Here is a 55,761-nt window from a genome sequence, read left to right as displayed (position 1 = left end):
CCTCGCTGCTCTCTTCCCTAGCTCGGCGCGCCCACGGTGAGCGCTGCCGCTTCCTGGGGGTCGCAGTGTCCCACCGACGGCACGCACGGACCGCACGGTCCGCACATGGGGAGGAACTGCGGAGGCGTGCAGGCGGCGACCCCGTCACCGTGGACGGCAGCGATGTCGGCGGTCACCTCGGCCGCCTGCTCGCTGTTCCAGACCTCTACCACCGACTGCTGCCGGACGTTTCCCATCGTGAGGAAGCGGCCCAGGACACAGGGCCACATGTTCCCGTCCGGGCCGATGGCCGCCTTTTCGTGAGCGCAATGCCCGCACAGGTCGTTGATGGTCGGCGCGGCTCCTCGGCTGGCACGCCCGAACGCGCGCATCCGGTCACCGCCGACGTGGGGCACGCCCAGGTCGATGAGGTCGGAGGCGGCCTCTGCCACGCGCTGCCCCGGCCGGACGGCGACGACGCCACCACGTACGGACAGGCCCATGTCGAGCGCCTTCCTGACGTTGTCACGGGTCCGCTTGTGCGCCCCCCGCATCTTCGTCACCTCGTCGTGCTCCTGGGCGTCGTCCGAGTAGTACGACGTCGCCAGCTTGACGTCATACTCCGCAAACGCGTCCCACAAGGCGGGCTTGATGTGTGCCAGGTTGGAGAACACCTCGACGCCGAGTCCCCGGGCACGGGCGTGCTTGATGAGTTCCGTGAGATCCGGGTAGAGCGTCGGCTCTCCGCCGATGAACTGGACATCGAGTGTGCCCATGTCTGCCAGCTCGTCGATGACCCGGAGCCAGTCCCGGACGCTCATCGTGCCGTGCGTGCCGGACGGGCCCGAGTCCGCATAGCAGTGGTCACAGAACTCCTGGCAGAGGCCCGTGACTTCCAGCCACGCGAACTTGAGTAAGGTGCCGCTTGCCATTGGTGATGCTCCCCTCGGATTGGGTGCTTCCTCTGCTTCCGGTAGGGAAGGGCCAACTTCCCTACCGGACCTAGCGTTTGGCTTCGCTCTCCGCCGGGGGCCTTACGTCCCCGCCGGCCGCAGGCCCTTGGTCCCCTCGCCCCTACAGGGCAAGGAAGTTGGTGCCGCCCGTGCAACGACAAGTGCAACGTGGCGGGTCACGGAAGCTGGGAAACGCTCGCCTCCGAGGAGATGCGCGCCGTCAGGAACGCAATCCAGGCGAGCACCGCCAGGACCACGCCCAGCACCTTCACGGCGAGTGGTCCGGGTGGCGGGCCAGTTCCTCTATGGCGATCAGGTGTTCAACCGGCTGGTGCCGCTCCCGCGCCAGACTCCGCCGACGTCGCTCCTGCGCTCAGCGCTCGCATTCGGCAGCGCCCGTGACGTGCGGTTGACCCCACGTCCACCACTCCCCCACGGCGGGAGCCTCGTCCTCGTCGTGATGGAGCGGCACCACCAACTCCGGCGGGCGTAGGGGGCTGCCGATCGGGCGCTGAACCCGCGTGGTCACGAGCCCGCCCGTGCGCCAGGGGCGTGCGGGTCCGGCCGCCACAGCGCGACCAAGCCGGGATCAACCTTGAACGGCTTGCTCGTCCCATGGAGGCTGAGGAGTCGGCCGTACTGGGTGCTGTAGCCCTCGCCCTGCCGAACCGTGATCATGTTGACCACCCGTCGGTAGACTCCGGGCACCGGCTGGACGTAGTCGCCGAGCCGGAGTTCGACCAGGGGCACCGTCCACTCCAAGGTTCCCGGCGGCGGGTAGCCCCGGGACCCTCGCACGCTGTCGTGGTGCGCAAGGAGCTTCTTGCCCGTCCGGGTGGCAGCCGCCAGCCAGCGGAACGAGTAGACCGGAGACGATCCCGAGGAGGGCAGCGTCTCGGGGGCCAGGCGCGAGTTCGCCTCTCGGAACAGCGCGCGCAAGTCCCCGCCTTCCCATCCTCGCTGTCTCCGCATGAGCGCCCGGATGTGCTCGGCGGTCCGGCCCGCCGCCGTCTTGATGTCCTCGGCGGTAGACGTTCCGAGTTGCATCGAGCTGAAACGGGCCAAGTCCCTGCGCGCGATGGCGATGGGGTCAACATGGACGCCCTCCACCACCGCCGTCCCGGCCCTCACCGACGCTCCCGCTGTTCCTCGAACTGGCGGGCGTACCTTTCGCTCCCTACGGCAGCGCCCACGGCGTGCCCCCTTCCGATTGAGTGTCCTAGGGCAGATTGACATGTGCCGTAGGGCAGCGGAAGCGGTTCTGAGTGCACTAGGGTACTGACTTGACAGTTCGTCACCCTTTCGGAGGGCAGTGGGATGCCGCAGGCCAAGACGTACACCGTGATCGCCGACCACTACCGACAAGAGATCCTTACCGGGGCCCTCGCGCCCGGCAGCAAACTGCCCAGCAACCGCGAACTGGCGGGCCAGTGGCAGACGACCGGTGCCACCATCACCCGGGCCTTGTCGGCCCTCCTGGTCGAGGGATACATCCGGACCACGCCGCGAGGGACGTTCGTCAGCGACGCCCCTCCGGTAACCCTCAGCCCCGCCAACCGGCTTGAGCGTGTCAGGCGGGTGAAGTCCTTCCTTGCCGAGGGCGAGACCTCAGCAGTCACCAGCGCCCAACTGGTGACGCCGCCCGGCTACGTGGCGGACCTGTTCAACCTTGACCACGGCGCACAGGTGGTCCGCCGCGAGTGGGTCAGCGGGCGTGGGCAGGCACGTACGGCCCTCGCGGTCACCTGGTACCCCGGCCACTTCGCGGGCCTCGCACCGGACTTGCTGAACACGGCCCCTGGCCGGAACGCCGGCATCACGACGAAGGTCCTCGAAGGAACCGGCAGGACCATCACGCACGCCCGCGACGACATGCACGCCCGCGTCGCGGACCATCGCGAAGCCGCGCACCTTGGCATCGCAGTGGGCGCGCCCATCCTCGCGATGGCGTGGCGCTGGTCGGACACCGAGGGAATCATCGAGTACGGAGAGGCTTGCTTGCCGCCTCGGCTCACCATCGGTTACGAGTACCGACCCTGACGAGTCGTCGGATCGGCGATCGCTTCGATCGGTCTCAGGGCCGCCGACGGGACAGTCCGCCAGAATGCGGAAAGGGTGGGCCACTTCCCAGGAGGCGGCCCGCCCGAGCGGTCTTCAACGCCGCCCAGCCTTCTACGCGGCGTTCGTGTCGAGCCCTCGACGCCGACAATGCCGAATCACGCGCGTGCGGTGCCCCCTTCGTCATGAACAGCTTGAGCGTGAATTCCTGCTCCTGCGCGGAGTCGGTCAGGTCCCGTCACCCCGCACGGTCGGCCGTCAGGAGCCCATCCTCATTTGCGCTGGACAGGTGAATCTCCCCCGAGGGGAGCTCCTACGGTTCCGGTCCCGCGGCCCGGTCGGGCCGGGGGACGTACGAGGGACATGTCGACGGCATGGGGAGACGAGACGAAGATGACCGCTTTCGTACTGGTGTCGGGCCCGTTCACCGGGGCCTGGGTGTGGCGGGAGACCGCGGAGCGGCTGCGGGCGGCCGGGGCCGAGGTGCGGCCGGTGGCGCTGACGGGCATGCCGGACGGTCCGGCCGGGGGGCCGGAGACGGGGCTGGGCACGCATGTCGCGGACGTGCTGCGGGCGGTGGACGCCTGCGCGGCGCCGGAGGTGGTGCTGGTCGGGCACGACTACGGGATCCACCCGGTGCTCGGCGCCGCCGACCGGCGGCCGGGCCGGGTGGCGCGGGTGGTGTACCTGGACGCGGGGATGCCGGGCGACGGGGACGCGGCGCTGGCGCTGACCCCGGCGGGGACCCGGGCGCGGGACGGCTTCGTGGCGCCGCCGCAGGGTGTGGAGTGGGGGCGCTGGGGCAGCCTGGAGGGGCTGTCGCCCGAGGTCCTGGACCTGCTCGACCGGCGCGCGGCGCCGCAGCCGGAACGGACGCTGACCGAGCCGCTGCGGCTGGCCGGTTCGCCCTTCGACCGGCCGACGACGGGGGTGCTGTGCACGGCGGGCGGTGCGGGGATCGCGATGGTGGAGCTGCTGGTGGCGACGGGCCCGCCGGAGTACCGGGCGCTGGCGTCGCCCCGGGTCGGCTTCCTCGAACTGCCCACCGGTCACTGGCCGATGCTGTCCGCGCCCGAGGCGCTCGCGGGGGCGCTGCTGGGGGCGGCGGCGGACGAGGGGCACCGGGTGGCGCCACCGCGTCCCGAGGCGGCGGGGCCGGGGGCGGCGGACGCGGCGCCCGGCACGTTCCTGCTCGACGTCCCGGAGCGCCCCCGGGAGCGGCGGGGCCGGGTCGACCTGCACCTGCCGGAGGCCGAAGGGCCTCGGCCGGCGGTGCTGCTGGTGCACGGCGGACCGGTGTCCCCCGAGCAGCGGCCGACGCCGCGCGACTCGGCGACGCTGCTCGGCTACGCCCGCTATCTGGCGGGGCTCGGCGTGGTCGGGGCGACCGTGGACCACCGGCTGCACGGTCTTGAGGACTACCCGCGGGCCGCGGCGGACGTGGCGGCGGCGGTCGAGCTCGTACGCGCCGATCCCCGGGTGGACGGGGACCGGGTCGCGCTCTGGTTCCTGTCGGCGGGCGGCCTGCTGTCGGCCGACTGGCTCGCCGCGCCGCCGCTGTGGCTGCGCGCCGTGGCCCTGAGCTATCCGGTGCTCGCCCCGCCGCCGTCGTGGCGGGCGGTGGACCCGGCGTTCCGCCCGGTGGCGGCGGTGGGGGCGGCGAGTCCGCCGCTGGTGCTGATCCGGGCGGGCCGGGAGCACAAGGTCTTCGCGACGGCGGTGGAGGCGTTCCTGGCCGCGGCGGGGAAGGCGGGGGCGGAGGTCGAGGTGATCGACGCCCCGCTGGCCCGGCACGCCTTCGAGACCCTCGACCACACGCCGGACACCCGCGCGGCGGTGGTCCGGGCCGCGCGGGCGGTCGTGGACGGGCTGCTGCGGGCGGAGGGCTGACGGGGGCCAGGCGCCGGAAGGCGGGGGACGGGCGTCTGGGGACGCAAGGAGCGGTAAGGGGCGGCGAGGGCGCGCGGGCCGGCCGCCCCGCTCCCCCACCCGTACGACACACAAGGCACCTTACGCCCATTCAGGCACGAAGATTCAATTTTGGACATTCACCGTGATTCAGGTCTAGCCTCCCTCAGTCCTGTTGGAGAGACCCGACCCACGAGGGAGAACCCCTGTGCCGCAGCCGCCGACCCCCGCCACCGCACGTCGCCCGAAGGCCGTCCTCGCCCTGGGACTCACCGCCGCGATACCCCTCGCCCTGGCGGGGGCGCCCGGTGTCGCGCACGCGGAGCAGCGGCCGGCCGACTGTCCCGGGGCGATCTCCCTGACCAACGGCGGGTTCGAGTCCCCCGCCCTCCCCGACACCACGTTCCGGTTCCTCGACGAGGGCGAGGTGCCCGGCTGGCGGACCACGGCCGACGACCGGCGGATCGAGCTGTGGTCCGACGGCTACAGGGGTGTCGGGGCGCCGGAGGGGCGTCAGTTCGCCGAGCTGAACGCGACCCAGGCGTCCACGCTCTACCAGGACGTCGAGACCCGTCCCGGCCAGTCCCTGCGCTGGCGCCTCGACCACCGGGGCCGCAGCGGCACCGACGTCATGGAGGTCCTCATCGGGCCGCCGGACGGCGAACTGGTCCCGCAGGGACGGCTGGCCGACGGCCTGGCGTGGGGGGAGCACAGCGGCGAGTACCGGGTGCCGGCCGGGCAGACCCGTACGAGGTTCGCGTTCCGCGCGGTCTCCACCGCCGGAGGCGACCCGAGCGTGGGCAACTTCCTCGACCACATCAGCTTCGGCACCGGGCCCTGCCTCGTCACCGCCAAGTCCGTGACGGACACCGACGCCCCGGGCGGCCCCGGGGCGTCGACCGGCGACGTCCTGGAGTACGCCGTCGTCGTACGCAACGGGGGCGGCGACCGGGCCGAGGACGTGCTGGTCGAGGACACCCTGCCCGCCGGCACCCGCTACGTCCCCGGCTCCCTGCGGATCGGCTCCCGGCCGCTCACCGACCGGGCGGGCGACGACGAGGCCGAGCAGACCGGGGACCGGGTGCGGTTCCGGATCGGCCGGGGGGCGGGCGCGACCGGGGCCGGCAGCCTCAGCCCCGGGGAGGAGGTCCGCGTCTCCTTCCGCGTGAAGGTCGCCGACGAGGCCGCCGGCACCACGGTCGAGAACACCGCGCGGACCACGTTCGTCGACCCCCTGGACGGCGCCGGGCTGACCAGCACGTCCAACACCACGAGGACGCCCGTCGAGCGGACCGTCGTCCCCACCGACCCCGCCACCCCCTCCCCCACCCCGACGCCGACGGTGCCGGTCCGGCCCACCCCGACGCCCACCGCGACGGTGCCCACCCCCGGAGCGACGGCCACGCCGACCGGCGCTCCCGCGGCGGGCGGTGACGGGAGCGGGCACGACGGCGGATCGCTGGCCCGCACCGGCGCCTCGGTCGGACTCGCCTCGCTGGTCGCCGTGGCGTCCGTCACGGCCGGCTGGCTGCTCACCCGGCGCCGCCGGAACCGCTCCTCCTGATTGGACGGGGCGGCCGGGAGCCGCCTCGGCGGGCCCGGGGCGGTCCGGGGCGTAGGTCACCCGGAGGCGGGCCGAAGGGCTCTGCCGCGACGCGCCGCCGCTCCCTAATGTGGATCCGTTGGGGCCGTCGCGGGCGGCGGGCGCGAGAGGACTGCGATGCTGGAGTTCCGGCTGTTCGGGCCGATGCGGGCGAGCGTCGGCGACCGGGTCGTCCCCCTCGGTCCGCCCCGTCAGCGGGCCGTCCTCGCCCTGCTGGCCACCCGTCCCGGCCGGACGCTCTCCCAGCAGCGCCTCATGGAGGAGGTCTGGGGGCCCGGCGTCCACCGCTCCACCGGCACCCTCCAGGTGTACGTGTCCAACCTCCGCCGCGCGCTCGCCGAGGCGTGCGGGGACGAGGGCCGGTCGCTCATCGTCACCCGGGCCCCGGGCTATCTGCTCGACGTGGACCCCGACCAGGTGGACGTGCACCGGATGCGGGCCGCCTGCTCCCGGGCCGCCGGGCTCGCCGCCGCCGAACCGGCCGCCGCCATGGACCTGGCCACCGAGGCCCTGGCCCTGTGGCGCGGCGACCCGTTCGAGGAGTTCGGCGCCTACGAGTTCGCCCGCGCCGAGGCCGCCGCGCTGGGCGCGGTCCACGACAAGGCGGTCGAACTGCGTCTGACGGCCGCCCTCGACTGCGGGCGGCAGGCCGAGGTGATGGACGACCTGGCGGCCCGGTGCGCCGCCGACCCGGCGGGCGAGCCCGCCTGCTGGATGTACATGACGGCGCTGCACCGCGCGGGGCTGCGGGCCGACGCGGTCGCCGCCTACCACCGCACCCGCGAGGCGCTCGCCGAGCGCACGGGCCTCCCCCCGGGACCGCTGCTCCAGCGCACGCTGGCCGAGGTCCTGCGGGAGTCCCCCGAACCGCCCGCCGTAGCACCGTCCCCCGTGGCCTCCTCCCCGGCCCCGGCCCCGGAGCCCGCCCCCGCCCGGTCCCGGCCGAGGCCCGACACCGAGGTCGCGCTCTCGGGCCTCAAGGACGAGCGCACGTCCCTGGTGGCCGCGCTGGACGCCCTCGCCGAGGGGACCGGCGGGCTGCTCGTCGCCCAGGGGCGCGCGGGCTGCGGCAAGTCCTCCGTGCTGCGCCTGGCCCGCGAGCTCGCCGCCGCCCGCGGCATCCGCACGGCCTCCGAGACGGCGCCCCTGATGGACGGTGCCCCTCCGCTGTGGCTGTGGGGGCGACTGCTCAGCCAACTCGGGGGCCCGGCCAACGAGTCGTACGGGGCCGCCGTACGAGCGCTCGCCGCCGTCGCGGAGGCCGAGGCCGCCGGTTCCGGCACCAGCGCCGCCGCCTTCACCGCCCGGCTCGCCCTGCTGCGGCACTTCACGGAGGACGCGCTCCCGCCCACGGTGCTGCTCGTCGACAACCTCCACCTCGCCGACGGCGACTCCCTGCGCGCCCTCGAACTCCTCGCCGCCCGCGCCGCCGCGCTGCCCCTGCTGCTGGTCGTCGCGACCGGCCCCGAGGCCCAGGCCCGCGACCGGGTCCGCTGGAACGCCGCCGTGCAGGCCGGCCGTCGGCTCACCCTGGGCCGGCTGAGCGCGGCCGAGGCGGGCGAGCTGGTGCGGTCCCGGACCGGGACGCCGGTCGACGACGAGTCCGTACGGCTCGCGTACGAGCGGACCGGCGGGCACCCCCGGCTGCTCGCCCTGCTCGCCGACGCCGCCGCCGAGCAGGCGGACCCCGCGCGCACGCTGCGCGTCGAGGTCCCCGACGGCGTGGTGCGGCAGGTGCGGCTCGCGGTGCCCGACGAACGGGCCGGGAACCTGCTGCTGGCCGCCGCCGTGTACGGGGAGCCGTTCCCCGTGCCGCTGGCCGAGCACCCGCACGGCGACGGCGGGCAGGGCCCGTTGGAGTCCCTGCTGGCGCTCGGGCTGCTCAGCGACGAGGGCGTCCCGCCCGGCTTCGTACGCCTGGCCGTGCCGCTGTACGGGGACGCGGTGCGGTGCGGCTGGGGCCAGCTGGCCGTCGCCGAGATGCACGCGCGGCTGTACCGGCGCCTCGCGGCGACCGGGCACGGCGGGCCGGCGGTCCTCGCCGAGCACGCCTGGCGGGGGCGGCTGCACCTGCCGCACGCCGAGGTCATCCGCGTCCTGTCGCGCGCCGCCGAGCTGGCCGACGACCAGCCCGGCGCCCGGGAGGGGCTGCGGTGGCTCGACCGGGCGCTGCGGGCCGCCGAGGAGGCGCACGGCGACGAGGCGGCCGACCGGGCCGCCGCCGGGCTGCGGATCCGCCGGGCGCGGGTCCGGATGCAGTGGGGCGGGGAGGGTCTCGCCGACGCCGTCGACGACTTCCGGCGCGCGGTGGACCTGGCGCTGCCGCTCGGCGACGCGGAGGCGCTCGCCGCCGCGCGCCTCGGGCTGCTCCTGTGCGGGCGCCCCGAGGAGGCGGAGGAGTGGGGCACCCTCGGCGCGTACGCCGAAGGGCCGGGCGAGGGGCCCGGCGGGCGGGACGGCGCGGAGGGGACCACGTACCGGCTGACCGTGCGCGGTGTCCGGGCGCTGTTCGACGGCGACTGGACCCGCGCCCTGGAGGAGTTCCGGGCCGCCTACCGGGCGCTGGGCGCGGCGCCCGCGCGCGAGTCGGGCGCCGCCTGGGGCTCGGGGCACCTGTCGGCGGTCGTCGGCCCCGTGCTCGCCGGGCTCGAGTGGCTGTGCGGCGACCCGGCCGCCGCGCGCGGGGCGCTGCGCTTCGCGCGGCTGGTGGGCTGCCGGGGCCGGGTGCCCGCCGCGGGGCTGCGGATCGCCGCGGTGGAGGCGCTGCTGCTGATCCTGGACGACCGGGCGGCCGAGGCGGACCGGGTGATCGAGGCCGGACTGCGCGATCCCGACGCCGAGTTCGGCCCGCTGCTGGTCGGCTGCCTGCACGCCCTCCGCGAGCTGCTCGCGCTGCGCGCCACCACGGGCACCATCGTCACCACTGGCACCCCAGGCGCCCCAGGCGCCCCAGGCACGGCCGGCACGGCCGGCACAGCCGACACCACCGCCGCGCCCCACGCCCCCGCCCCGGCCACCCCGACCGACACCGCCCGCGCCCTCGCCCTGCGCCTGGAAGACGTGGTCCGCTCCTGGCCGTTCGCCTGTCTGGGCCTCGGCCGGGTCGTGGCGGCCCTGGCGCTGTGGCGGGGCGGGGACCGGGACGCGGCGGTCGACCTGCTGCGCGAGCCCGGCGACGGGCCGTCCGCGCTGCTGCGGGTCGCCGCCTCGCACCGTCCGGCGGACTGGGACGGGGCGGAGCTCGCCGCCCGCTGCGCTCCGGTACGCGGCTGAGGGCTCCCGGAGCGTCCCGGAACGCGGACTCGGCCCTCCGCTCGCCCCGGCCGGGGAGCGGAGGGCCGAGTGGTTCACGGGACTACTCGGACCAGGCGCCCACGGGGGTCACGGCCCGCCACTCCGCGAGGTAGCCGTCGAGGACCTCGCGGACGCTGTGGCCGATCTTGAGGTAGTCGAGGTCGTCGAGGTTGGCGAGGGAGACCCGGACCGACCATTCGGGGCCGTCGAAGCCGCCGCCGTTGAGGAGGACCACGGAGGTCTGCTCGGCGAGCCGGAACAGGATGTCGGTGGGCTCGTAGGTGGCTTCGAGGTAGTCCGCGAACTCCTTGCCCTGCTCGCGCTCCGCCTCCGCCAGGATGTCCAGCTCGATGTAGTACGCGGCGCGCTTCGGGTCGTCCGCGATCTTCATGCCGCTGCCCTCCAGGAGCAGGTCGAGGCGGCGGTGGACGATGCTCTGGATGAGCTTCTTGTACTCCTGGCCCTCGGGCAGGAGGTCGAAGAGGGAGAAGAGCATCATCTGCACCTGCTGGGGCAGCGAGAGGCCGGCGGTGTGGTTGAGGGCGACCTCGCGGGAGTCGGCGACCATGCGGTCGATGAACTTCAGGTTCCACGGGTCGAGCTGGAGGGAGCCGTACCGCTCGTCGAGCGCGGCGCGCTCCTCGGCGGGCAGCGCGGCGATCATCCGGTCGATGACGTTGTCCTGGTGCAGGGCGATCACGCCGAGCCGCCAGCCGGTGCAGCCGTAGTGCTTGGAGTAGGAGTAGACGAGCAGGGTGTTCTGCGGGATGGCGGCGACCAGCGAGGTGAAGCCGTCGACGAAGGTGCCGTAGACGTCGTCGGTGACGACGATGAGCTCGCGGTTGTGGTGCTTGACGATGTCCACGATCCGGTCGCGGACGTGGTCGCTCATCTCCACCGACGGCGGGTTGGAGGGGTTGACCACGAAGACGGCCTTGACGGACGGGTCGGCGAGCTTGTCGATCTCGGCGTCGGGGTAGCGCCATTCGCGGACCCCGGCCTCGGCGAACAGGTTGGCCTCGACCTTGACGACCTCGAAGCCGTAGCGCTCCAGGTGCGGGATCTCGATGTAGGGGGTGAAGGTGGGCACCAGGAGCGCGATCTTGTCGCCCTTCCTGAGCACCTTGTTGACCATCAGCGAGTCGAAGATGTAGCACATGGCGGCGGTGCCGCCCTCGGTCGCGAAGACGTCGAAGCTGCCCTCGGGGCTCTCGGAGCCGTACATCTCGGCCGCCACGTAGCTGCGCACGACTTCCTGGCAGTGCGTCAGGATGCGGTCCGGGACGGGGTAGTTGTCGCCGATGAGGCCGTCGACCAGCTCGTGGACCCAGGCGTCGGCGTCGAAGCCGAGGGCGGAGACGGCGTACGAGACGCAGCGCTCCAGCAGACCGATGCCGGCCATGCCCGGGTTGCGCTGCACGAAGGTCCGGAAGCGCTCGGCGACGCCGGAACGGGCGGGCATGCCGCCCAGGTTGTCGGCGGTCCACACCCGGCGGGACTCCTCGATCGCGAAGGCGCCGAGGGCGAAGAACGCCTCGCGGGGGCCGGTGGCGATCCAGTTCGGGTTGCCGCGTCCGGCGTTCAGCATCGAGCGGGAGTTCTCGTCGCCGCTGCGGGCGGCGAGGGCGATCAGCTCGCCCTTGAGCTCGAAGGGGCTCAGCTTGCTCAGCCGGCGCATCTCTTCGCGGGAAACGCTGCTTTCGGTCATGGCACGACTCCGTAGTTCTACGTGGGGGGGAGGAGGGAGAGGAGGACGAAGGGGAGGGGGCGGGGGCGGGGCCCCGGAGGGGGACGGCGGGGCCGGTCAGTGCAGCAGGGCCACCATCAGCACGCCCCACAGGGTGAGCAGCACGTTGCCGACGGCGTACGGCACGGTGTAACCGAGCACCGGGACGCGGCTCTTGGCGGATTCGGTGATCGCGCCGATCGCGGCGGTGGTGGTCTGCGCCCCGGCGAGCACGCCGAGGAGGATGGGAACCTCCATCTTGAAGATGTACCGGCCGACGTAGAGGCCCACGATCAGCGGGACCATCGTGGCGATCGCGCCCCAGAGGAAGAGTCCGACACCGGCCTGCTTCAGGCCGGAGACGAAGCTCGGCCCGGCGTTGAGGCCGACGACGCCGACGAACAGGCACAGACCGCCGGTGTCCAGCAGCCACAGGGTGGGCTTGGGGCAGTGGCCGAGGCGCGGGTTGCGGCCGTGCAGCCAGCCGAAGACCAGACCCATGATCAGGGCGCCGCCGCTGGTGGACAGGGCGAGCGGAACACCCGCGAAGTGCAGGGCGGGGATGCCGATCAGGCCGCCGAGGAACACGCCGAGGGTCATGAAGGAGACGTCGGCGGTCTCCGAGGTGCGGGCGGGGGTGCCCTGCTCCTTGGCGACCCGCTCGACCAGGTCCTCGGGGCCGGTCAGGGTGATGGTGTCGCCGGGGTGGAGCTTCACGTCGTGGCCGAGCGGCAGCGACTCTCCCTGGCGGACGACCTTCTCCAGGTAGACGGCCCGGTAGGCGGCCGAGGTGCGCAGCTCGCCGATGGTGCGGCCGGCGCCGCCCTTGCGGCTGATGATGACGTCGAGGCTCTCGTTGGCGTAGTCGAGGAGCTCGCGGTCGGCGGTCTCGGGTCCGAAGACCTCGCCCTGCTCCAGTTCGAGGAGGTTCTCGCGGCGGCAGGTGAGGGCGACGACGTCGCCCTTGTGCAGGACGGTGTCGGCGACGGCGCCCGTGACGCCCTGGGGGGTGCGGACCCGGGTGATGTACTTCGGGCCGCCGTGCGCGGCGAGCAGCTTCTCGGCCTCGGCGACGGTGCGTCCGTCGAAGGTGTCGACGGCCAGCTCGTACGAGCGGAGCACGACGTCGTAGTAGGCGCTGGAGAGGTCGGCGTTGGCGGCCTCGACCTTCATCTTCTGCTCCAGGCGGCGGCTCTCCTCGGCGAGGTCGACGCCGAGCAGGCGCGGTGCCACGTTGGCGAGGAACAGGGCGCAGAGGATGGTGCCGAGGACGTACGTGACGGCGTAGGCGACCGGCACGATGTTCGCCATGTCGGTGCGGGCCGCGTCGGAGAGGCCCGGGAGCTGTCCGATGGCGTCCTGGGCGACGCCGATGACCGCGGACTGGGTGAGCGCGCCGCCGAGCATGCCCGCGCCGAGGCCGGGGTCGTAGCCGGCGATCTTCGCGAACAGGTAGCAGACGCCGAGGCCGGTGACGCAGACGATCAGGGCGAGGCCGACCTGCGGCAGGCCGTCGCGCTTGAGGCCCCGGAAGAACACCGGGCCGACCCGGTAGCCGAGGGCGAAGAGGAAGGCGAGGAAGGCGAACGCCTTCAGCGGGCCGGTGACCTCGACGCCGATCTGGCCGAGGACGAGCCCGGCGACCAGGGTTCCGGTCACGGAGCCCAGGGCGATGGTCTTCCAGTGCACCTTGCCGATGAGGAAGCCCACGGCGAGGGTGAGGAAGACGAGCAATTCCGGATATTGCTCGAACGTTGATGTGATGGCGTGCACGTTCATTCACCTTGTGACGGAACGACGGGCCCGGCGCGCAGCACTGCGGCGAAGCCCCTGAACGGCCCGGTGCCTCCGAGACCCCGGGCCGCGTTCCACTCTCCGCCGGGCGCCTTGGGCCCGGCTTCAAGGGCCGCGGGGCCGGGGCAGGCCCGTTTGAAGCCTTCTTGAAGGGGGACTGAAGGCGGCTTCCCTAGCTTTCGTTCGCGATCCCTACGCGAGAAGGCAGAAGCGCATGCAGTGGCTGCACAACGTCCTGGACCGGGCGCCGGAGACGGCGGTGTTCGTCTCCATCGCCGTGGGCATGTTGATCGGACGGCTACGGGTGGGGCCGGTGAGACTCGGCGGGGTGTGCGGCACCCTGATCGCGGCCCTGGCGATCGGGCAGCTCGGGGTGCCGGTCAGCGGGGAGCTGAAGAACCTCTGCTTCGCCCTGTTCATCTTCGCGCTCGGCTACTCGGGCGGGCCGGCCTTCTTCGGGAACCTAAACCGGCAGGGCGCCCGGTTCGCGGTGCTGTCGCTGATCGAGACCGTCACGGTGATGGGGATCGCGGTCACCGTCAGCAAGGCGGCGCACCTCGACCTCGGCACCGCGGGCGGCATGCTGGCCGGCTCGGCGACGGAGTCCGCCGTGGTCGGCACGGCGAGCCAGGCCATCGAGGGGCTGGGGCTCGGCGCGGACCGCACCTCGCTCCTGGTCGGGCATGTCGCGACCGCGTACACGGTCTGCTATCTGTTCGGGCTGATCACCATCGTGCTCTTCACCAGCCAGGTGGCGCCGCTGCTGTTGCGCTACCGGCCGGACGCCGGGGCGCGCCCCACCGGGACCGGCGGCGGCGCGGCGCTGCCCGCCGTCGTGGGGCGCTGCTATCGCGTCGGCGGCGCGGCGGCGGGGCTGACCGTGAGCCGGGCGGAGGCCCCGGGCCGCGGCCGGGCGACGGTCTCGCACGTGCTGCGGGACGGGGTCTGGCGGGAGACCGCGCCGGGGACGGAGCTGCTCCGGGACGAGCTGGCCGTGGTGGTCGGGCCGCGCAGGGCGGTGCTGCGGGTCGGCCCCGCGCTGGGGCGGGAGGAGGTGCTTCCCGAGGGCGTGCCGGAGCCGGAGTGGAGCACGGCCAGGATCGTGGTGACGGAGCGCGCGCTGGACGGGCTGGCGCTGCCGAGGCTGCGGGAGCGGCTCCCGGAGTCGGGCCACGGCGTCCGGCTCGCTTCGCTGGCGCGCGGCGGCAAGGAGCTGGCGGTGGCCGAGGGAACCACACTGCGCACCGGCGACGTGGTCGAACTGAGCGGTTCGCCCGCGCAGGTGCGCACGGTGGGCGGGCGGCTGGGCAAGGTCGTGGCCGAGACGGGCGGCACCGACTTCGTGCTGCTCGGCTTCGGTCTCGCGGCGGGCGTCCTGCTCGGGATGGTGAAGGTGCCGCTGGGCTCGGTCCCGGTGTCGCTCGGCACCGGCGGCGGCTGCCTGGTCACGGGGCTGCTGCTCGGCAAGCTCCGGGCGTCGCGGCCGACGTGGGGCGAGTTCCCGGCGCCGGCCGCGCGGCTCGCCAAGGACCTGGGGCTCGCGGTGTTCATCGCCTGCGTCGGGCTCTCGGTGGGCGGCGACGCCTTCGACCTGCTGGCCCGGCACCCGGTGCTGCTGCCCTCGATGGGCGTCCTGATGGTCCTGGTCCCGGCGCTGCTGTCGCTGTGGGTGGGCCGCAGGTTCCTGCGGATCGAGCCCCCGGTGCTGCTCGGCGCGATCGCGGGGCAGCAGTGCAGCACTCCGGCGATCAGCGCGGTGACGGCGATGACGGGCAGCGCGACCCCGCTGGTCGGGTACACGGTGACGTACGTCTTCTCCAGCTTCCTGCTCCCGCTGTGCGGGCCGGTGCTGATCGGGCTGCTGGCCTAGCGAGGCCGCAACCGAGCTGCCGGGCTGCCCGGCCACCGAGCCACCGAGCCACCGAGCCACCGAGCCACCAAGATCCTTCCGGCGCTGATTACCTGCGCTTGCAATTAACGCGCGTCTGCAATTATTGTGAATGCACGTAAAGAGCTCACTCAAGCAATACGGAAGGGTGGAGCCATGCCGCTCGCACTCCTCGCGCTGGCCATCGGGGCCTTCGGGATCGGGACCACCGAGTTCGTGATCATGGGCGTGCTGCCCCAGGTCGCCGGAGACTTCGGCGTGTCCATCCCCACCGCCGGACTGCTGGTCACCGGCTACGCGCTCGGCGTCGTCGTCGGCGCGCCGGTGCTGACGGTGCTGGGGAACAAGGTCAGCCGGAAGCGGATGCTCATGCTGCTCATGGGCCTGTTCGTGGTCGGCAACCTGGTCTCCGCGCTCGCCCCGAGCTTCGGGCTGATGCTGACCGGCCGGGTCGTCGCCTCGCTCGCCCACGGCTCGTTCTTCGGGATCGGCTCCGTCGTCGCCGCCGGGCTGGTCGCGCCGGAGAAGAAGGCCGGCGCCATCGCCACCATGTTCACCGGACTGACCGTCGCCAACATCGTCGGCGTCCCCCTCGGCACCTACATCGGCCAGGCCGCCGGCTGGCGCGTCACCTTCGCGATCGTCGCCGCGCTCGGCGTCGTCGGGCTGCTCGGCATCGCCCGGCTCGTCCCCGCCATGCCCCGCCCGGAGGGCGCCTGGCTGCGCCGGGAGGTCACCGCCTTCCGCAACCCGCAGGTGCTGCTCGCCATGGCCATGACGGTGCTCGGCTTCGGCGGCGTGTTCGCCGCGATCACCTACATCGCGCCCATGATGACCGAGGTCGCCGGCTACTCCGAGGGCGCCGTCACCTGGCTGCTCGTCCTCTTCGGCGTCGGCATGTTCGCGGGCAACCTGATCGGCGGCCGGTTCGCCGACCGCGCCCTCATGCCGCTGCTGTACGTGACCCTCGGCGGGCTCGCGACCGTCCTCGGCGTCTTCACCCTGGTCGCCGGCAACAAGGTCCTCGCCGCCGTCGCGATCCTCCTGATCGGGGCCCTCGGCTTCGCCACCGTGCCGCCGCTCCAGAAGCGCGTCCTCGACCAGGCCCACGGCGCCCCGACCCTGGCGTCCGCCGTCAACATCGGCGCCTTCAACCTCGGCAACGCGCTCGCCGCCTGGCTCGGCGGGCTCGTCATCGCCCGCGGCCTCGGCCTCACCGCCCCGAACTGGGTCGGCGCCGCCCTCGCCGCCGCCGCCCTCGGCCTCGCCTTCTGGTCCGCCGCCCTGGAGCGCCGCGCCCCGGCGACGGCGACGACAACGGCGACCGCGAGCGCGACCACGACCACGACCGGGGATGCCGAGAACGCCGTCCCCGTCCCCGTACACCACTGACCCTCCCTCCCCTCCCTCCCCTCTGTCCCCCTCTCCCCCCACGCATCTCCACGAAAGCGATCCCCATGAGCCTCACCCGTCACGACGCCGACACCCTCATCGCCGCCGCCGGCCGCGCCGCCGACGACGCCGGGGTCACCGTCAGCGTCACCGTCCTCGATGCCGGCGGGCACCTCCTCGCCTTCCGCCGCGACGACCGGGCCGTCCTGATCTCCGGCGAGACCAGCACCCGCAAGGCGTACACCGCGCTCCAGCTGAACGCCCCGACCGCCGAGCTCGTCGACCTGGTCAAGCCGGACGGACCGTTCCACTCGCTGCCCACCGCGCTCGACCGGCCGCTGCTCTTCATCGGCGGCGGCGCGCCCGTCCACCGCGACGGGCGGCTCGTCGGCGCCGTCGGCATCGGCGGCGGGGCCCCCGAGCAGGACCACTCCTTCGCCGTCGCCGCGATAGCCGCGCTCGGCTGACGCACGGCCGACGCGCGCGCCGCCCTCACCGGCCCCGTACAGGGATCCACTCCCCGTACGGGGCCGGTCCGCGTCCTCGACACCCACTTTTTTGTGGGTACTTGTCGCCGTCGCCGTCCCCGGGAGAGGCTGACGGAGGTCGCGAGGGCGGCCGGAGGGCATCAACAGGGAGGAGGAAGAAGGCGGTTCAGGACGCGGAGCGCTCCTCGGCCAGCCGGTCCAGCCGGCGGTGGCCCCAGTCGGAGAGCGGAGCCAGCGCCGCCGCCAGATCACGGCCGAAGCCGGTCAGCGAGTAGACGGTCTTCGGCGGCACCACGTCGTGCGCCTCACGGTGGACCAGACCGTCCGCCGCCATCTCCCGCAGGGTCTGCGTCAGCACCTTCTCGCTGATCGCCGGGATCTCGCGGAGCAGTTCGCCCGGCCGGCGCGGGCCGGATTCCAGCAGCCACAGCAGCAGGGTCTTCCACTTGCCGTCGATCACGGCGACCGCGGCGGTCACCCCGCACACCTCCGTGTCCTGTGCGCGGCTGCGCGTCATCGGCGTCGCCCTCCGGCCTCTCACTCGTACCCGAACAACTGTCCTTCCCTTCTTACCTCACATACGTGACTCGGCTCATCTCCCAAGGAGTTCCCCCATGTCTTCGGCCACCCCTCCCGCCGTCACCGTGCTCGGACTCGGCCCCATGGGCCGCGCGCTGGCCGGCGCCTTCGTGGCCGCCGGGGTGCGCACCACCGTGTGGAACCGCACCCCCGGCCGGGACCGCGAGCTCGTCGCCCGCGGCGCGAACGGCGCGGCGAGCGCGGCGGAGGCGGTCGCGGCGAGCCCGCTGACCGTGGTCTGCGTGGTCGACTACGACGCCGCCGACGCGGTGCTGCGGCAGGAGCCGGTCACCGCCGCGCTCAAGGGCCGCACCCTGGTGAACCTGTCGGCCGACACGCCCGCGCGGGCCCGGGACACCGGCCGCTGGGCCGACGAGCACGGGATCGGCTACCTGGACGGCGCGATCATGACGCCGAGCACGACGATCGGCACGCCGCACGCCGTGTTCCTGTTCAGCGGGTCGCCCGAGGCGCACGCCGAGCACGGCGCGGTGCTGCGCCTCCTCGGCGGCGGCCACACCCACCTCGGCGCGGACGTCGGGCGGGCCGCCGCGTACGACATCGCGCTGCTGGACATCTTCTGGACCTCGATGACCGGGTACGCCCACGCGCTGGCGCTGGCCTCGGCGGAGGGCGTCGCGCCGAGCGAACTGGCCCCGTTCGCCGAGGGGATCGGCGCGATCCTGCCGCCGCTGTTCCGGGAGTGGGCCGAGGACGTGGAGAGCGGCTCGTACTCGGGCGAGGGCAATCCGCTGACCTCGGCGGTCTCCTCGATGGCGCACATCGTGCACGCCTCGGAGGGACACGGCATCGAGGCGGGTGTGATGCGGGCCGCCGAGGGGCTGGCGCGCCGGGCGGTGGCGCTCGGGCACGGGGCCGACGGGTTCTCCCGGCTCGCGGAGCTCCTCGGGCGGCGCTGAGCCGCCCGGGGCGGGGCCGGGGTCCGGCCCCGCCGCGGCCCGCCCCGGGAGCCCTCCGCCCCGTCAGACCCGGCGCAGGGCGCCCTCCGCGCGGAGGTCGGCGAGGGTCGGGTAGCCGTCGACGGCCATGATCAGGTCGGCCTCGGCGAGCAGGGCGCGGAGCACGTGGACGATGCCGTCGGTGCCGCCGAGGGCCGCCCCGTAGGCGTACGGGCGGCCGACGGCGACGGCGGTGGCGCCGAGCGCGAGGGCCTTGACGACGTCGGCGCCGGTGCGGACGCCGGAGTCGAAGAGCACGGGCAGCCCCTCGGCGGCGGCGACCACGCCGGGCAGCGCGTCGAGGGCGGGCAGGCCCCCGTCGGCCTGCCGGCCGCCGTGGTTGGAGCAGTAGATGCCGTCCACGCCGCCGTCCCTGGCCCGGCGGACGTCCTCCGGATGGCACAGCCCCTTCAGGATGATGGGCAGCTCGGTCAGGGAGCGCAGCCAGGGCAGGTCGTCCCAGGTCAGCGGGTTGCCGAAGAGCCCGGTCCACTCCAGGACGGCGGCCTGCGGGTCCTCCTCCGGCGGCTTGGCGAGGCGGGCGCGGAAGACCGGGTCGGAGGTGTAGTTGGCGAGGCAGTGGCCGCGCAGCTGGGGGAAGTTGCCGGTGGCGAGGTCGCGGGGGCGCCAGCCGGTGACCCAGGTGTCCAGGGTGATGACGATGCCCCGGAAGCCTGCTGCCTCGGCGCGGCGCACCAGGCTCTCGGCGAGGGCGCGGTCGGTGGGGGTGTACAGCTGGAAGAGGCCCGGGGTGTCGCCGAACTCGGCCGCGACGGTCTCCAGCGGGTCGACGCTCAGCGTGGAGGCGATCATCGGGACGCCGGTACGGGCGGCGGCGCGGGCGGTGGCGAGGTCGCCGTGGCCGTCCTGGGCGCAGAGGCCGATGACGCCGACGGGGGCCATGAGCAGCGGCGAGGGCAGCCGCATCCCGAACAGGTCGACGGTGAGGTCGCGTTCGGCGGCGCCGACCATCATCCGGGGCACCAGGCCCCAGTGCCGGAACGCCTCCGTGTTGGCGCGCTGGGTGTGCTCCTCGCCCGCGCCCCCGGCCACGTACGACCAGACGGACGGCGGGAGGGCGGCCCGGGCCCGCTCGGCGAGCTCGGCGAAGGTCATGGGCAGGGTGGGCAGGGTGCCGAAGAGCCCCGCGAAGTAGATCTCGTTCTGGTAGTCGCCGAACCTCTGGGTCATCGGGTGTCCCGTCCTCGTGCCGGTCTGTGCGGTGCGGTGCGGTGCGGTGCGGTGCGGTGCGGTGCGGCGACGTTACCGCTCGGTACCGGCGGTGGGCCATGGCCCGGGACGGCGGGCCGTGACGGGGTGCCGGGGGCTCAGCCCGCGAGGGCCGGGGCGAGCTCCTGGCGCAGCACGATGGCGTTGAGCCGGATCGCGAACGGAACGGCGTCGGTCATCGTCAGGGCGCCGACGGCGGCCTTGTCGAGGCCGATGGTGACGTCGATGCAGAAGGCGATGGCGTACATGTGCGCGCCGGTCTCCTCGTCCTGGAGGGCGAAGAAGAGGTCCCGGTAGTAGCGGGTGCGGTCGGCGCCCTCCTCGTAGTACGAGAGTCCCGGCAGGCCCTCCTGGGCGGCGAGCCCGGTGAAGGCGTCGACGAGCTCGCGCTCGACGGTGTCCCAGAAGGACGCCTGCGCCGACTCGGGCGGCAGGGCCTGGCGGACGGCCTCCTTGAGGGAGAGCACCATGACCAGGACGGGGGCGTGTTCCTGGAGCCCCCAGCCGCGGACCATGCGGACGACGTCGCTGCCGGGGATGGCCTCGGCGGCGGCGCGGATGTGCTCGAAGTCGTAGTTGACGGTGGCGGGGGCGATGGCGTCCTGGAACGCCTGGGCGAGGGCCGTCGCCTGGCCGAGGTGGGCGGGGCCCACCTCGACGACCGTCTTGAAACTGGCGCCCAAGAGTCCTCCTGAAACAATCTGTTGAACGAAGCGGGGTCAGTATGACCCAGCCGCGGGCGGCCGGAACGGGAGGGTCAGCCGATCGGTTGACCCGGTCCGCCCCGGGGCGGCCGGAGCATGGAGGGAGCACCCGATCCCCCTCCCGAGGAGTGCCGCCGATGCACCGCCCCCGCACCCCCGCCGGACTCGCCGCCGTCACCGCCGTCACCGCGGTCACAGCGGTCCTGCTGGCGGGCTGCGCCCAGGGCGGCCCGGGGAGCGCCGCGGCGGGCGGTACGGACACCCCGCGCACCGCCGCCGCCACGCCCTCCCCGACCCGCGCACCGGCCGCCCCGCCGGCCTCTCCCGCCACGCCCACCCCCGCGGGCACCCTGCTCCTCGCCGACTTCGGCGCCGACACGGTCACCTTCGTGGACCCCGCGCGCGGCCCGCTCGGCTCGGTCCGGGTCGGCACCGCGCCGTACGGGCTCGCGGTCGGCGCCGACGGGCGGGCCTGGGTCGCGACCGCCGAGGGCGTGGCCGTCGTGGACACGGCCACCCGCGCGCGCCTGGCGCTGATCCCGTACCGGACACGGACCGGCCCGGTCACCACCGGCGAGTACCGGGGCGGCGGCATGGGCATCGCGCTCTCCCCCGACGGGCGGCGGGCGTACGTGGGTGTCAACGTGCCGGGCGGGAACGGCACCCTGGAGGTGATCGACACGGCGGCGCTGGAGGTCACCGCCGCCGTGCCGGTCGGCCGCCGCCCCTTCGACGTGGACGTGGCCCGCGACGGCTCCGAGGTGTACGCGACGGACCACGACTCCTTCGACGTGACGGCGATCCGCGCCGACACCCTGCGCCCGCGCCGGATGGAGGTGGCCCCGTACGGCACCGAGGGCGGGCTCGGCTCCTGGCTGAAGCCGCACTACGCGGCCGTGCGCCCCTCGGACGGGCGGCTGCTGCTGCCGTTCGAGGGCGAGCGGCTGGTGGTGCTGGACCCGCGCACCGGGCGCTCCACGATCGAGCGGATGACGGCGAACACCCACCAGCACGGCGTGACCGTCACCCCCGACGGCACCCTGCTCGCGGTCGGCACCGGGCCGATCGACCCGTCCGCCGACCGGGGCCCCTCGCTCACCGTGCGGGCGCCGGACGGGACCGAGCGGGTCTACCCGCTGGACGGCCCGCACGAGGACGTGGCCGTCTCGGCCGACGGGCGCACCGCGTACGTCACCGGCGGCTTCACCCGTGACGGGTACTGGGACGGGCTGACCGTCGTGGACCTCGCCGACGGCTCCACCCGGCGGCTGGCGGCGGGCTCGCGCCCGCTGGGCGTCGCCGTGCTGTGAGGGGCGCCCTCCCCCTCCCCCGCCGCCGCCCCGCCGCCGGCTGTCAGTGCCGTGGTGTTGGCTGGGAGGAGCCAGCAGTCCCGGCCCGAGGAGCCTCCCGATGCCCGTCGCCCACCGCAACACCCAGCCCCCGCCCGCCCAGGCGTCCCTCGGGACCGGCGTGGTGGTCACCGACCCGGCCGGCCGGGTGCTGCTCGGCCTGCACCGCTCGGGCGTGTGGGAGCTGCCCGGCGGCAAGGTGGATCCCGGCGAGTCGATCGAGCGGGCGGCGGTGCGGGAGCTGGCCGAGGAGACGACGCTGACGGCCGCCGAGGCCGACGCGCGGGTGATCGGGCTGATCCTGGACACCGCGACCTCGGCGGAGCTCACGCGGCTGACCGCCGCGACGGTCGTCGGCGCCCACGGCGGCATCCCGGCCGTCGCCGAGCCCGACAAGATCGAGCGCTGGGAGTGGACGGCGCTCGACCGGCTGCCCGCCGCGCTGTTCCTGCCCTCGGCGCAGGTGCTGAAGCTGTGGCGGCCCGAACTCCCCATCGACGAGGGCCCGTTCCCGCGCTATGCCGTCGAGCGTCTGGCCCCGCCGGGGCGCCCCTGACATCATCGTCAGGAGGGGGAGGGGGGTGCTCCGTGGGGACGGGAGACGTGGGGACGGGCGGCCGGGCGACGGGCGACCGGGTGACGGTGCCGCCGCCGGGCGAGGAGGCCACGCGGACGGCGCGCGCGGCCGGGCTCGGGATGTATCTGCGGGGGTTCCGGGCGCACCACCGGGAGGGCGAGCGGCGCCGGGGCGTGCCGCCCGCCGCGCTGCTGCTCCTGGTGGTCGCGGCCCTGGGGCTGCCGGTGCTGGCCACGCGGCTGGTGGGCGCGTGGGCGGGGGTGCCGCTGCTGGTGCTGCCGTTCGGCGCGCTGGGGCGGCTGGTGTGGGCGTACGGGCGGCTGCCGAACGCCTCGCTGCGGCCCGACGAGTACGTGTACCTGTACGAGCGGGGGCTGCTCTTCCCGGGCCGGGACGGCGGCGCGCGGGCGGTGGCGTGGGAGGGGGTGACGGCGATGCACCAGGACGTCACGCGGACGTATGTGCACGGGGGGTACGCGGGGACGCGCTACGCGTACCGGCTGTCCACCGGCGGTCGGCGGGCGGTGACGGTGGACGGTTTCGTGAACGAGGAGACGGTGCCGAAGCCGAGCGACTCGCAGATCCGCGAGCTGGCCCAGATCGTCCTGGACGAGACCGTGCGGCGCGCCCTGCCCCGGGCGGTGACGGCGCTGGAGAAGGGCGGCAGCGTCGCCTTCGGGGAGGTGGCGCTGGACGGGCTGGGCATCACGCTGCCGTCGGGGCGCTCCGCGTGGGAGCGGGTGCGCCGCTGCGAGCTGCGCGGGGACGGGCTGCTCGTGGTGCGGACGTCCGGGGGCGGCCGGTGGGCGCGGGAGTCGAAGGAGATCCCGGACTTCCCGGTCTTCTGGGCGCTGGTCAAGGAGCTGGCCCCGGCCGCCCGAGAACACCGACGGTGACGGGACCCACCCCGTGCCGTTCCCACGGCCACCCCGCACCCCCCTTCGGTCACCGTGCGTCACCAGGCGGGGTGGGGCGGACGTGGATAGCGTGGCGGTAGGCACGCATTCGTTCACCGATCGGAAGAGAGAGTCCCGTCATGGCTTCACGCACGGAAGGCACGCCGGTCTGGACCGACGCCATGTTCACGGACGTCGAGGGGGCGAAGGCGTTCTACGCGGACGTGCTCGGCTGGACCTTCGGCGAGTCCGCCTCGGAGTTCGGCAACTACACCCAGGCGTACAAGAACGGCAAGGCGGTCGCGGCGGTCGTCCCGCCGATGCCCGGCCAGGACGGCGAGCCGCAGTCGGCCTGGTGTCTGTACTTCGCCTCGCCCGATGTCGAGACGACGGCGGAGAAGGTCAAGGCGGCGGGCGGCACGCTGCTGATGGAACCGATGCAGGTGGGCGACTTCGGTTCGATGGCCCTGGCCCGGGACCCCGCGGGCGTGGTGTTCGGGCTGTGGCAGGGCGGCGCCCACGAGGGCTTCGAGCTGGAGGGCGAGCCGGGCTCGTACGCCTGGGCGGAGGTGTTCACCCGTGACACGGGGGCGTCCGACGCCTTCTTCGGCACGGTCTTCGACTACGGCACGAAGAAGATCAAGGACGAGCACATGGACTACCGGCTCTTCGACGTGGGGGCCGAGCCGGTGCTGGGGCGGATGGAGATGAGCGGGGAGGACTTCCCGCCGGAGATCCCCTCGTACATCCAGATCTACTTCGCCGTCGACAACTGCGACAAGGCCGTCGAGGCGGCCGAGCGGGCCGGCGGGCGGAAGGTGTTCGGGCCGATGGACAGTCCCTTCGGGCGGTTCGCGGCGATCGTGGACCCGCAGGGGGCCGCGTTCGCGGTGATCGACTCGAAGACGACGGTCGGCGACATGCCCGAGATGGAGTGAGCGGGCCCCGCCGGACCCCACCAGGTCCGGCGGGGACGCGGCTGCCCGGGACCCCCGTGGGTCCCGGGCAGCCGCGCGCGTAGGGCGGGTCAGGCGCCGTCGCGGACGGCGACGATGCCGTTGAAGACGCCGACGTAGGCCGTCCCGTCGGGCCCGATGGTGATGGGCGCCCAGTTGTTGTCGTAGGCGGGGCCGGTGCCGGTCAGGCGGGACCAGGCGCGCTTGCCGGTGCGGAAGTCGACGGCGGTGAGGTACCAGGCGTCGATGCCGAGGACGTTGGGGCGCTTCTCGTAGAAGTAGAGCAGGCCGTTGGCGGTGGAGAGCTTGGGCACGGTGGAGGGCGAGCGGACGTCGCTCTCCCAGACGGTGTCGCAGCCGCTGCCGTCGGGGCGGACGTCGACCCGGGTGGCGCCGCCGACGACGCTGCGGCCGAAGGTGAGCGAGGTGATGTTCTCGTAGCCGTAGTTGTTCTCGACGACGAGGCTGTTGCCCCAGCTGATCAGCGAGTTGTCGGTGGTGGAGGCGCCGGAGCCGAAGACCGGGACCGTGCAGACGAGCCGGTCGGCGGCGGGCACGTCGGCGCCGCGCCGGTAGACCAGGATGTTCATCCGGTCGTCGGCGTTGTCGGTGATGGCGACGTACTTCGCGCCGTTCTGGCCGAAGAGGTCGGGGGTGGTGCCGGAGCCCTGGTTGACCGAGCCGGGCTTGGTGCCGGTGCCCCGGTCGTAGGTCTGGCGCCACTGGATCCGCGGGGTGCCGTCGGGGTCGGCGCGGAAGCTGTAGAGGGCGTGGTCGGAGACGATGGAGACGCCGTCCTCGGCGACGGAGAAGGAGTTCTGGATCTCCTCGCCGTCCAGCCGGATCGCGCGCAGGGCGCCGGTGGCGGGGTCGACGGTGCCGACGCGGCCGAGCCGGGTGACCCACCAGATCCGGCCGTCCCAGTCGGGCATCACGGAGGTGACCGGGTCGCAGACGCCGCTGGGGAAGAGATTGGTCCAGCTGACGCAGTCGTGCGGGACGAGCGAGGTCAGGTCCCAGTCGTTCTCGACCACGAACTCCCAGGCTCCGTCAGCCTTCTGACGGTGAGCCAGGCGCAGGATGTGCTGGCGGGAGTCGGCCAGGACGACCCGGTCGCGGTCGTCGAGGTAGAAGTAGGCGCCGCCGGAGGTGTCCTTGAAGATCTTCTCGAAGTCGAGGCGGGTGATGGCCTCGACCGTGGAGGAGCGCTGCGGGAGCTGGTACTCGGCGAGGGTGGCCAGGCTGCGCGGGTCGAGCAGCTTCAGCAGGAAGCCGTTGAAGGTGCCGCAGACGGTGACGAGCCGGCCGCCCGCGTCGAAGGTGACGGTGGCGCACTCGCCGCCGAGCGCGGCGATCTTCTCGCTGCTGACCTTCGGGTCGCGCCCGAGCGGCCCGGAGAACGGGTGGGTGCCGCTGCCCGCGGCGTCGGCGTGCATCCCGCTGCGCCCGTTGGGGGCGAGGTACGGGTGCTGGGGCGGGGCCTCGGCCGGGACGGGCCGGGCGGTGGCGGGCGCCCCCTCGTAGTGCTCGACGAGCCGGTGCCCGGGGGCGAGCGGTATGTCGTCGGCGAGGGCGACGGGGGTGGCGAGGGCGAGCGCGGTCGCGCTCACGGCGGCGACGAGCGCGAGTGCGCGGGCTCGCCGACCGGGGGGTCGGGTGGTCAATGCGGCTCCTCGGGTGCGTGCGTACGAAGGTCGCGCCGCGGCGACGCTAGGCCCGGGTGCTTGAGATGTACATGGAAAGTCGGGCGGTTTCACGCGCACTTCACGATCATGAAACGTTCCGCCGGGAGTTCAGGGCCGCAGGCTGGACACCACGTCGGCCGTCGCGGCCACCCCGTTCTGGATGGTGGGCGCCATGCTCGTGCTCGCCAGGAAGAAACCGAGCAGCGCGCAGACCAGCGCGTGCGAGAACTTCAGGCCGCCCGTGCGCAGGAAGATCACGGCGATGACCACCAGGAGCAGCAGGACGGATACGGAAACGGCCATGGCCCAAACCTCCTCGCGCCGCACCGGAATCGCGGCGTTCGGCGGACAGTGTGGCGGACCGGGGCAGCCGGACGGCGGTATGGCGGCGCGCCCATCCGGGTGACATCACGCGCCGGACCGTTCCCCGGCGCCGCTCCCGGCCGTTCCTCAGCCCCGGCCCGCGGCCGTTCGTCGGCGCCGTCCGCCGGTCTTCCTCAGCCCCGGCCCAGGGCCTCGGCGATGCTCGGGTGGCGGACGGCCTCCAGCTCCTCGTCGCCCAGCAGCGCGGCGATCAGCGACCGGCTGCCGAAGACCTCGGTGGCGCACAGGTCCCAGTCGGTCAGCACGAACCAGGAGCCGTCCGCCGCCCACCAGTTGGCCGGGAACTGCACCCAGGTCTCGCCGCTGCGCCCCGAGCAGCGGTCGTGGTGGGCGGGCGCGTCGGCGAGCCGTCCGCCGCGCGCCGGGACCGCTTCGAGCAGGTCCTCGATCGGTGCCTGGGCCGCGTACACCGGGGTGTCCGGGCCGCCGCCGTGCCGGGCGAGCAGCTCGACGAGCCGGACCAGGCACTCGCGGTCGATCTCCCCGTCGGACGGGCCCTCGTGCTCGTCCCGCCCCTCGACCCCCTGGAAGAGCAGGTACGAGGGGGTCCCCGGCCACTCCTCCAGGCGCCGCCCCGCCCCGGCCAGCACCTCGCGCCAGCGCAGCCGCCGGATGTCGGTCCGGATGGTGTGCAGTACCCAGCAGCGGTCCTCGTAGCCGCCGTTCGGCTCGTGGCCGAGCACGCCCTCCGGTGCCTCGACGGCGGCGCGCAGGCCGCCGAGCGGGTCGGAGCCGGGCAGCGGGGTCCAGGGGCTCGCGGGGGTCATGCCGCATTCTCTCCCGGAACACCGCCCGCGAGACAGTCCGCCCACTCCACCGTGCGGGCGCACCAGCGCTCCAGGAGCACCCGGTCGTGGCCGACGGCGAGCAGCCCCGCGCCGGTCCGGGCCCGGTACTCCTCGACGGCGCGCACCAGGGCGGCGGTCGTGGAGGCGTCGAGCATCGCGGTCATCTCGTCGCAGATCAGCCAGCGGGGCCGCAGCACCAGCGCGCGGGCCAGGCAGGCGCGTTGCAGCTGCCCGTCGCTGACCTCGTGCGGGCGGCGGCCCAGCAGGTCCTCGGTGAGCCCGACGGCGGGGGCGAGTTCGGCCAGCCGCCCGGCGGCCAGGGCGCGCCGCCCGGTGGCGCGCAGCGGCTCGGCGATCAGGTCGGCGAGCCGCAGCCGGGGGTCGGCGGAGAGCCGGGGCTGCTGGAAGACGACGCCGATGGCGGTGCGCAGTTCGCGCGGGGCGCGGTGCCGCCAGGCCCGTATCTCCGTGCCGTCGACGCGGACCGTGCCCGTGTCGGGGCGGTGCAGCAGGGCGGCGACCCGGGCCAGGGTGGACTTGCCGCAGCCGCTGGGGCCGAGCAGGCCGAGGGCCTCGCCGGGGGCCACGGTGAGCGAGGCGTCCCGGAAGACCGGGGCGCGCCGCTCGTAACCGGCGGTGACGCCGTGCAGCTCAAGCATCCTGGGCTCCCCACGGGTGGTGGCAGGCGGTGCCCGCGAGCGGCTCGGGCCGGACGGCGCAGGCGGCGGTGGCGCGGGCGCAGCGCGGGGCGAAGGCGCAGCCCTCGGGCAGCTTCGACAGCTCGGGCGGCATCCCGGGGATCGGGGTGAACGCCCGCTCCGGGAGCGCGTCGAGCAGACCCCGGGCGTACGGGTGGCGGGGTCCTTGTGTCCCGAAGAAGCGGGCGGCGGGGGCGATCTCGACGATCCGTCCGGCGTACATGACGGCGACCCGGTCGGCGACCCGGCGGGCGGCGGCCAGGTCGTGGGTGATGAGCAGCAGGGCCTTGCCCTCGTCGGCGTGACGGCGCAGCTCGTCGGCGGTGCGGTCGACGAGCTCGCGGTCGAGTCCCGTGGTGGGTTCGTCGGCGAGCAGTAGGGGCGCGTCGCCGATGAGGGCGAGGGCGGTGGCGGCGCGCTGGGCGAGGCCGCCGGAGAGCTCGTGGGGGTAGCGGTCGAGGTGTCCGGCGGGGAAGGCGGCCCGGGCGGCGGCGGCCTCGGCGGCGGCCCGGCGGGCGCGCCGGGGGGTGCCGGTGAGGGCCCGGACGGTCTCCTCCAGGTGCGCGCGGACGGTGCGCACGGGGGTGAGGTGGGCGGCGGGGCTCTGCGGGACGAGGCCGACGCGGCGGCCCCGTACGGTGCGGGCGAGGGCGCGTTCGCCGGCGGCGAGCAGGTCGGTGCCGTCGAGGAGGGCGCTGCCCTCGGTCTCGGCGTTGCCGGGGAGGAGGCCGAGGAGGGCGGAGGCGAGGACGGACTTGCCGCAGCCGCTCTCGCCGACGAGGGCGAGGCACTCCCCCGCCGCGAGGTCGAAGTCGGCGCCGGTGACGGCGGCGACGTGCCGGCCGCCGCGCATCCGGAAGCGGACGGTGAGGCCGCGGACGCTGAGGACGGCGGTCTCGGCCCGTTCGGCGTCGACGGCGGCGAGGGCCCGCGCGACCCCCGGCTCCACGGGTGCTCCGGTCACAGGCTCAGCTCCGATCGGCGGCGCGGGTTGAGCCGGTCGCGCCAGATCCCGGCGAGTCCGGCGATGGCGAGGGTCGGCACGATGAGCAGCAGGCCCGGGAAGAGCGTCGGCCACCAGGCGCCGGCGAGCAGCGAGGAGCGGGCGGTCTGGACGAGGTTGCCGAGGCTGGCCTGGTGGCTGGGCAGGCCGAGGCCGAGGAAGGAGAGCGCCGACTCGTGCCACATGGCGTGCGGGATCATGAGGACGGCGGCGAGCCCGGCCTGCGGCAGCACGGCGGGCAGCAGGTGCCGGACGGCGACCCGCCACCGGGAGGCGCCGCCGGAGATCGCGGCGTCGACGAAGGGGCGGGAGCGCAGCGAGAGGACCTCGGAGCGCACGATCCGGGCGGTGGAGAGCCAGTGGGTGAGCGCCACGGAGACGATCACGGGCCAGACGCCGGGCCGGAACATGGCGACGATGAAGATGCCGAGCAGCAGGTGCGGCACGGAGGAGAAGGCGTCGACGATCCGCATGGCGAAGCGGTCGAAGCGCCCGCCGAGGGCGCCCGCCGCCGCGCCGACGGCGGTGCCGATGACGGTGGCGACGAGGGCGGCGACCAGGCCGACGAGGAGCGAGATCCGCAGGCCGTAGACGCAGCGCAGGAGCAGGTCGCGGCCGAGGTCGTCGGTGCCGAAGGGGTGCTGCCAGGACGGCGGGAGCAGTTTGCTGCCGAGGTCGACGGCCTGTTCGTCGAGCTGGACGAGGGGCGGGACGAGGAGGACGGCGAGGACGACGGCGCCGGTGACGAGGGCGGAGGTCCACAGCCGGAGCCGCCGGGTGCGGTCGGCGGGGGCGGCGCGGCGGCGGGCCGGGCGGGGCGCCGGGCGGGGCTTGAGCGAGGTGTCAGCCATCGAATCCCACCCGGGGGTCGGCGAGCCCGTAGAGCAGGTCGGAGAGGAGGTTGCCGAGCAGCACGGCGGCGGTGGCGAGCACGGTGAGCGCGGCGAGCAGCGGGAAGTCGACGGAGACGGCGGCCTGGACGGTGGCGGCGGCGATGCCGGGCCAGCTGAAGACGGTCTCGACGAGGAGGGCGCCGGTGATGAGCTCGGGGACCCGGGAGCCGATCAGGGTGAGCATGGGCAGCATCCCGGAGCGCAGGGCGTGGCCGGTGAGCACGGTCCGTTCGGCGAGGCCGCGGGCGCGGGCGCCGCGCACCGGGTCCTCCTCCAGGGCGTCGCCGACACCTTGGCGCACGTAGAGGAAGAACCAGGGGAGCTGGGAGACGCCGAGGACGAGGGCGGGGAGCACGAGGTGGCCGGCGACCTGTCCGGCGGTGACGGTGTCGCTGCCGGTGTCGGTGAGCCCGCCGGCGGGCAGGACGCCGAGCCGCAGCGCGAAGAACCAGATGGCGAGCAGGCCGAGCCAGAAGGCGGGGGCGGCTTCCAGGGTGTACGCGGCGGAGCTGACGGCCCGGTCGAGGAGGCCGCCCCGGCGGCGGCCCGCGAGGACGCCGAGGGCGGTGCCGAGGGTGATGGCGACGAGGAAGGCGGTGGCGGCGAGGAGCACGGACCAGCCGAGGCGTTCGGCGATGACGTCGGCGACGGGCTGGCGCATGGTGCCGGACTGGCCGAGGTCGCCGGTGACGGCGCCGCCGAGCCATTCCCACCAGCGGGTGAGGAGGGGGCGGTCGACGCCGAGGTTGGCGCGGAGCTGGTCCAGGTTCTCCTGGGAGGCGGTGAGTCCGGCGGTGCCGGCGTACGCCTTGACGGGGTCGAAGGGGGAGGCTTCGGCGACGGCGAAGACGGCGAGGGTGACGCCGAGCAGGACCGGGACGGCGGCCAGGGCGCGCCGTCCGGTCATGCGGGCCATGGCCCCCCAGGGGAGGCGGCGGCTCACGGCTTGGGCTTCCAGCTCTCGACGTTCCACCAGGGACCGGAGGCGAGGCCGTGGTCGTGCGGCTCGACCTGGGTGCTGAGCGCGCCGAAGCGCTGGTCGACGACGTAGAGGTGGTCGATGTGGGTGAGGAAGGTGTAGCCGGGGTTCTTCACCAGTTCGCGCTGGACGGTGTCGTAGGCGGCGCGGCGGGCGGCCGGGTCGTTCGTGCGGCGGCCGTCCTCCAGGGCCTTGTCGACGGTCTTGTTGTCGTACCAGGCCATGTTGTTGAAGCCGTCGCCGCCGAGGGAGGAGGTGAGGAGCAGGTACTGGTCGAAGTCGGGGTCGCCGGGCGAGCCGCCGCCGGCCAGGACGGCGTCGGTCTTCATGCGGGGCTCGATGACCTCCCAGGTGCCGGCCTGGGCCTTGATCTCGATGCCGGCCTTCTTGGCGTCGGAGGCGTAGGCGAGGGCGTGGTCCTGGCGGAGCTTGTCGCCGGAGAGGTACCAGAGCGGGAAGGAGGCGCGGACGCCGTTCTTGGCCCGGACGCCGTCGGGGCCGGGCTTCCAGCCGGCCTCGTCGAGGATCTTCCCGGCTCCGGCGAGGTCGTGGCGGCGCTCGGTGCCCTGGGCGAACCAGGGGCTGTCGGTGGGGACGGGGCCGTAGGCGGGCTTGCCGGCGCCTTCGAGGATCTTGTCGACCATGGCCTGGCGGTCGACGGCGATGTCGAGGGCGCGGCGGACGGCGGTGTCGCCGGTCACCGGGTGGTGGGTGGGGAGGGTGACGGTGCGGTAGTCGTAGGTGGCGGCCGCGTAGGTCTTCTTGGCCTTGTCCTGCTTGAATCCGGCGGCGAGGGCGGGCGGCAGGATGGCGCCGTCGAGGTCGCCGGCGCGCAGCCGGGTGGCGCGGACGTCGTCGTCCTTGATGACCGCCATGGTGAACTTCTTCACGGCGGGCTCGCCGCCCCAGTAGCCGGGGTTGGCCTTGAAGGTGAGCTTCTCGCCCTTGGACCAGCCGGTGAGGACGTAAGGTCCGGTGCCGACGGGCCGGGTGGTGAAGGGGCCGGTGTTGACGTCCTGGCGGCCGGCGACGTGCTCGGGGGCGATGGCGAGGACGGTGCGCTGGGCGAAGGGCGCGTAGGGGTACTTGAGGGTGAAGACGACGGTGTCGTCGCCTTCGGCCCGGACGTCCTTGAGGGCGTCGAGTTCGGTGCGCGAGGGGTTGTTGGTCTTCGGGTCGAGCACCGTGCGGTAGGTGAAGACGACGTCCTTGGCGGTGAAGGGCTTGCCGTCGCTGAACTTCACGCCCTGGCGCAGCCGGTACGTGTAGGTGAGGCCGTCGGCGCTGACCGTCGGCAGCGCGGTGGCGAGGGCGGGCCGCAGCTTCATGTCGGCGTCGAGGGCGAGCAGCCCGTCGAAGATCTTGGAGTTGCCGTCCTTGCCGTAGCCGAGGAGGGGGCTGAGCGAGTCGGGTTCGTAGGCGATGCCGACGACCGCGGAATCCGTGGCGCCGCCCTTGCCCGCGCCGCCGCCGGGCGTCGAGCAGGCCGCCGCGGTGAGGGCCACGGTGGCGGCCAGCGTGGCGGCGGCGGTGCCGCGTATGGATCGGGCGGTCATGGTGCCCACACCCCTTTTGAAGATCAACTGTTATTGCGAACAGCTTGCAATTAAACAGCAGGTAAAGGGGTGCGGACAAAGCGGGCTTCCCACGGATGGCCGGTTCGGGCCCCCGCCCGGACCGGCCCGGCTCCCCGCCCGGCCGGTCCGCGAGCTCACGCCGGGGCGGGCAGGTCCGCCAGCGCGGCGATCGCGTCCTGGTGGCGCCCGGCCGAACCCAGCGCGACCGAGGCGGACTTGGCCCGCTTCAGGGCCAGATGGGCCGGGTGCTCCCAGGTCATGCCGATGCCGCCGTGCAGCTGCACGCACTCCTCGGCCGCGCGCACCGCCGTCTTCGAGCAGTACGCCTGGGCGACGGCCACCGTCAGGGCCGCGTCCCCGGCGCCGGTCGCCAGCGCGTCGGCGGCGGCGCGGGCGACCGCGCGGGCCCCCACCAGCTCCAGCCACAGCTGCGCCATCCGGTGCTTCAGCGCCTGGAAGGAGCCGATCGGGCGGTTGAACTGGTGCCGCTCGCGGGTGTGCCGCACGGTCTCCTCCAGGCACCACTCGGCGAGCCCGAGCTGCTCGGAGGCGAGCAGTCCCGCGCCGGTGAGCAGCCCGTGCCGGACCGCCCCGGCCGCCGCTTCGGCACCGGCGAGCCGGGTGCCCGCCGCGCCGCCCGCGTCCACGGTGGCCAGCGGCCGGGTCAGGTCGAGCGAGGAGGTACGGGTGATCACGGCGTCCGCCGCCGCCACCGCGTACAGCCCGTCCGGGCGCGGCACCAGCAGCACATCGGCCGTGCCCGCGTCGGCCACGGCGGGGACGGGCCCGTCGGGGTCCCCGGGCGGCCCGGACGCCGTGCCCGCCGGGCGCCCGTCGGGGGCGGTGGAGAAGGGCACGGCCAGGACGGCGGTCCGCTCGCCGGACGCCAGCGCGCCCAGCAGATCGGCCGCCGGGCCGCCCTCCGCGCCGAGCGCGAGCAGCGTCGCGGTGGCCACCACCGCGCTCGTCAGATACGGGGCAGGGGTCACCGCCCGGCCCAGCTCCTCCAGGACCACGGCCGCCTCGCGCGGTCCGGCGCCCTGTCCGCCGAGCTTCTCGGGCACCAGCAGCCCGGCGGCGCCGATGCCGCCCGCGAGCGCGGCCCACAGGCCCGGCGGGCAGGGGTCCGCGGTCTCGATCCGGCCGAGCACGGTGCGCGGGTCCGCCCGGTCGGCGAGCAGCGCGCGGACGGCGGCGCGCAGGTCGTCCTCGGTCTCGGAGTACAGCAGGTCGCTCATCGCGCCAGGTCCTTCCAGGGGACGTCCTTGTCGTCGCGGGGCTCGGCGGGCAGCCCGAGGACCCGCTCGGCCACGATGTTGAGCAGCACCTCGCTGGTGCCGCCCTCGATCGAGTTGCCCTTGGAGCGCAGATAGCGGTAGCCCGCGTCGCGCCCGGTGAAGTCGACGAGCTCGGGCCGGACCATCGCCCAGTCCCCGTACCCGAGGCCCTCGTCGCCCAGCAGCTCCACCTCCAGGCCGCTGATCTCCTGGTTGAGCCGGGCGAAGAGGAGCTTCATGGCGCTGCCCTCGGGGCCGGGCTGCCCGGCCGCGAGGCCCTGCCGCAGCCGCTCGCCGGCGAGCCGGGCGACCTCGGCGTCCACCCAGAGCTCCAGCAGCCGCCGGTGCAGCGCGTGGGTGCGCAGCTCCGGGCGGGCCCGCCAGGTGGCGGCGGCCTTGCCGATCATGCCGCCCTCGCGCGGGAGGCGGGCGCCGCCGATGGAGACGCGCTCGTTCATCAAGGTGGTGCGGGCGACCCGCCAGCCGTCGCCGACCTCGCCGAGCCGGTGGGCGTCGGGGATCCGCACCCCGGTCAGGAAGACCTCGTTGAACTCGGCCTCGCCGGTGATCTGGCGCAGCGGCCGGACCTCGACGCCGGGGTCGGTCATGTCGCAGACGAAGTAGGTGATCCCGCGGTGCTTGGGCGCGTCGGGGTCGGTGCGGGCGATGAGGATGGCCCAGCGGGCCAGGTGGGCGCTGGAGGTCCACACCTTCTGGCCGGTGACCACCCAGTCGTCGCCGTCGCGGACGGCCCGGGTGCCGAGGGCGGCGAGGTCGGAGCCGGCGCCGGGCTCGCTGAAGAGCTGGCACCAGACCTCGTCGCCGACCCAGAGCGGCTTGAGGAAGCGCTCCTTGACCTCCTGGGAGCCGTACGCGAGGAGGGTGGGGGCGGCCATGCCGAGGCCGATGCCGATCCGGCGCGGGTCGTTGTCGGGGGCCCCGGCGGCGGCGAGCTCCGTGTCGACGACGGCCTGGAGGGCGCGCGGGGCGCCGAGCCCGCCGAGGCCCACCGGGTAGTGCACCCAGGCCAGTCCGGCGTCGAAGCGGGCCCGCAGGAAGTCGGCGCGGGCGGTGGCGGCGGGCGGGTGGGCGGCGAGCAGCCGCCGGGTGCGCTCGGTCAGCTCGGCGGCGCCGGGCGGGGTGGCTCCGGACGCGGCGCCGCCGGTGGGCGTGTCGGTCATGCGCGGGCTCCCGCCGGGAGGACGACGAGGCGGCCGGTGGTGACACCCTCGGCGACCCGCTGCACGGCGTCGGCGGCGCCCTCGAAGGGGACGCGCTCGCTGACGTACGGCTTGATCAGGCCCTTGGCGGCGAGCTCGGTGAGGGTCTCGTGGCAGCGCAGCACGGCGGCCGGGTCCTTGAGGTTGTAGAGGCCCCAGTGCAGGCCGAGGATCGCGTAGTTCTTCACCAGGGCGTGGTTGAGGGCGGGGGCGGGCACGGTGCCGCTCGCGAAGCCGACGACGACGATCCGGCCCTCGAAGGCGACGAGCTTGGCCGACTGCTGGTAGGCGGCGCCGCCGACCGGGTCGTAAACCACGTCGGCGCCCCGGCCGCCGGTGGCCTCCTTGACGGCGGCGACGACGTCCTCGGCGTGCCGGTCGACGACGGTGTCGCAGCCGAGCGCGCGGGCGGCGGCGGCCTTGCCGGGGCCGCCGACGACGCCGATGACGGTGGCCCCGGCGGCCTTGCCGAGCTGGACGGCGGCGCTGCCGACGCCGCCCGCCGCGGCGTGCACGAGCAGCGTCTCGCCCTCCTTGAGGGCGGCCCGGCGGTGCAGGCCGAACCAGCCGGTCTGGTAGCCGATGTGCAGGGCGGCGGCCTCGGCGTCGTCCAGCGCCTCGGGGGCGGGCAGCAGGGCGGCCGCGTCGGCCACCGCGTATCCGGCGAGCCCGCCGTGCGGGAGGGCGGGGGTGGCGATGACCCTGCGCCCGTCCTCGGTCTCGGCGCAGACCTCCACGCCGGGGGTGAAGGGCAGCGGGGGCCGCACCTGGTACTGGCCCCGGCACAGCAGCGCGTCGGGGAAGTTGATCCCGGTGGCGCGGACCTTGAGCAGCACCTGCCCGGCGCCGGGCTCCGGGACCGCGACCTCGTCGCACTGCATCACCTCGCCCGGCTCGCCGTTCTCGTGCACTCGCCATGCCTGCATCCGGGCCTCCAGCAGCCGTCGTCGGTCCTGCGCGGTACGTCGGGGGTACGTCGGGGGGTACGTCGGGGACATGCCCCGGGCGGGGACCCCGGATACCGGGTGACGATCGGCATACTAAGCGGTCGCTTGGGCTGGCGGAACCAGGCGATCAGGACTTCTTCGGGCGCGCCCTCACGTGCATCCGCTCCCCCTGCGGCCCGTACAGGCTCAGGAACTCCACCGGACGGTCCCCGGCGGGGCCGAACCAGTGCGGCACCCGGGTGTCGAACTCGGCCGCCTCGCCCGCGCCGAGCACCACGTCGTGCTCGCCGAGCACCAGCCGCAGGCTGCCGGAGAGCACGTACAGCCACTCGTACCCCTCGTGGACCCGGGGCTCGCCCGGCTCCGCCACGGGCTCCTGGACGATCTTGTACGCCTGGAGCCCGCCGGGCTGGCGGGTCAGCGGGTACATCGTGCGCCCGTGCCGCACGATCGGCTTGGCCCGCACCCGGGGGTCGCCGTCCTGCGGGGCGCCGACCAGCTCGTCGAGCGGGACCTGGTGGGCGCGGGCGATCGGCAGCAGCAGCTCCAGGCTGGGCTTGCGCTGCCCGGACTCCAGGCGGGACAGGGTGCTCACGGAGATGCCGGTGGAGGCGGAGAGCTCGGCCAGGGTGGCGCCCCGGTCGCGGCGGATGCGGCGCAGCCGGGGGCCCACCCCGGTCAGCACGGCCTCGATGCGGTCGTCGTCTTCTGTGCTCATGGGTTCATTGCAGAAACGGCAACTTCATTTGTCAAGCGAGCACGGCCCGCGTGACCCTCGCGGCATGGACGAGAACACGCGGGACACATACGAGGTCGTGGTGGTAGGCGGCGGCGCGGCGGGGCTGAGCGCGGCCCTGGTGCTCGGCAGGGCCCGGCGCCGGACCCTGGTGGTCGACGCGGGCGAGCCCCGCAACGCGCCCGCCGCGCACCTGCAGGGCTATCTGACCCGGGACGGGATGAGCCCGGCCGACTTCCTGGCGGCGGGGCGGCGGGAGATCGCCGGCTACGGCGTGGAGCTGACCGGGGGCATGGTCGCCTCGGCGGTCCCGGACGGCGACGGGGGCTTCGCGCTCGCCCTCGCGGACGGGCGGCGCCTGCGGGCCCGGCGGCTGATCGTGACCACCGGTCTGGTGGACGAGCTGCCGGAGGTGGCCGGGCTCGCCGCGCGCTGGGGCCGGGACGTGCTCCACTGCCCGTACTGCCACGGCTGGGAGGTCCGCGACCGGGCCTTCGGCGTGCTCGCCCACCCCGAACTCCCGGCGCACCAGGCGCTGATGGTCTCCCAGTGGTCCGCCGACGTGACCCTCTTCCTGCACACCGCCCCGGCCCCCGCCGGGCAGGACGCCGCGCGCCTGGCGGCGGCCGGTGTGACCGTGGTGGCGGGAGAGGTGGCGGGGCTGGTGGTCGAGGACGACCGGCTGACCGGCGTGCGGCTGGCCGACGGGCGGACCGTGGCGCGCGAGGTGCTGTTCACCGGACCGCGCCCGGTGCCCCGCGACGGGCTGCTCACCGCCCTCGGCGCGGCGACCCGGCGGACGCCCTTCGGCGCCTTCACCGCCGTGGACGAGACCGGGCGCACCAGCGTCCCCGGGGTCTGGGCGGCGGGCAACGCGACGGGCCCGCACGAGCAGCTGGTGAACGCGGCGAGCGCCGGCTACCGGGCGGCGGCCGACGTCAACGCGGACCTCCTCTTCGCCGGCCTGGACCGCGCGGCGGCGGCCGGAGCGGCGCCCCAGGGGGCCTGACGGGTCTTCAGTTCTCGGGCCGGGCGCGCTATCGATACGGCATGGAGGACATGACGCACGAGGAACGCGCCGCCACCCCGGGGCTGCCCGCCCCTCCCCCGCCGGGCGCCAGCGCGCTGCCCGCCGGCACCTTCGCGGGCCGGGCGGTCGTGGTGACCGGCGGCGGCTCGGGGCTCGGCAAGGCGATCGCCGCCGAGTTCGCCCGGCTCGGCGCGGGGCTCGCGGTCCTCGGGCGCACGCCCGAGCGGCTCGCGGCGGCCCGCGAGGAGCTGGCGGCGGTCGCCGGGACCCCGGTGGCGACCGCCGTCTGCGACATCCGGGACCCGGAGCGGATCGCCGGGGCCCTGGACACCTGCGAGGCGGAGCTGGGCCTGCGGCCGGACGTGCTGGTGAACTGCGCGGCGGCCAACTTCCCCGTCCCGGCGGAGGAGCTGACGCCGGGCGGCTGGCGGGCGGTGGTGGACATCACGCTCTCGGGGACCTGGTTCGCCACCCACGCCTTCGCCGCCCGCCACCTGGCCGCCGGGACACCCGCCTCGGTCGTCAACGTCGGCGCGTCCTACGCCTGGACGGGCGGGCCCGGCCACGCGCACTCGGCGGCGGCGAAGGCCGGGGTGAAGAACCTGACGGAGACGCTGGCGGTGGAGTGGGGGCCGTACGGGATCCAGGTGAACGGCCTGGTCCCGGGGCTGATGCCGCACGAGGACATGGTGCCCGCCGTGCGGGCCACCCTGGACCGGGCCGGGCGGCCGGAGGCCCGGCAGCCCGCGCTGCGGGTCGGGCACCCGCGCGAGCTGGGCTGGGCGGCGACCTTCCTGGCCTCCCCGTACGCCCGGTTCGTCAGCGGGCACACGCTGGTCGTCGACGGGGCCAACTGGCAGCGCAGGTCGCTGGTGAACGAGCCGGTCGTGCCGGTGCGGGAGCAGCTGGGGCGGGGGCCGTTCGGGCCGCCGGGGCGGCCCGGGGGCTGAAGCGGGCTGGGCCGTGTGGCGGAACCCGGGGCGGCGGGGCCCCGGCGGGCCGGGGCGGGGGCGAGGATCGGGCGGGGCGGCCGGGACCCGGCCACCCCGCTCCGCACGGCCGCCCCACCCGGAAGGACGGGACTCACCCCATGCTCGGTACGGACTTCACCACGGGCTCGCCCGACTGGCTCGACCTCGGCAGCCCGGACACCGGCGCCGCCGCCGTGTTCTACGGCCGGGTCTTCGGCTGGGACTTCGTCTCGGCCGGGCCCGAGGCCGGCGGCTACGGCTTCTTCCAGCAGGAGGGCCGGACCGTGGCCGCCCTCGGCCCGCTGACCGAGGAGGGCGCGGAGAGCGCCTGGACGGTGTACTTCGAGACGCCGGACGCCGAGGTCACCGCGCGGGCGGCCGAGCAGGCGGGCGGCCGGGTCCGGATGGCGCCCATGGACGTGATGGACGCGGGGCGGATGGCAGCCCTGACCGACCCGGGCGGCGCCGAGTTCGCCGTGTGGGAGCCGCACGCCGTGAAGGGCCTGGAGCGCACCTCCGCGGAGAACACCCTGCTCTGGGCGGAGCTGCACGTCGCCGACCCGGAGCGGGTGCTCGGCTTCTACCGGGAGCTGTTCGGCTGGCGCTGGCTGGAGATGGAGGCGCCGGGGATGACCTACCGGGTGGTCTCGACGGCCGTCGGCGACCAGCAGGACGCCTCCTTCGGCGGGGTGGCGCCGCTCCAGCCGGGGGCGGACCGGGCGCGCTGGATCCCGTACTTCGCGACCGAGGACGCGGACGTCATCGCCGCCTCGGTGCAGGAGAGCGGCGGTTCGGTGCTGATGCCCCCGGCCGACGTGCCGGACGTCGGCCGGATCGCGTGGCTCGCGGACCCCTTCGGGGCCCCGTTCGCGGTGCTGAAGCCCGCTCCCCGGGCCTGAGTCAGCGGCCCTCGAAGCGGGGCGGGCGGCGGGCCGCGCTCGCCGCGTAGCCCTCGCGGGCGTCCTCGGAGGTGAGGGTGAGCGCGGCGGCGAGCGCGGTGCGGTCGAGGGCGGCGGCGAGGCCCTGGTCGGCGAAGGTGTCGATGTTCCGCTTCACCGCCCGGACGGCGAGCGGCGCCCGGGCGGCGATGGCCTCGGCCGTCTCGCGCGCCGCCCCGGCGAGCTCGCCGGGGGTGGTGACGCGCTGGACCAGGCCGAGGCGCTCGGCGGTGGCGGCGTCGATCCGGCGGCCGGTGAGCGCCAGGTACTTGGCCCAGCCCGCGCCCGCCTCGCGGGCGATCCGCAGGTCGCCGCCCGCGTCCACGGCGACCCCGATGCCGGTCTCCGGGAGCGCGAAGACGGCGTCGTCGGCGGCGATCCGGATGTCGGCCATGAGGGCGAGTTCGAAGCCGAAGCCGAGGCAGTAGCCCTGGACGGCGGCGACGACGGGCTGCGGCAGCCGGGCGAAGGCGGCGAAGCGCTCGTGGACCCAGCGGACGCCCTCCGCGTAGTTCTCGGTGCGCTCGGCCGCCGAGCGCCCGGTGATGTCCCCGCCGGGCGCGGTGACGTCGATGCCGGCGCAGAAGGCCCGGCCCTCGGCGCGCAGCAGCACGGCCCGGACCCGCTCGTCGAAGCGGATCCGGTCGGCGGCCAGGCCGAGCTGCCGGCTCGCCTCCCAGCTCCAGCCGTTGAGCTTGTCCGGGCGGCACAGGGTGACCACCGCGAGGTCGTCCTCGACCCGGAGGGTGAGGCGCTCCGTGCCCTCCGGGACGGAGCGGTCGAGCGTGTCGATCACCGGGCCGCCCCGCTTCCTGTCAACCTGACCACCTGTCAGTTACGGTCAGGGGGCGGAGCCTAGCGTCCCGCCGCTACCGGGGGAACACCTCGAACGCCACCGCCGGGCGGCCCCCGAAGCGGTCCGCCGCGCGGCCGGTGGCCATCGCGACGAAGTCCCGGCAGTACGCGTCGGCGTCCTGGTCGGTCAGCGCCTCGATGTAGGTGCGGTGGGCGAGCAGCGAGCGGGTGGCGCGCTCCAGGCCGGGGCGCGCGTCGACGGCGTGGGTGGGCAGGTTCGAGCCGGCGACCGCGACCCAGCGCACCCCGTCCCAGGGCTCCAGGCCCCGCTCGGTCAGCTCGGGGAAGATCCAGCGGTTGCCCGCGTCGGCCGCCGCGTCCAGGGTGGCGCGCCCGACGGCCAGGTGGTCGGGGGTGTTCCAGGCGCCGCCGGGCTCCGGGCCCCAGGTGTCGCGGTGGTTGAGGGTGAGGACGAGTTCGGGGCGGTGGCGGCGGATCGCGGCGGCGATGTCGCGGCGCAGCCCGGGCCCGTACTCGATCACGCCGTCCCGGTGGTCGAGGAACTCCACGGTCCGCACGCCCACCACCGCGGCGCTGTCGCGCTGTTCGCGCTCGCGGAGCGGGCCGCAGACGTCCGGGGCGAGGCCGTCGATGCCCGCCTCGCCTCGGCTGGCCAGCACGTAGACGACCTCCTTGCCCGCGTCGGTCCAGCCCGCGACGGCGGCGGCGCAGCCGTACTCCAGGTCGTCGGGGTGGGCGACGACGGCGAGGGCGCGGTTCCAGTCGGCGGGCATCTCTTCGAGCTGCGGCGGGACGGGCCCGGCGGTGTCGGTCATGGGCGCAGGATACGGCGGCGGTCAGCGGGCCCCGGCGAGGATCACCGAGCGGGTGAGGTGGCGCGGCCGGTCGGGGTTGAGGCCGCGGCGGTCGGCGAGGGCGACGGCGAGCCGCTGGGCGCGTACGAGGGCGGCGACCGGGTCGACGGCGTCGGCGACGAAGCGCGCCCCGGTGGCGGCGACCTCGTCGGCGAGGCCGGGCGGCACCGGGCCCAGGCACCAGACCAGGCTGCCGGGGTCGCTGATGCCGATCGGCCCGTGGCGGTACTCCATCGCGGGGTACGACTCGGTCCAGGCGCGGGCCGCCCCGCGCAGCTTGAGCGCGGCCTCGTCGGCGAGGCCGACGGTCCAGCCGGTGCCGAGGAAGGTGAACTGGCCGTGCCGGGTCCAGCTCGCGGGCAGCGGTTCGTAGAGGGCGAGTTCGGCGTCGGCGATGGAGGGGCCGAGGTCGACGCCCAGTCCGGCGCGCAGGAGTTGGAGGGCGCTGGTGGGGAACCGGGTCTGCACGACGGAGCGTTCGTCGGCGAAGCCGAGGTCGAGGACGGCGTCGGCGAGGCGCGCGGCCGGGCCGCCGGGGACGCCGGTGAGGGCCAGGGTCGGGACGCGGCCGGCGGCCCGGGCGAGGAGCTCGGCGACCTCGGTGGTGGTGCCGGAGCGGGTGAGGGCGACGATCCGGTCGTAGCCCCGGCCGAGCGGGGTCGGGTCGGAGGCGGGGAAGGCGTCGGTCTCGCCGCCGCCGAGGGACTCCCGCAGCCCCGCGTAGGCGCGGGCGATGAAGTACGAGGTGCCGCAGCCGACGACGGCGACCCGCTCGCCGGCGCGGGGCAGCAGGTCGGCCCGCTCCCCGGCGAGCTCGGCGGCGCGCCGCCAGCAGTCCGGCTGGCTGGCGATCTCGATGTCCACGTGGCTGGTCATGCGCGTTGTTCTACCGTGGGAGCCATCGGCGGGCAATGCGCATTCGGTGAGCGTGACTTGGATTTTAATGAGCGTTCCGCAAGGAAACGCTCAGCCTCGCGCACCCCGGGGGCGGGGGTCGGAACAAGCCGCGGGTCGGGTCAAGCCGCGGGTCAGAGCTCGCCGCGGGCCAGGGCGAGCAGCCGGTCCAGGACGCGCGGGCCGCCGGCCCGTACGCCGTCGTGCTCGAACTCGTCGGTGACCCAGGTACGCAGCCCCCGGACGGCCCGCGCGGTCTCCAGGGAGTGGGCGGTGTCCACGTACATGTCGTCGTGGTAGACGGCGGCGGCGACCGGCACCTCGTTGGCGGCGAGCCGGGCCGGGTCGTAGAGCGGGGCCCAGCCGGTGTCGGCGGCGAGCAGTTCGGCGGTCTCGCGCAGCGGGCGCAGGGCCGGGTCGGCGGTGAAGTGCCAGGGGTGGATCGTCTCGCCGGTGAACAGCAGCGGGCCGTCGCCCGCGAGCGACCGCGCGGCGTCGAAGGCGGGGAACTCCGCCCGGACGCGCTCGGCGGCCCAGCCGGTCGGGCCCCCGCCCTGGGCGTAGATGGCCTCGTGGAGGAGGGCGTACAGCGGGTGCCCGGCGAAGGAGAGGGCGCCCTGGACGGCTTCGAGGAAGGCGTCGGACAGGGCGGGGCCCGCCGGGGTGGGCACGAAGGCGTCCTCCAGGAGCAGGTGCAGCCGGTGGGTGCCGTCGCCGCCGCCGAGCATGATGCCGAGGGACTGGAAGACCTCGGGGGTCAGCGTCCCGCCGCCGGGCAGCGTGACCTCGTGCGCGGCGAGGTGGGCGGCGATCCGACGGGCCCGCTCGACGTCGTCGGGATAACGGGCGTAGTGGGCCTCGTTCTTGCGCAGGACGCGCGGGTAGGCGGCCCGGTAGACCTCGTCGGCGGTGGCGGTGAGCGAGGGCAGGCCGCCGGTGATGAGCACGGTCTCCAGGCCCTCGGGGGCGGCGGAGAGGTAGTGGACGGCGCAGAAGCCGCCGAAGCTCTGGCCGAGCACGGTCCAGGGCGCGCCGCCGGTCAGGCCGCGGCGGATCAGCTCGCAGTCCTTGACGATGGAGTCGGCGCGGAAGTGGGCGAGGTAGCGGGCCTGGTCGCGCGGGGTGCCCCGGAGGGGCAGGGTCTGCCGGTTGGCGGGGGTGGAGGCGCCGGTGCCGCGCTGGTCGAGCAGCAGCACCCGGAACTCCCGCACCGCCCGGCCCAGCCAGCCCTCGGGGCCCACCGAGCGGCGGGCGCCGAAGCCGGGCCCGCCCTCCAGGTAGAGCAGCCAGGGCAGCCCGCTCCGGTCGGCCCGGTCGGCCGCGCCGACCTCGCGCGCGTGCAGCTCGATCCGTTCGCCTTCGGGGGCGTCGTGGTCGAGGGGGACGCTGAAGCGGTGGTCGGTGAGGACGAGTCCGGGCTGCCGGAAGGTGGACACCTGGCTGTTCCTGTTCGTGCGGTGGTACGGGGCCGTGCGGCGGGGGTGCGGGAGGGGGCCGGTCAGGGGGCGATCGGCAGGCGGCGCTTGTGGTCGGTGAGCTCGTAGCGGCGGACGATCGCGGCGAAGGCGGCCTCGCCGACGGGCTTGCCCTCCAGGAAGTCGTCGATCTCGTCGTACGTCACGCCGAGGGCGTCCTCGTCGGGCTTGCCCGGGTCGAGGGTCTCCAGGTCGGCGGTCGGGACCTTCCAGACCAGTTCGGCGGGGGCGCCGAGCTCGGCGGCCACGGCGCGGACCCGGCGCTTGGTGAGGCCGGTCAGCGGGACGAGGTCGGCGGCGCCGTCGCCGTACTTGGTGAAGAAGCCGGAGACGGCCTCGGCGGCGTGGTCGGTGCCGACGACCAGGCCGTTGTGGGCGCCCGCGACCGCGTACTGGGCGATCATCCGCTGCCGGGCCTTGATGTTGCCGTGCACGAAGTCCTGGTGGTGCGGGTCGCGGAAGGCGGTCCCGGAGGCGATCGTGGCGTCCAGGGCGGCGTCGCTCGCCGCCTTGATGTCGACGGTGAGGACCCGGTCGGCGCGGATGAAGTCCAGGGCGAGCCGGGCGTCGCGCTCGTCGGCCTGGACGCCGTACGGCAGCCGCATGGCGTGGAAGACGGCCTCGTGACCGGCGGCGCGGGCCCGCTCGACGGCGAGCTGGCAGAGCCGCCCGGCGGTGGTGGAGTCCACGCCGCCGCTGATGCCGAGGACCAGGGAGGCCAGGCCGGTGGAGGTGAGGCGCTCGGCGAGGAAGGCGACCCGGCGCTCGATCTCCACGCGCGGGTCGAAGGTCTCGCCGACCTCCAGCTCACGGGCGATCCGCTGCTGCGTGGCGATGGTCTCCGGGTCGGTCACGGAATGCTCCTCGGGGTGATGCGGTGACGCGTGGGGTGCGCTGACGTCCGGGTCCGACTCTATGCGCCCGGCACCCGGCGTGTCGCCCGGCCCTTGCCGGGGGGCTGGGCGGGCGTGGGCGGGTCCGGGGGGCGTGTGCCGGGTCCGGGCGGGCTGGGCGACCTGAGTCGGGTCGGGCGGCCTGGGCCGGGTCCGGGCGGGCCTAGGCCGGCCCGGCCGCCCCCTCCCTCACGGGACGCAGAGGACCTCGACCCGCTGGACCAGGTTGTTCCCGAAGCCGCCCCGGTTCCACGGCGCCGTCAGCGGCTGGGTGCGGCCGGTCGCGTCGGTGGCGCGGACGGTGAGCAGGTGGCGGCCCGGGGCCGCCGTCCAGGAGGCGCCCCACGCGGACCAGGCCCAGGGGTGCCCGGGGTCGGCGGTGACCTCGGCGTCCCGCCAGGTGCGCTCGCCGTCGGCGCTGACCCGGACCCGGACGACCGGCCCGTGGCCGGACCAGGCGCGGCCGGTGAGCGGGACGGGGCCGGGGCGGACCACCCGGACCCGGGACATGAAGTCGGGGAAGCCGGGCGGCACCATCAGGGCGCGCGGGGCGATCACGTCGACGGGGTCGCCGGGCTCGCCGGGCGCCTGCCGGTAGCGGTAGGCGACGGCCTGCTGGAAGCCGGTGAAGGGGGTGCCGGTGACGGTGATGTCACGCAGCCACTTCACCGAGGCCATGCCGTACCAGCCGGGCACCACGAGCCGCAGCGGATACCCGTGCTGGGGCGGCAGCGGGGCGCCGTTCATGGCGTACGCGACGAGGACGCCGCGCGCCGGGTCGGCGGCGTGCCCGAGCGGCAGGCTGCGCCGGTAGTCCTGCTCGGTGCCGCGCTCCACCCCGTGGTCGGCGCCGGTGAAGACGGCCTCGACGGCGCCGTCGGCGGGGCCCGCCTCGGCGAGCAGGGCGGCCAGCGGGACGCCGGTCCAGTCGGCGGTGCCGACGGCCTCGACGAGCCACGGCTGGCTGACCGGGCGAGGGCTGAGCCGCGCCCGGCCGTTGCCCGCGCACTCCAGGGTGACCCGGTGGGTGACGGCGGGGCGGGCGCGCAGCTCCGCGAGGCCCAGGCGCAGCGGGCGGCGCACCAGCCCGCCGAGGCCGAGCCGCCACTCCCCCGCGTCGGCGGCGGGGACGACGGGGATGTCGTAGTGGACCAGGACGTAGTGCAGGCCGGGCGGGGTGGTGTCGTAGCGCAGCGCTTCGAGGGGCAGTCCGTGGTTGCGGGCGGCCAGGGCGAGCTCGGCGGCGCCGATGCCCTCGTCGGGTCCGGCGAGCCGGCCCGGGGCGCTGGCCTCGCCGAGCGTGGGAGCGGCGGCGGGAGCGGACGTGACGTCCATGAGTCCATGGTGCTCCGCCGGTCCGCCCCCGGCACCCGGGCGCCGGGCAGTACGGTGCGGCCCATGACGGATGCGACGGAAGTACGCGCGCGAGTACGCGAGTTGGGTGTGGAGCCGACCGGCGAGCCGGGGCCCTGGAACGCGATCACCGATGTGCCGGGCGTCCAGGTCGGCCATGTCACCCTGATCGAGGGCGACGACGTCCGCACCGGCGTGACGGCGGTCCTGCCGCGCGGCCGGGACGGGGTCGGGGTGCCGTGCGCGGCGGGCTGGTACGCGCTGAACGGCAACGGGGAGATGACCGGGACGACGTGGGTGGAGGAGACCGGCTCGCTCGCGGTGCCGGTGCTGCTCACCAACACGTACGCGGTCGGTCCCGTGCACCGGGGGGTGGTCGACTGGCTGGCCGGGCACCGCGCGGACGGGGCGGCCGAGTGGCTGCTGCCGGTGGTGACGGAGACCTGGGACGGGCACCTCAACGACATCCACGGCGACGCGGTGCGGCCGGAGCACGCGGCGGAGGCGATCGAGGCGGCGGCCTCCGGTCCGGTGCCGGAGGGCTGCGTCGGCGGCGGGACGGGGATGCGCTGCTACGGCTTCAAGGGCGGGGTGGGCACGGCGTCCCGGGTCGTGCCCTACGGGGACGCCCGCTACACGGTCGGGGTGCACCTCCAGGCCAATTTCGGGGCCCGGCACGAGCTGGTGGTGGCGGGGGTCCCGGTGGGCCGGGAGCTGCCGCCGGGCCCGGAGGCGGGCGGGGTGCCGCCGGGCCCGGAGGCGGGCGGGGTGCCGCCGGGCGCGGGCTCCGTCGTGGTGGTCGTGGCGACGGACGCGCCGCTGCTGCCGGGCCAGTGCAAGGCGCTGGCCCGGCGGGTGCCGCTGGGGCTGGCCCGCACGGGCACCACCGGCAGCCACTTCTCCGGCGACCTGTTCCTGGCCTTCTCCACCGCCAACGAGTCGGCGCTGACCAGCACCTTCCCCGACGCGGAGAAGGACGGCCCGGCCCCGTACGAGACGCTGCGGTTCGTGCCATGGGGGCGGATCGACCCGTTCTGCACGGCGGTGGTGGAGGCGGTCGAGGAGGCCGTCCTGAACGCGCTCACCGCCGCCCGGCCGATGACGGGGCGGGCCGGGCACCACGTGCCGGCGCTCCCCCTGGAGCCGCTTCGACGGTGACGGTGACGGAGTGCAGCCCGGTGGCCCCGTCCGGCATGGTCCCGGCCGCCTGCTCGGTCTGCGGGGCTCCCGTGCCGTCGGTGGCCCGGGCGGTCAGGGTGTGCCGCCCGGGTGTCGCGGGCCAGCGGTACACCCACTCGCGCCAGGTGTCGCGGCTGTCCTGGGCGCCCAGCTCGGCGTCCTGCCAGGGGCCGTCGTCGACCCGCACCTGGACCCGGGAGATGCCCCGGTGCTGCGCCCAGGCGACCCCGGCGACGGCGACGGTGCCCGCCCGGGGGCTGCCGCTGTCCTTCGGGGTGTCGATCCGGGACTGGGTCTTGACCGTCGCCCGCGCCGACCAGCCGCGGGGCACCCAGTAGGCGTCGTATGCGGCGAAGGTGGTGAGTTCGAGGGAGGAGATCCACTTGCAGGCGGAGACGTAGCCGTACAGGCCGGGGACCAGCATCCGCACCGGGAAGCCGTGGGCGAAGGGCAGCGGTTGGCCGTTCATGCCGAAGGCGAGCAGCGCGTCCCGGCCGTCCATGACGGTCTCCACGGGGCTGCCGATGGTCATGCCGTCGACGGACCGGGCGACGAGCTGGTCGGCGGGCCCGCCGCCGGAGGGCGGCCGGACCCCCGCCTCGCGCAGCAGGTCGGCGAGGCGGACGCCCAGCCAGCGGGCGTTGCCCACGTACGGTCCGCCGACCTCGTTGGAGACGCAGTTGAGGGTGATGTCCCGCTCGATCACCTCGCGCCGGAACAGGTCCCGCAGGGTGACGGTGAGCTCGCGGGCCACGCCCTGGCCGTGGATCCGCAGCGTCCAGGTGTCGGCGTCGATCCGGGGGACGACGAGGGCGGTGTCCACCCGGTAGAAGTCCCCGTTCGGCGTGAAGAAGGGGCTGATCCCGGGCACCGGGAGCTGCGCGCCGGGCGGTACGGCGGGGGCGGGCGAGGCGGGGCGGGGCAGCCGGAGGGCGTCGCGGGAGGCGGTGGCGTTCGCGGACAGGTCGGCGCCGGCCGAGCGGGCGAGCAGGGTGCCGCCGAGCGCCCCGGCGAAGGTGCCGGCCCCGGCGACCAGGAAGCGGCGGCGGGCCTGCGCGGGCGCCGTCGTGGACGTGCCGGTGAGCCGCCGGGCCAGCAGGTGCAGCAGGGCGGCGGCGGTCGCGGCGCCCGCGAGCGAGGGCAGGGCGTCCGTCCAGGACACCGAGTCGGGGCGCGTCACCGCGGCGAGCGCGCCCGCCGCGCCGAGCAGCCCCACCCCGGTGAGCGCGACGGCCCGGTGGCGCGGGGCGAGCACGCCGAGGGCGGCGGCGAGGAACGCGAGCAGAATCAGGACACCCGTCTGCAGGACCGCCTTGTCGCTCTCGCCGAAGTGGCGGATGGCCCACTCCTTGACACCCCCCGGGGTGTGGTCGACGACGAACCCGCCGACGGCGGCGACCGGGGCGGCCTCGGGGCGCACGACGACCGAGACGAGGGCGGCGACGGCGAGCCCGGCGAATCCGGCGAGGAGCCCGCCGAGGGCGGCGAGCAGCCGGTCGACGGGGGCCTGGGCGCGGACCGGGGCGCGGGGTGCGGGCGTGAAGGTCATGCCCAGGGTTTCGGCAGGCCGGGGCCCCGAGCTGAGGGCCGAGTGGCGTGGGCCTGCCGGGCGTACGGCCGGACGCGTGACCGGGCGTACGGCCAAGCGCACGGCCAGGCGCGTGACCGGGCGAGCGGCCGGGGGCGCCGTGCGCACGCACGCGCGCCCGCGCGGCGTCCCGTCATGCGGGACGGGCGGGCGCGGGCCTTGCCCCGGGGCGGCGGGGATTGCTTGGATCTTGAGCGTTCCGGGCGGGCGCGCGGCTCCGCGGCGCCCCCACAGGCCCCACGCCCACGGAGAGGCGCCGCAAGGTGACGTACACGAGACCGGACGACTTCCCGCCCGTACCGGAGCATCTGCGCGCCGAGGGCGCCGTGCTCACCGACTCGCTGATCCCGCTGGTGGACCGGTTCCGGGCCCGGCAGGGCGAGGACGGGACGGTGGCCCGGCCCGACGGCGCCGACCGGGCGCTGCTGCGGCGGATCGGCCAGGAGGGCGCCGCCTGGTGCCGGCGGCACGCGCTGGACGGGCAGGCGGAGGCCCTGGAGGCCGACGTGGCCGCCTGGCTGGCCGCCGGGCTCGACACCCGGCCGGGCCGGTGGCGCTCCCTGGACACCGTCCCGGCGCCCGCCGCGGGCGAGACGGTGTTCCTGCTGGCCCCGGGCGGGGCGGCGGACGACCGGCTGGACTGCCTCTTCGCCCTGCGCGCCCCGGGTGGCCCGTCCGCCCTCGTGACCGTCGCGGGCAGCGCGGGCTGCGCGGCCGGCGCCCGCCCGGGTCTCCTCGCCGCCCCGGCCGTCGGCGGGGCCGCCTCGTGACGGCCACCCGGACCGACCCGGACCGTCCGATCCTCGTCCTGGTCTACCAGCGGGCCGGCCTGCCCTGGGTCTTCGAGGCCGCCGAGCGGGCCGGGATCGACCTGGTGCTGGTGCCGCGCCCCGACGAGGAGGTCCGGGCCGACCGGCTGCCGCCCGCCGTCGTGGAGCTGCTGCCGCTGGAGCCGGACCGGGACCCGGCCGGGGCGCTGGCGGCGCTGCGCGCCCGGCACGCGGCGCGCCCCTTCCAGGGCATCACGACGCTCTACGACCCGATGGTGCCGTTCGTCGCCGAGGCGGCCGAGCTGCTCGGCCTGCCGGGCATCGGGCGGGACACCGCGCGGGGCGCGCAGGACAAGCGGCTGATGCGGGAGCGGCTGGCGGCCGCGGGGCTGAACGTCCCCGGTTTCGTACGGATCGAGGGGCCGGACCCGGAGCCGGGGCTGGCCGCGGCGGCGCGGCTGGCCTTCCCGGTGGTGGTGAAGCCCGCGCACGGCTTCTCCAGTCTCGGCGTGACCCGGGCCGACTCCCCCGCCGCGCTGCGGGAGGCGGTCGCCGGGGTGCGCCGGGTGTGCGCGGAGAAGCTGGCCGACCCGGCGGCGGCGCTGGTGGTCGAGGAGTACCTGGACGGGCCGGAGTTCGCCGTCGAGTCCCTGGCGTACGGGGGCGGGGTGCGGGTCCTCTCGGTGGGCTACAAGGGCGAGCCGGTCGGCCCGTACTTCGAGGAGAGCGTCTACCGGGCGCCCGACACCCTGCCGGAGGAGGTGCGGGCGGCGGTGGTGCGCGAGGTGACCGCCGCGCACGCGGCGCTCGGGGTCACCGACGGCCCGGCCCACACCGAGCTGCGGCTGCGCGGCGGGCGGACGCCGTATCTGCTGGAGCTGGGGGCCCGGATCGGCGGCTCGGGCGCCTCGCACTACGTGGCCTCCCACGTCAGCGGGACGGACCTGGCGGCCGAGGCGCTGCGGATCGCGGTCGGCGCGGCGCCGGAGTCGGACGGCCCGACGGGGCTCGCGGCCCCGGTCGGGGCGGCGGCCAACTACATCGTGCCGTGCGGCGGGCACGGCACGGTCACGGCGGTCCACGGCCTGGACGAGGTGCGGGCCGACCCGCGGGTGGACCACGTGGTGCAGATGCTGTTCCCGGGCGACGAGGTGCGCCCGTACCCGGACTTCACGGGCTATCCGGCGTTCGTGCTGTCCCGGCACGACGGCCCGGAGGAGGCCGCGGATTTCCACGCGCTGCTGGCGCGGACGATCCGCGTGGAGTACGCGGCGGCGGGGCCCGGCGAGCCGGAGGAGCCCGGGGAGCACGGGGAGCCCGAGGAGCACCGCTGACGACGGTCGCGGGGCCCCGGGCCGGACGGCCCGGGGCCCCGCGCGCGTGCGGCGGGCCCGGCTTCAGCCGGTGGTCTCGCGGGCGGCGGCCTCGATGAGGTCGCTGACCGCGCCGGGCTGGGAGGCCAGCGAGGCGTGGCTCGCGTCGAGCTCGATCGTCTTGACCGGGTTCATCCGCGCGGCCATCCGGCGCTCGTTGTCCGGGTTGATCATCCGGTCCTGCGCGGAGACCTGGTACCAGCAGGGCTTGGCGCGCCAGGCCGGTGCGGTCACGTTGTCGCCGAAGGTGGAGCCGAGCGGGGCCTTCTGCGTGACGGCCATGACGAGGGCCTCGTCCGCGTCGAGGTCCTGGCAGAAGCTCTCGTGGAACTTGTCCTGCTTGACCCACAGATAGCCGTCGGAGTCCGGGACGATGTTCTCGACCGCGGCCGGCGGGTGCTCCTGGGTGATCTGGCCGGGGCTCTCGCCCGCGTCCGGCGCGAAGGCGGCGATGTAGACCAGGGCCGCGACGTTCGGGAGGTCCCCCGCCTCGGAGATGACGGCGCCGCCGTAGGAGTGGCCGACCAGCACGACCGGTCCGGCGGCCTGCCGGATCATCTTGCGGGTGCGCTCGGCGTCGTCGGCGAGCGAGGTCAGCGGGTTCTCGACGGCGTGCAGGTCGCCGTAGCCGCGCCGGTGCAGTTCGGTGATGACGTGCGACCAGTGGGCCGCTCCGCCCCAGAACCCGTGGACCAGGACGATGGAGGGCTTGTCTGCCATGACAGTGGCACCGTTCTCGGATGGGGGTCCCCCCGGGACCTCCCACGCTAGGCGGAAGGCGACGGGGCCGCCACCGCCCGTGCGGGCCGCGCCCGGGGCCGGGCCGGGGCTCCGTTACGGCGTCCGTGTGATCGGGACGGCCGGGCGCCCGCGACGGCTGCGCGCCGTGCGCGGGCGACGGACACTTGAGGCGGGACGCACCGCAGCCGGTCCGAGGAGGTCCGCCATGAGCACCGCCGCACCGAAGGTCAGCACCCTGCCACCCGAGCACCGGGAACGGCTCATGGCCTTCGCCGAGGACGTGCACTTCGAGTCGGGGCACCGGCTGTTCGAGGAGCAGGACCACGCCGACCGCTTCTGGATCGTGAAGACCGGCGCGGTCACCCTCGACGCCAAGGTCCCCGGCCGGGGCTCCCCGGTGATCGAGACCCTCCGGCACGGCGAACTGGTCGGGCTCTCCTGGCTGTTCCCGCCCTATCTGTGCCAGTCGGGCGCGGAGGCGATGACCCCGGTGCGGGCCCACGAGTTCGACGCGACGGCCGTGCGGTCGATGTGCCGCACGGACGCGGAGTTCGGCGCCTCGGTGACGTACTGGGTGGGCCGGATCCTCGCCCACCGCCTCCATGTGACCCGGGTCCGGCTGCTCGACCTGTACGCGCCGCACGGCAGCGGCATCCTCGCGTGACCGGACCGCGCGGCGGCCGGCCGGACGTCAGTCGCGGTCCAGCTCCCGGACGTACCAGTCGACGAGGGTGCCGTCGCGGTGGCTGATCTGGCCCCGGCGGGCGAAGCCGGCCCGCCGGGCGACCGCCCCGGCGGCCGGGTCATCCGCCGGGCTGTGGACGACCGCGCGGCGGGCCCCGGCGCAGCGGGCGTGGGCGCAGGCCAGCAGCAGGGCGCGGGTGGCGAAGCCGCGGCCCCGGGCCCCGGGGTGGAGTTCGTAGGTCACGTCGACGTCGCCGCGGGCGAGTCCGGCGGCGGCGAACCGCAGTCCGACGCTCCCGACCGGGTGCCCGGCCCGGATCCCGAAGGACCGGACCCCCTCCCGCGCGGCGGCGTCCGCGCCCGGTGCGCCGGTCGCGCCGTCCGTGCCTTCGAGGGGAGGGGTCGGCACCAGGGTGACGACCCCGTCGGTGAGCTTGGCGGCCGCGGGCGGCTCTGCAGGCATCTGTTCACGCACTCCAGCGATCCTTTCGCCTCCGCGCCTGGACCACAATCGGTATCCGGCCGGACCCGTCGACGTGGCCTGTCGAGGCATCACCCGATCGGACCTGTGGGTGCGGTGGGGCGGGAGACGGGGTACGAGGCTGGGATCGACGCATGGGGAGGCTGTGGTGAGTGACATCGGTACGGGGAGACAGGAGCGGGCCCGGGAGCGCCTGTTCGCGCGCTGCGCGCTGCTGGCGGCGCTGGCGGCGGTCGTCGCGCTGTTCGTCCCGTTCGGGAGCGGGGGGCTGCTGATCGTCTTCAGCGGTCTGGTGGGGCTCGTGCTGTGCGCGGCGGGCGCCTGGTGGTTCCTGGCGCACCGGGGGCCGGTGCGGTTCCTGGGCGCGCTGCTCGCGGCCGGGGCGCCGGTCGGGCTCGTCGTCCTCTACGTGGAGGGCGGCCTGTGGCCGACGGCGCTGCTCTCGGTCGGGCTGTGGCTGACGGCGCTGCTGTGCGCGCGGGCGGCGCTGCCCCGGCCGCGCTCGCACCGCCCGGCGCGGCCCGCGGCCCGTCCGGCGCGGCCGGTGCTGCTGATGAACCCGAAGTCGGGCGGCGGGAAGGTCGAGCGCTTCCACCTGGTGGAGCGGGCCGAGGCGCTGGGCGCGCGGGTGGTGCTGCTCGGGCCGCCGGAGGGCGGCGGGCAGGCCGACGTGGAGGCGCTGGCCCGGGAGGCCGTCGCGGACGGCGCGGACCTGCTCGGGGTGGCGGGCGGCGACGGCACACAGGCGCTGGTGGCGGCCGTGGCGGCCGAGCACGACCTGCCGTTCCTGGTGATCAGCGCCGGGACCCGCAACCACTTCGCGATGGACCTGGGGCTCGACCGCACCGACCCGGCCCGCTGCCTGGACGCCCTGACGGACGGCGAGGAGCTGCGGGTGGACCTCGGCGACGTGGCCGGGCGCCCGTTCGTGAACACGGTGTCCTTCGGGGTGTACGCGGACGTGGTGCAGCGCCCGGAGTACCGGGACGCGAAGGCGGGCACGGCCCTGGAGGCGATGCCCGACCTGCTGACCGGCGAGGACGGCGCGCGCCTGGACGCCGAGGCCGACGGCACCGCGCTGCGGGACCAGCAGGCGCTGCTGGTCAGCAACAACCCGTACGTCTCGCCCGACCCGCTCGGCGGCGGGCGGCGCCCGCGCCTCGACCGGGGCGAGCTGGGTGTCATCGCGGTGCGGGTGGAGGGCGCCGCGCAGGCCGCCGAGCTCGCGGTGCGCGGCTCCCAGTCGACCGGGCTCAACGTCCTGACCGCCCGCCGCGTCGAGGTCACCGCGGCGGCGGAGACCCTGCCGGTGGCGGTCGACGGCGAGGCGCTGACCCTGCCGACCCCCGTCGTGTGCACCCTGCGGCCGCGCGCCCTGCGCGTCCTCGTCCCGCGTGACCGGCCCGGTACCCCGGCGCCCGTACCCCCGCTGAACTGGGGCAGGATCGTCGTCCTGGCCTTCGGCCCCCGAGGAGGAGAGAAACATGCCCGAGCCCACCGACACGACGGCTGAGTCCGCGGCGGCCGTCCCGCCGAGGTCCGGGGGGCGGTGCGGACCCTGGTCCGGGGCGCGGGCCGTGCTCGCCGATCTGCGGGCGGTCGACGGCGCCCTGTACGCGGCGGTCGCCGCCACCCCGACCCCGGCCCTGGACCGGGGGCTGCGCCGGCTGTCGGGCGCGGCCGACCACTCCAAGATCTCGTTCGCGGTGGCCGGGGCGCTCGTCCTGGCGGGCGGCCGGGCCAGGACCGCCGCGTGGGCCGGGCTCGGGGCCGTCGCGGTGGCCTCGGCCTCGGCGAACCTGCTGGGGAAGCGGCTGGTGCGGCGCCCGCGCCCGGACCGGGAGGCGGCTCGGGTGACCGTGGACCGGCATGTGCCGATGCCGAGCTCGGCCTCCTTCCCGTCCGGGCACACCGCCTCGGCGGTGGCCTTCGCGACGGCGGTCGGCGTCAGCCTGCCGCCCGCGGCGGTCCCGCTGTCCCTGCTGGCCTCTGCGGTGGGCTACTCGCGCGTCCACACGGGCGTCCACTATCCGGGGGACGTGGCCGGGGGCGCGGTGCTCGGGCTGGCCAGTGCCGCCGTGTCGCTGGCGGGCACTCGGGCCTGGGAGCGGCGGCGCCGGGCGATCGCGTAGCCGACACCGGCTGATTGCGTAATTGCAGATTTTCGCAATTAACAGGATCGCCATCTACGATCGCGGGGTGAACGAGACGCTTCCCCCCTGCCCCGAGTGCTCCGGCGCCTACACGTACGAGACGGGCGCGCTGCTGGTGTGCCCCGAGTGCGGCCACGAGTGGCCCGCCGGGGCGGCCGGGGCGGCCGATGAAGGTGGTGCCGCCGGCGCAGCCGACAGGGAGCGGGTGATCCGCGACGCGGTCGGCAACGTGCTCGCCGACGGCGACACGGTGACGGTCGTGAAGACCCTCAAGGTCAAGGGCAACCCGAGCGGCATCAAGGCCGGCACCAAGGTCCGCAACATCCGGCTGGTGGACGGGGTGGACGGGCACGACATCGACTGCCGGATCGAGGGCTTCGGCCCCATGCAGCTCAAGTCGAGCGTCGTGAAGAGGGCCTGAATCCGGAACGCTCCGGACGCCGGGGAAACCCGGGAAGCCCGGGAGGCCCGGGAACAAAGCGTGGGCGTCCGGGACTTGGAACGGGCATGACGACCACGCGTTTCGATGCCCGCGAGCTGCTCACGAAGAGCCGGCTCGGTGTCCTGGCCACGATCAAGGCCGACGGCCGCCCCCAGCTCTCCCCCGTCATGCCCTTCTACGACCCCGCCACCGAGACGCTGTACGTGTCGATGACCGAGGGCCGCGCCAAGACGGTGAACCTGCGCCGCGACCCGCGCGCGGCCCTGGAGGTCACCAGCGCCGACGGCTGGTCCTGGGCGACCGCCGAGGGCACGGTCACCCTCACCGGCCCCGGCACCGACCCGCACGGGCCGGAGGTCGAGGCCCTGGTGGACTACTACCGGCTGGCCGCGGGCGAGCACCCCGACTGGGAGGAGTACCGGGCGGCGATGGTGGCCGACGGACGGGTCCTGATGCGGATGTCCGTCGACCACGTGTACGGCCAGAGCGTGCGCTGAGCGCCGAGCGCTCAGCCCTTGCGGACCTGGCCCAGCCGCCCGGCGGGGCGCTCGACCGGCTCGTCGCGGGCCTCGGCCCACAGCGAGCGCACATGCCCCAGGTGGCGGT

The 55,761-nt window shown here is 75.2% G+C and carries 52 protein-coding genes (1 of these 52 cut by a window edge); 23 read left to right on the top strand and 29 right to left on the bottom strand.

The genetic code is table 11. The features are described 5' to 3' along the window. Positions 1–17: 17 nt before the first annotated feature. Both AB0C99_RS06135 and AB0C99_RS06130 read right to left on the bottom strand, forming a co-directional pair. Positions 18–911: a radical SAM protein gene (locus AB0C99_RS06135; protein WP_362469997.1), complete on the bottom strand. Its 894-nt coding sequence runs from the start codon at positions 909–911 to the stop codon at positions 18–20. A gap of 546 nt (positions 912–1,457) precedes the next feature. Next, positions 1,458–2,063 carry a hypothetical protein gene (locus tag AB0C99_RS06130; protein WP_362469994.1) on the bottom strand — a complete coding sequence of 202 codons (606 nt, stop codon included), beginning with the start codon at positions 2,061–2,063 and terminating at the stop codon, positions 1,458–1,460. Positions 2,064–2,249: 186 nt separating this feature from the next. Here AB0C99_RS06130 and AB0C99_RS06125 point away from each other — a divergent pair, with 186 nt between their 5' ends. The 4 genes from AB0C99_RS06125 to AB0C99_RS06110 all read left to right on the top strand — a co-directional run bounded on the left by AB0C99_RS06125 (position 2,250) and on the right by AB0C99_RS06110 (position 9,774). After that, on the top strand, positions 2,250–2,972 hold the full coding sequence (locus tag AB0C99_RS06125; RefSeq protein WP_362469991.1) for a GntR family transcriptional regulator: 723 nt from the start codon (positions 2,250–2,252) through the stop codon (positions 2,970–2,972). A gap of 411 nt (positions 2,973–3,383) precedes the next feature. After that, a complete protein-coding gene (locus AB0C99_RS06120) occupies positions 3,384–4,880 on the top strand; it encodes an alpha/beta fold hydrolase (RefSeq protein WP_362469988.1) in 1,497 nt (498 codons plus the stop codon). Positions 4,881–5,106: 226 nt separating this feature from the next. Next, on the top strand, positions 5,107–6,462 hold the full coding sequence (locus AB0C99_RS06115; protein ID WP_362469986.1) for a DUF11 domain-containing protein: 1,356 nt from the start codon (positions 5,107–5,109) through the stop codon (positions 6,460–6,462). Between the two features lie 156 nt (positions 6,463–6,618). Then, entirely contained in the window at positions 6,619–9,774 is a 3,156-nt protein-coding gene (locus AB0C99_RS06110) for a BTAD domain-containing putative transcriptional regulator (protein WP_362469983.1), read from the top strand. An 82-nt stretch (positions 9,775–9,856) separates the two neighbouring features. Here AB0C99_RS06110 and AB0C99_RS06105 read toward each other — a convergent pair whose 3' ends face one another. Then, a complete protein-coding gene (locus AB0C99_RS06105) occupies positions 9,857–11,503 on the bottom strand; it encodes a bifunctional aspartate transaminase/aspartate 4-decarboxylase (RefSeq protein WP_362469981.1) in 1,647 nt (548 codons plus the stop codon). A 96-nt stretch (positions 11,504–11,599) separates the two neighbouring features. Further along, on the bottom strand, positions 11,600–13,300 hold the full coding sequence (aspT, locus tag AB0C99_RS06100; RefSeq protein ID WP_362469978.1) for an aspartate-alanine antiporter: 1,701 nt from the start codon (positions 13,298–13,300) through the stop codon (positions 11,600–11,602). Between the two features lie 229 nt (positions 13,301–13,529). On the opposite strand from aspT, the gene AB0C99_RS06095 reads away from it, so the two are divergent. The 3 genes from AB0C99_RS06095 to AB0C99_RS06085 all read left to right on the top strand — a co-directional run bounded on the left by AB0C99_RS06095 (position 13,530) and on the right by AB0C99_RS06085 (position 17,062). Then, positions 13,530–15,185: an aspartate-alanine antiporter gene (locus AB0C99_RS06095; RefSeq protein WP_362469976.1), complete on the top strand. Its 1,656-nt coding sequence runs from the start codon at positions 13,530–13,532 to the stop codon at positions 15,183–15,185. A gap of 174 nt (positions 15,186–15,359) precedes the next feature. Then, positions 15,360–16,595, top strand: a complete 1,236-nt coding sequence (locus AB0C99_RS06090) for an MFS transporter (RefSeq protein ID WP_362469973.1) — start codon at positions 15,360–15,362, stop codon at positions 16,593–16,595. A 65-nt stretch (positions 16,596–16,660) separates the two neighbouring features. Then, positions 16,661–17,062, top strand: a complete 402-nt coding sequence (locus tag AB0C99_RS06085; protein WP_362469970.1) for a heme-binding protein — start codon at positions 16,661–16,663, stop codon at positions 17,060–17,062. Positions 17,063–17,249: 187 nt separating this feature from the next. On the opposite strand, the gene AB0C99_RS06080 is transcribed toward AB0C99_RS06085, so the two are convergent. After that, the gene (locus AB0C99_RS06080; RefSeq protein WP_362469967.1) at positions 17,250–17,600 is read right to left on the bottom strand and encodes a helix-turn-helix domain-containing protein; all 351 of its coding nucleotides are present in this window, start codon (positions 17,598–17,600) and stop codon (positions 17,250–17,252) included. A gap of 97 nt (positions 17,601–17,697) precedes the next feature. On the opposite strand from AB0C99_RS06080, the gene AB0C99_RS06075 reads away from it, so the two are divergent. Further along, positions 17,698–18,582, top strand: coding sequence for an NAD(P)-binding domain-containing protein (locus AB0C99_RS06075; RefSeq protein ID WP_362469965.1), 885 nt, complete (start codon positions 17,698–17,700; stop codon positions 18,580–18,582). A 63-nt stretch (positions 18,583–18,645) separates the two neighbouring features. Here AB0C99_RS06075 and AB0C99_RS06070 read toward each other — a convergent pair whose 3' ends face one another. Continuing rightward, entirely contained in the window at positions 18,646–19,812 is a 1,167-nt protein-coding gene (locus AB0C99_RS06070) for an alpha-hydroxy-acid oxidizing protein (protein WP_362469962.1), read from the bottom strand. A 137-nt stretch (positions 19,813–19,949) separates the two neighbouring features. Further along, positions 19,950–20,534, bottom strand: coding sequence for a Type-2Aa cytolytic delta-endotoxin (locus AB0C99_RS06065; RefSeq protein ID WP_362469959.1), 585 nt, complete (start codon positions 20,532–20,534; stop codon positions 19,950–19,952). Positions 20,535–20,692: 158 nt separating this feature from the next. Between AB0C99_RS06065 and AB0C99_RS06060 the strand changes: the two genes are divergently transcribed. From AB0C99_RS06060 to AB0C99_RS06045, 4 genes are all read left to right on the top strand, one after another. Then, complete coding sequence (locus AB0C99_RS06060; RefSeq protein WP_362469956.1) at positions 20,693–21,865, top strand: YncE family protein; 1,173 nt, start codon at positions 20,693–20,695, stop codon at positions 21,863–21,865. Between the two features lie 100 nt (positions 21,866–21,965). Further along, on the top strand, positions 21,966–22,460 hold the full coding sequence (locus AB0C99_RS06055) for an NUDIX hydrolase (protein ID WP_362469953.1): 495 nt from the start codon (positions 21,966–21,968) through the stop codon (positions 22,458–22,460). Positions 22,461–22,492: 32 nt separating this feature from the next. Continuing rightward, positions 22,493–23,377: a DUF6585 family protein gene (locus AB0C99_RS06050; protein ID WP_362469950.1), complete on the top strand. Its 885-nt coding sequence runs from the start codon at positions 22,493–22,495 to the stop codon at positions 23,375–23,377. A gap of 140 nt (positions 23,378–23,517) precedes the next feature. Then, the gene (locus AB0C99_RS06045; protein WP_362469948.1) at positions 23,518–24,315 is read left to right on the top strand and encodes a VOC family protein; all 798 of its coding nucleotides are present in this window, start codon (positions 23,518–23,520) and stop codon (positions 24,313–24,315) included. An 89-nt stretch (positions 24,316–24,404) separates the two neighbouring features. Here the strand turns inward: AB0C99_RS06045 and AB0C99_RS06040 are convergent, their stop codons facing one another. The 12 genes from AB0C99_RS06040 to AB0C99_RS05985 form a co-directional block, all read right to left on the bottom strand. Further along, a complete protein-coding gene (locus AB0C99_RS06040; protein ID WP_362469946.1) occupies positions 24,405–25,997 on the bottom strand; it encodes a hypothetical protein in 1,593 nt (530 codons plus the stop codon). 129 nt (positions 25,998–26,126) lie between these two features. Further along, positions 26,127–26,321 (bottom strand): hypothetical protein, encoded by a 195-nt coding sequence (locus tag AB0C99_RS06035; RefSeq protein WP_362469943.1) that lies wholly within the window; start codon positions 26,319–26,321, stop codon positions 26,127–26,129. Positions 26,322–26,515: 194 nt separating this feature from the next. Next, positions 26,516–27,169 carry a hypothetical protein gene (locus AB0C99_RS06030; RefSeq protein ID WP_362469940.1) on the bottom strand — a complete coding sequence of 218 codons (654 nt, stop codon included), beginning with the start codon at positions 27,167–27,169 and terminating at the stop codon, positions 26,516–26,518. Next, complete coding sequence (locus AB0C99_RS06025) at positions 27,166–27,849, bottom strand: ATP-binding cassette domain-containing protein (protein WP_362469937.1); 684 nt, start codon at positions 27,847–27,849, stop codon at positions 27,166–27,168. Before AB0C99_RS06025 ends, AB0C99_RS06030 begins: the two co-directional genes overlap by 4 nt. Further along, entirely contained in the window at positions 27,842–28,741 is a 900-nt protein-coding gene (locus AB0C99_RS06020) for an ABC transporter ATP-binding protein (RefSeq protein ID WP_362470257.1), read from the bottom strand. Before AB0C99_RS06020 ends, AB0C99_RS06025 begins: the two co-directional genes overlap by 8 nt. Before the next feature lie 107 nt (positions 28,742–28,848). Then, on the bottom strand, positions 28,849–29,742 hold the full coding sequence (locus AB0C99_RS06015; protein WP_362469935.1) for an ABC transporter permease: 894 nt from the start codon (positions 29,740–29,742) through the stop codon (positions 28,849–28,851). Next, positions 29,735–30,727 carry an ABC transporter permease gene (locus AB0C99_RS06010; RefSeq protein WP_362469932.1) on the bottom strand — a complete coding sequence of 331 codons (993 nt, stop codon included), beginning with the start codon at positions 30,725–30,727 and terminating at the stop codon, positions 29,735–29,737. The genes AB0C99_RS06015 and AB0C99_RS06010 overlap by 8 nt, the downstream gene beginning before the upstream one ends. Further along, positions 30,724–32,319 carry an ABC transporter substrate-binding protein gene (locus AB0C99_RS06005; RefSeq protein WP_362469929.1) on the bottom strand — a complete coding sequence of 532 codons (1,596 nt, stop codon included), beginning with the start codon at positions 32,317–32,319 and terminating at the stop codon, positions 30,724–30,726. The genes AB0C99_RS06010 and AB0C99_RS06005 overlap by 4 nt, the downstream gene beginning before the upstream one ends. 155 nt (positions 32,320–32,474) lie before the next feature. After that, positions 32,475–33,578: an acyl-CoA dehydrogenase family protein gene (locus tag AB0C99_RS06000; protein ID WP_362469926.1), complete on the bottom strand. Its 1,104-nt coding sequence runs from the start codon at positions 33,576–33,578 to the stop codon at positions 32,475–32,477. Then, the gene (locus AB0C99_RS05995) at positions 33,575–34,798 is read right to left on the bottom strand and encodes an acyl-CoA dehydrogenase family protein (protein ID WP_362469923.1); all 1,224 of its coding nucleotides are present in this window, start codon (positions 34,796–34,798) and stop codon (positions 33,575–33,577) included. Before AB0C99_RS05995 ends, AB0C99_RS06000 begins: the two co-directional genes overlap by 4 nt. Further along, positions 34,795–35,763 (bottom strand): NADPH:quinone oxidoreductase family protein, encoded by a 969-nt coding sequence (locus tag AB0C99_RS05990; RefSeq protein ID WP_362469920.1) that lies wholly within the window; start codon positions 35,761–35,763, stop codon positions 34,795–34,797. The genes AB0C99_RS05995 and AB0C99_RS05990 overlap by 4 nt, the downstream gene beginning before the upstream one ends. A 148-nt stretch (positions 35,764–35,911) precedes the next feature. Continuing rightward, a complete protein-coding gene (locus tag AB0C99_RS05985; protein ID WP_362469917.1) occupies positions 35,912–36,502 on the bottom strand; it encodes an XRE family transcriptional regulator in 591 nt (196 codons plus the stop codon). 64 nt (positions 36,503–36,566) lie between these two features. On the opposite strand from AB0C99_RS05985, the gene AB0C99_RS05980 reads away from it, so the two are divergent. The 3 genes from AB0C99_RS05980 to AB0C99_RS05970 all read left to right on the top strand — a co-directional run bounded on the left by AB0C99_RS05980 (position 36,567) and on the right by AB0C99_RS05970 (position 39,420). After that, positions 36,567–37,529: an NAD(P)/FAD-dependent oxidoreductase gene (locus AB0C99_RS05980; protein WP_362469914.1), complete on the top strand. Its 963-nt coding sequence runs from the start codon at positions 36,567–36,569 to the stop codon at positions 37,527–37,529. Positions 37,530–37,570: 41 nt separating this feature from the next. After that, on the top strand, positions 37,571–38,500 hold the full coding sequence (locus AB0C99_RS05975; protein ID WP_362469911.1) for an SDR family oxidoreductase: 930 nt from the start codon (positions 37,571–37,573) through the stop codon (positions 38,498–38,500). A 140-nt stretch (positions 38,501–38,640) separates the two neighbouring features. After that, a complete protein-coding gene (locus tag AB0C99_RS05970; RefSeq protein WP_362469908.1) occupies positions 38,641–39,420 on the top strand; it encodes a VOC family protein in 780 nt (259 codons plus the stop codon). Between the two features lies 1 nt (position 39,421). On the opposite strand, the gene AB0C99_RS05965 is transcribed toward AB0C99_RS05970, so the two are convergent. The 6 genes from AB0C99_RS05965 to AB0C99_RS05940 all read right to left on the bottom strand — a co-directional run bounded on the left by AB0C99_RS05965 (position 39,422) and on the right by AB0C99_RS05940 (position 45,726). Continuing rightward, the gene (locus tag AB0C99_RS05965; protein WP_362469905.1) at positions 39,422–40,255 is read right to left on the bottom strand and encodes an enoyl-CoA hydratase/isomerase family protein; all 834 of its coding nucleotides are present in this window, start codon (positions 40,253–40,255) and stop codon (positions 39,422–39,424) included. Positions 40,256–40,328: 73 nt separating this feature from the next. Then, positions 40,329–41,090 (bottom strand): PIG-L deacetylase family protein, encoded by a 762-nt coding sequence (locus AB0C99_RS05960; RefSeq protein ID WP_362469904.1) that lies wholly within the window; start codon positions 41,088–41,090, stop codon positions 40,329–40,331. Between the two features lie 21 nt (positions 41,091–41,111). After that, a complete protein-coding gene (locus AB0C99_RS05955) occupies positions 41,112–42,005 on the bottom strand; it encodes an SIS domain-containing protein (RefSeq protein ID WP_362469901.1) in 894 nt (297 codons plus the stop codon). 152 nt (positions 42,006–42,157) lie between these two features. Further along, positions 42,158–43,459, bottom strand: a complete 1,302-nt coding sequence (locus AB0C99_RS05950) for an alpha/beta fold hydrolase (RefSeq protein ID WP_362469898.1) — start codon at positions 43,457–43,459, stop codon at positions 42,158–42,160. Between the two features lie 62 nt (positions 43,460–43,521). Continuing rightward, positions 43,522–44,352 (bottom strand): ammonia-dependent NAD(+) synthetase, encoded by an 831-nt coding sequence (gene nadE / locus AB0C99_RS05945; protein WP_362469895.1) that lies wholly within the window; start codon positions 44,350–44,352, stop codon positions 43,522–43,524. 228 nt (positions 44,353–44,580) lie between these two features. Then, on the bottom strand, positions 44,581–45,726 hold the full coding sequence (locus AB0C99_RS05940) for a sulfite oxidase (protein WP_362469893.1): 1,146 nt from the start codon (positions 45,724–45,726) through the stop codon (positions 44,581–44,583). 63 nt (positions 45,727–45,789) lie between these two features. Between AB0C99_RS05940 and AB0C99_RS05935 the strand changes: the two genes are divergently transcribed. Further along, entirely contained in the window at positions 45,790–46,902 is a 1,113-nt protein-coding gene (locus AB0C99_RS05935) for a P1 family peptidase (RefSeq protein WP_362469890.1), read from the top strand. Here AB0C99_RS05935 and AB0C99_RS05930 read toward each other — a convergent pair. Next, positions 46,826–48,472 carry a molybdopterin-dependent oxidoreductase gene (locus tag AB0C99_RS05930; protein WP_362469888.1) on the bottom strand — a complete coding sequence of 549 codons (1,647 nt, stop codon included), beginning with the start codon at positions 48,470–48,472 and terminating at the stop codon, positions 46,826–46,828. The two genes, AB0C99_RS05935 and AB0C99_RS05930, sit on opposite strands and share 77 nt — an antisense overlap. Positions 48,473–48,774: 302 nt before the next feature. On the opposite strand from AB0C99_RS05930, the gene AB0C99_RS05925 reads away from it, so the two are divergent. Together AB0C99_RS05925 and AB0C99_RS05920 are read left to right on the top strand one after the other, a co-directional pair. Next, positions 48,775–49,281: a hypothetical protein gene (locus AB0C99_RS05925; RefSeq protein WP_362469886.1), complete on the top strand. Its 507-nt coding sequence runs from the start codon at positions 48,775–48,777 to the stop codon at positions 49,279–49,281. Next, positions 49,278–50,615 carry an ATP-grasp domain-containing protein gene (locus AB0C99_RS05920; RefSeq protein ID WP_362469883.1) on the top strand — a complete coding sequence of 446 codons (1,338 nt, stop codon included), beginning with the start codon at positions 49,278–49,280 and terminating at the stop codon, positions 50,613–50,615. Before AB0C99_RS05925 ends, AB0C99_RS05920 begins: the two co-directional genes overlap by 4 nt. Before the next feature lie 63 nt (positions 50,616–50,678). Here AB0C99_RS05920 and AB0C99_RS05915 read toward each other — a convergent pair whose 3' ends face one another. Continuing rightward, the gene (locus AB0C99_RS05915; protein WP_362469880.1) at positions 50,679–51,374 is read right to left on the bottom strand and encodes an alpha/beta hydrolase; all 696 of its coding nucleotides are present in this window, start codon (positions 51,372–51,374) and stop codon (positions 50,679–50,681) included. 226 nt (positions 51,375–51,600) lie between these two features. On the opposite strand from AB0C99_RS05915, the gene AB0C99_RS05910 reads away from it, so the two are divergent. Further along, entirely contained in the window at positions 51,601–52,059 is a 459-nt protein-coding gene (locus AB0C99_RS05910) for a cyclic nucleotide-binding domain-containing protein (protein WP_362469877.1), read from the top strand. A 27-nt stretch (positions 52,060–52,086) separates the two neighbouring features. On the opposite strand, the gene AB0C99_RS05905 is transcribed toward AB0C99_RS05910, so the two are convergent. Then, positions 52,087–52,542 carry a GNAT family N-acetyltransferase gene (locus tag AB0C99_RS05905; protein WP_362469874.1) on the bottom strand — a complete coding sequence of 152 codons (456 nt, stop codon included), beginning with the start codon at positions 52,540–52,542 and terminating at the stop codon, positions 52,087–52,089. Between the two features lie 166 nt (positions 52,543–52,708). Here AB0C99_RS05905 and AB0C99_RS05900 point away from each other — a divergent pair, with 166 nt between their 5' ends. The 4 genes from AB0C99_RS05900 (at position 52,709) to AB0C99_RS05885 (ending at position 55,652) form a co-directional block, all read left to right on the top strand. Next, positions 52,709–54,073 carry a diacylglycerol kinase family protein gene (locus AB0C99_RS05900; protein ID WP_362469871.1) on the top strand — a complete coding sequence of 455 codons (1,365 nt, stop codon included), beginning with the start codon at positions 52,709–52,711 and terminating at the stop codon, positions 54,071–54,073. Continuing rightward, positions 54,045–54,692, top strand: coding sequence for a phosphatase PAP2 family protein (locus AB0C99_RS05895; RefSeq protein WP_362469868.1), 648 nt, complete (start codon positions 54,045–54,047; stop codon positions 54,690–54,692). Before AB0C99_RS05900 ends, AB0C99_RS05895 begins: the two co-directional genes overlap by 29 nt. A gap of 67 nt (positions 54,693–54,759) precedes the next feature. Next, positions 54,760–55,134, top strand: coding sequence for a zinc ribbon domain-containing protein YjdM (locus tag AB0C99_RS05890; RefSeq protein ID WP_362469865.1), 375 nt, complete (start codon positions 54,760–54,762; stop codon positions 55,132–55,134). 86 nt (positions 55,135–55,220) lie between these two features. Then, the gene (locus AB0C99_RS05885) at positions 55,221–55,652 is read left to right on the top strand and encodes a PPOX class F420-dependent oxidoreductase (protein ID WP_362469863.1); all 432 of its coding nucleotides are present in this window, start codon (positions 55,221–55,223) and stop codon (positions 55,650–55,652) included. Positions 55,653–55,663: 11 nt separating this feature from the next. Here the strand turns inward: AB0C99_RS05885 and AB0C99_RS05880 are convergent, their stop codons facing one another. Next, positions 55,664–55,761: the final stretch of a GntR family transcriptional regulator gene (locus tag AB0C99_RS05880; protein WP_362469861.1), read on the bottom strand. Its footprint extends 619 nt past the window's final position; the window shows 98 of its 717 coding nt (coding positions 620–717); its start codon lies off the right edge, out of view; its stop codon occupies positions 55,664–55,666.

This window comes from Streptomyces sp. NPDC048659 (genome assembly GCF_040650575.1).
Taxonomy (GTDB): domain Bacteria; phylum Actinomycetota; class Actinomycetes; order Streptomycetales; family Streptomycetaceae; genus Streptomyces.
This window is presented reverse-complemented; position numbering and strand designations above follow the sequence as displayed.

Coding starts and splice junctions, on each gene's coding strand:
- AB0C99_RS05940 (WP_362469893.1), bottom strand. CDS start 45,726: ATGGACGTCACGTCCGCTCCCGCCGCCGCTCCCACGCTCGGCGAGGCC.
- aspT (WP_362469978.1), bottom strand. CDS start 13,300: ATGAACGTGCACGCCATCACATCAACGTTCGAGCAATATCCGGAATTG.
- AB0C99_RS05995 (WP_362469923.1), bottom strand. CDS start 34,798: ATGACCGACACGCCCACCGGCGGCGCCGCGTCCGGAGCCACCCCGCCC.
- AB0C99_RS06020 (WP_362470257.1), bottom strand. CDS start 28,741: ATGCGCGGCGGCCGGCACGTCGCCGCCGTCACCGGCGCCGACTTCGAC.
- AB0C99_RS06090 (WP_362469973.1), top strand. CDS start 15,360: ATGCCGCTCGCACTCCTCGCGCTGGCCATCGGGGCCTTCGGGATCGGG.
- AB0C99_RS06085 (WP_362469970.1), top strand. CDS start 16,661: ATGAGCCTCACCCGTCACGACGCCGACACCCTCATCGCCGCCGCCGGC.
- AB0C99_RS06125 (WP_362469991.1), top strand. CDS start 2,250: ATGCCGCAGGCCAAGACGTACACCGTGATCGCCGACCACTACCGACAA.
- AB0C99_RS05955 (WP_362469901.1), bottom strand. CDS start 42,005: ATGACCAGCCACGTGGACATCGAGATCGCCAGCCAGCCGGACTGCTGG.
- AB0C99_RS06075 (WP_362469965.1), top strand. CDS start 17,698: ATGTCTTCGGCCACCCCTCCCGCCGTCACCGTGCTCGGACTCGGCCCC.
- AB0C99_RS06080 (WP_362469967.1), bottom strand. CDS start 17,600: ATGACGCGCAGCCGCGCACAGGACACGGAGGTGTGCGGGGTGACCGCC.
- AB0C99_RS06070 (WP_362469962.1), bottom strand. CDS start 19,812: ATGACCCAGAGGTTCGGCGACTACCAGAACGAGATCTACTTCGCGGGG.
- AB0C99_RS05895 (WP_362469868.1), top strand. CDS start 54,045: ATGCCCGAGCCCACCGACACGACGGCTGAGTCCGCGGCGGCCGTCCCG.
- AB0C99_RS06015 (WP_362469935.1), bottom strand. CDS start 29,742: ATGGCTGACACCTCGCTCAAGCCCCGCCCGGCGCCCCGCCCGGCCCGC.
- AB0C99_RS06005 (WP_362469929.1), bottom strand. CDS start 32,319: ATGACCGCCCGATCCATACGCGGCACCGCCGCCGCCACGCTGGCCGCC.
- AB0C99_RS05935 (WP_362469890.1), top strand. CDS start 45,790: ATGACGGATGCGACGGAAGTACGCGCGCGAGTACGCGAGTTGGGTGTG.
- AB0C99_RS05975 (WP_362469911.1), top strand. CDS start 37,571: ATGGAGGACATGACGCACGAGGAACGCGCCGCCACCCCGGGGCTGCCC.
- AB0C99_RS05985 (WP_362469917.1), bottom strand. CDS start 36,502: ATGAGCACAGAAGACGACGACCGCATCGAGGCCGTGCTGACCGGGGTG.
- AB0C99_RS05885 (WP_362469863.1), top strand. CDS start 55,221: ATGACGACCACGCGTTTCGATGCCCGCGAGCTGCTCACGAAGAGCCGG.
- AB0C99_RS06110 (WP_362469983.1), top strand. CDS start 6,619: ATGCTGGAGTTCCGGCTGTTCGGGCCGATGCGGGCGAGCGTCGGCGAC.
- AB0C99_RS05970 (WP_362469908.1), top strand. CDS start 38,641: ATGCTCGGTACGGACTTCACCACGGGCTCGCCCGACTGGCTCGACCTC.
- AB0C99_RS05905 (WP_362469874.1), bottom strand. CDS start 52,542: ATGCCTGCAGAGCCGCCCGCGGCCGCCAAGCTCACCGACGGGGTCGTC.
- AB0C99_RS06060 (WP_362469956.1), top strand. CDS start 20,693: ATGCACCGCCCCCGCACCCCCGCCGGACTCGCCGCCGTCACCGCCGTC.
- AB0C99_RS06035 (WP_362469943.1), bottom strand. CDS start 26,321: ATGGCCGTTTCCGTATCCGTCCTGCTGCTCCTGGTGGTCATCGCCGTG.
- AB0C99_RS05990 (WP_362469920.1), bottom strand. CDS start 35,763: ATGCAGGCATGGCGAGTGCACGAGAACGGCGAGCCGGGCGAGGTGATG.
- AB0C99_RS06055 (WP_362469953.1), top strand. CDS start 21,966: ATGCCCGTCGCCCACCGCAACACCCAGCCCCCGCCCGCCCAGGCGTCC.
- AB0C99_RS06135 (WP_362469997.1), bottom strand. CDS start 911: ATGGCAAGCGGCACCTTACTCAAGTTCGCGTGGCTGGAAGTCACGGGC.
- AB0C99_RS05980 (WP_362469914.1), top strand. CDS start 36,567: ATGGACGAGAACACGCGGGACACATACGAGGTCGTGGTGGTAGGCGGC.
- AB0C99_RS06105 (WP_362469981.1), bottom strand. CDS start 11,503: ATGACCGAAAGCAGCGTTTCCCGCGAAGAGATGCGCCGGCTGAGCAAG.
- AB0C99_RS05930 (WP_362469888.1), bottom strand. CDS start 48,472: ATGACCTTCACGCCCGCACCCCGCGCCCCGGTCCGCGCCCAGGCCCCC.
- AB0C99_RS06120 (WP_362469988.1), top strand. CDS start 3,384: ATGACCGCTTTCGTACTGGTGTCGGGCCCGTTCACCGGGGCCTGGGTG.
- AB0C99_RS05910 (WP_362469877.1), top strand. CDS start 51,601: ATGAGCACCGCCGCACCGAAGGTCAGCACCCTGCCACCCGAGCACCGG.
- AB0C99_RS05960 (WP_362469904.1), bottom strand. CDS start 41,090: ATGACCGACACCGCCGGGCCCGTCCCGCCGCAGCTCGAAGAGATGCCC.
- AB0C99_RS06000 (WP_362469926.1), bottom strand. CDS start 33,578: ATGAGCGACCTGCTGTACTCCGAGACCGAGGACGACCTGCGCGCCGCC.
- AB0C99_RS06045 (WP_362469948.1), top strand. CDS start 23,518: ATGGCTTCACGCACGGAAGGCACGCCGGTCTGGACCGACGCCATGTTC.
- AB0C99_RS05915 (WP_362469880.1), bottom strand. CDS start 51,374: ATGGCAGACAAGCCCTCCATCGTCCTGGTCCACGGGTTCTGGGGCGGA.
- AB0C99_RS06025 (WP_362469937.1), bottom strand. CDS start 27,849: ATGCTTGAGCTGCACGGCGTCACCGCCGGTTACGAGCGGCGCGCCCCG.
- AB0C99_RS06095 (WP_362469976.1), top strand. CDS start 13,530: ATGCAGTGGCTGCACAACGTCCTGGACCGGGCGCCGGAGACGGCGGTG.
- AB0C99_RS06030 (WP_362469940.1), bottom strand. CDS start 27,169: ATGACCCCCGCGAGCCCCTGGACCCCGCTGCCCGGCTCCGACCCGCTC.